Raw genomic sequence first — 57671 nt, 5'->3', positions numbered from 1 at the left:
TGAAGGTTTCGCCATAAAATATGGGGTTACTTACCGCAAAACTTTCGAAAACAGACGATCGTACTCTATCCGTCCTGAGTTGAGATATGGTTTTGCCAATAAGAAATTAACCGGAAGTTTAACCGGAAGCTATTACTACAACCCGCTAAAAAGCGCAAGCGTTGGTGCTTCATTCGGGAATGGTATTTTCGACCTGAATAACCTGGGATCAATGACTGCATTGGGTAATAGCATTAACTCGCTCTTTTACGAAAAGAATTTCCCGAAATTTTATGAAAAGAGTTTTGCTAATATCAATACCACAAGAGAACTGGCTACAGGGTTACAGGGCAGTGTAAGTGTTGATTACAGCAGAAACAAAAGCCTTACCAACAGTAGCAATTTTAAATTTATTGATGCCAAAGACCGGGAATTTACATCTAACAACCCTTTCAATCCGGCAGAAGAAGTACCACTTTTCCCGACCTATAATTCGTTTAGTGCTACAGCAAGCTTAACCTACACCATCGGACAGAAATATATTACCCGCCCGGATGGTAAATTTTATACTGAATCGAAATACCCTAAGATTACCGTTTTGTATAAAAAAGGATTTAATAATGTGTTAAGCAGCGATATAGATTATGACTTTATAAAAGCGGAGGTATTTCAGGAGCGAATTGGCTTAGGCTTGTTGGGCTATACGTCATTTTTGGCAGGAGTGGGCAAATTTGTTAATAATAAAAAAATGTACTACCCCGATTTCAAGCACTTTTCGGGTAACATATCTACCATTTTCCCACCCAACATAAGAAAATTCCAATATCTTGATTTTTATCAGTTTAGCACCAATCAGCAATATTTTGAAGCGCATCTGGAGCATAATTTTGCGGGCTTTTTCATGAATAAAATTCCTTTACTCCGCAAGGCTAAATTGGAAGAGTTTATTGGTGGCGGCTACTTATCGTCGCCAGAAAAAAGAAATTACAAAGAATTTTATTTTGGAATACAGCGTTTGGTTTTAAGGGCTAGTTACGGTTTTGCCTACGATGGTGGTCGCAAGCTGACGCAAGGATTCAGGATATCGTACGGATTTTAGGCTGGAAGCTGTTTGATGTAAGATGGCCGATAGAACACGCGATCCATTTTTCCATTTTTACATTTTATATAATTTCCCTATTTTTGCACCGCTTTAAACGCCGTTTGCAACGGTATCAACAGCGTTATGAAAAAATATCAGACACTACTTTACTATTGCTATAGTTACATAGCAGAGGCAGAGCAATTTGCCGCCGATCACCTTAAATTTTGTAAATCTTTAAACCTTGTTGGACGTATTATTGTTGCCGATGAAGGTTTAAACGGTACCATTTCGGGTACTCCCGAAGCTTGCGAAGCTTACATGAAAGCCATACATGCAGATGAAAGGTTTGCCAAAACAGAGTTTAAGATTGATGATGTGGAAGAGCTTTCGTTTTTGAAAATGCACTGCCGTTACAAATCAGAAATTGTACACTCAGGTTTAAGAGATACTTCGATCATCAATCCGAACGAAAGAACCGGTAAACACTTAGAACCAGTTGATTTCATGAAAATGAAAGATGATGAAGATGTGGTGATTCTGGATGTACGTTCTAATTATGAGCACAACCTGGGTAAATTCAAAAATGCAGTAACCCTCGATATCGAGAATTTTCGCGATTTCCCTGAGCAAATTAACCAGCTTGCCCAATATAAAGACAAGAAGATTTTAACCTATTGTACTGGTGGTATTAAATGCGAAAAAGCATCTGCTCTATTGCTACATCATGGTTTTAACGATGTGTACCAATTGCATGGCGGTATTATTAAATATGGCAAAGAAGCAGGCGGAAAAGATTTTGAAGGCAAATGTTATGTGTTTGATAACCGGATTGCTGTAGACGTAAACGAGGTTAACCCTACAGTAGTTTCAGTTTGTTACAATTGCGGTGTTACTACACCAAAAATGATTAACTGTGCTAATCCGGAGTGCAATGAACACGTAACACAATGTGATGCCTGCGGCGAACAGCTTCAAGGTTGCTGCTCGGAAGCATGCACTACCAATCCGCGTAAACGCCCGTATGATGGTACTGGTTACTACGTTAAGGTACCGCAGCCGGTTGCTGTGAAAGGGTAATTCGGTCGATAGTCAATAGCTAATGGTTAATGGCTGATAGTCAATAGTTGATTAACATAAAGGTAAATTGACTATTGGCTAAGTTTTAAACATAACCGCTACAAAATGAAATAGAGATGAGTATATTTATTTCAAATTCAAAGTTATGGCTTTCAAATTTGAGGAACTTAAGATCTGGCAGATTTCATTAAAACTCAGCAATGAAATAGATGTCGTTGCGAAAAAATTCCCCAGCATTGAGCTTTTCAGTTTAACCAATCAAATTAAAAAAGCAGCAGATTCAGTAAATCTTAATATTGCTGAAGGCTGTATTGGTCAATCGAAAGCAGAATTTTCGCGATTTCTAACTTATTCTGTACGTTCTGGATTAGAGGTTGTAAGCTGTTTATTCATGGCTTCATCAAGAAATTATATAACCGAGCCAGAGTTTAAAAGATTATATTCGGAATACGAGCAACTTTGCAAAATGATTTCCAAGCTAAAAAGTACATTATAGCAAATTGGCCGTTCATTGCTTTTGCACAATAAGCTATTAACCATTGACTATTAGCTGCTAGCTATCAACAATTGCCTCTTCTTAATTTTTTTCATTTACTTTGTGTATCAAGGGTTTCATCCCATAACCATTTTATGCTAAACTATCCCCGCCTGCTTTTACTGCTGCTATGCTTTACCATAAACACCTATGCTGCCGATATCAAAAGCATCGGGGTACCTTATATCGAAAATTACCCGAAATCAGTTTATTCTTCAGGTAATCAGAACTGGAGTATCGCAAAAGACAAAAATGGTGTAATGTACTTTGGCAATGCCGAAGGTCTGCTCACTTTTGATGGCCGTTACTGGCAGAAATACCGGATGCCAAACCGCCAGATTGTGAGGGCAGTTGCTACTGATAACAATGGAAAAATTTATACTGGTAGCTTTGGCGAATTTGGCTATTGGGCAATTAAAAACAATAAGTTAAGCTATAACTCACTTACGAATTTGTTACCGAAAGGTATAAAAATAGATGATGAAGTCTGGAAAATTTATGTAGATCGCGATCGGGTAATTTTCCAGTCTTTTTCAAAAATCTTTATCTACAAAAACAATAAAATTGAAGTTGTAAAATCGCCATCTTCCTTTTTGTTTCTCCATAAGGTTAATCAACGGTATTTTATAGAAGTACTGGAGCAGGGTTTATTTGAACTAATAGGCAATAAACTGGTACACCTTCCTCAAAGCGAGCAAATGGGCAAAGAAGGAATACTTTCTATTTTGCCTTACAAGAGCAACGGACTGATTATCGGCACCAGTAAAAACGGCCTTTTTATTTATGACGGCAAAAGCTTCAGCCCGCTAAATACTCCTGCAAACAGTTACCTGAAAACCTATCAGCTTAACAATGGGGTTAATTTGTTAGGTAAATATTATGCTTATGGTACTATTCTAAATGGTTTAATCATTATCGATGAAAACGGCAAAGTTGTACAGCGCATTAATAAATCGAGCGGATTGCAAAACAACACGATTTTAAGCCTGTATGCAGATAATGAACAAAATCTTTGGACGGGCCTGGACAATGGAATAGATCGTATTGAGCTCAATTCGCCACTTTACTTTTATTTTGATAAAACAGGTCAGTTTGGTACGGTGTATTCCAGCATCATTTTCAACAACAAAATCTACCTCGGTACCAACCAGGGTTTATTTTACAGCGAATGGTCGCCGTATAACCTATTGCCTTTTAATTTTCGGTTAATACCCAATTCGCAGGGCCAGGTTTGGGAGCTTACTATTATTGATAACGAGTTAATTTGCGGTCATAACAGCGGTACCTTTAAGGTTTTGGGCGATCAAATAGAATGGATATCCAGATCAGCAGGTGGCTGGACCATTAAGAAATTAAATTCTAATCCCAATTATCTTGTTCAGGGAACTTACACAGGTTTAACTTTATTTACCAAAACGCCAGGTGCAGGATTAAAATTCGCAACCAAAATAGCAGGTTTTAATGCACCATCAAGATATGTTGAGCAGGATAACAGAGGCGATATTTGGGTTGGGCATGCCTACAAGGGCTTATATAAATTGAGCCTAAGTCATGATTACACGAGGGTAACGAGCACCAAATATTTCGACGAAAAAAACGGTTTGCCCGGTAATTACAACATCAACATTTTTAATCTCGAGAATAAGATTGTTTTTTCATCAGATGCGGGTTTTTATACCTACGATGAGCTGAGCAATAAATTTACCAAATACGAGGTGCTCAATAAAAGCCTGGGGTCTTTCGAAACTTCCAACAAGATTATTCCTGCAGGCAGCAAAAAATACTGGTTTATTAATCATGGCAAAACCGCATTGGTTAACTTTAGCGAGCCTGGTAAGGTAGAGATCGATTCGAACCAGTTTAGTATTTTAGATGGCCGGATGGTACAATATTATGAGAATATTAGCCGCATAAGCGATGCCATTTACCTCATTAGTGTTGATGACGGCTTCGTAATTTACAATCCTACTGCATCACTGAATATCCAAAAAGAAAAGTTACCAGCAGTGCTGATCAGACGAGTTGAAGATATTACCGACAAATTCTCGCTGATAAGTGAAACCGGCAATGGTGAAGAAGCTACTGAAATACAGAACAGCAGAAATAATATCCGCATTTCGTATGCCCTGCCCTACTACCGACAAGCGAAAGTGAAATATCAGTTTTACCTGGAAGGTTATTCCAGAACCTGGTCTGACTGGACATATGCTACCCAAAAAGATTTCACCAATTTAAGTTCTGGGGCCTATACTTTTAAAGTGCGGGCAAAAATTGATGACAGTACGATAAGTGCTGAAACAGTTTACAATTTTACCGTCCTGCGCCCCTGGTATTTGAACAACTGGGCCATTTTATTTTATACCATTCTATTTGCGGTAGTTTTAATTTTAGGTAAAAAGATATACGAACGGAAATTGCAGCGCGATAGTCAGAAGATTACCGATCGTTTAAAAGCCGAACAACAGGAAAAACTAAGACAAGAAGCCGAAATCAGCGAAAAGCAAATTATAAAATTGCAAACCGAGAAACTACAGGCCGAACTGGCATCGAAAAACAGGGAACTGGCGAACTCGGCAATGACACTGGTTTACAAGAATGAGCTGCTTCAAAAACTGGCAGATGATATTACCAAGTTAAAAGACGAAAACGGGAAAAAACTTTCGGATGAGCAGACCCGCAAAATACAGAAAGTAATAAATGACGGGATGAACGATGAACGTGACTGGCACCTGTTCGAAAACAGCTTTAACGAAGCACATGAAAGTTTCTTTAAGAAGTTAAAGGCACAGCATCCCGATTTGGTACCAAATGATTTAAAGCTTTGCGCCTATTTAAGAATGAACATGAGCAGTAAGGAAATGTCATCGTTACTCAACATCAGTTTAAGAGGCGTAGAAATCCGTAGATACCGCCTGCGCAAAAAACTGGAAGTACCACACGATAAAAATTTAACCGAATTTTTAATGGAGCTTTAGGCTTTATTATTTCTTTATTAGCAGGATAAATTCATCATAAAACTGGTATGTCACCGTTACGGAAACGTTTGCGTAAAAAATGGTTTTTATTGCTTTTTTTAACTTTCATCCCCATCAGGCACTACATCATTACCTCTCATAGCACTTTTTAAAACCCCACAAAATACTTGGTGTACTTTATACACTTGCCTAAGTGTTAATGTTTTGTTAAAATTCAAAAAAACTGCGTTTTTGACCTAAAATCGCATTTGGTTTATCTATCTGAGAAACCACACAGTGCTGGTTGATGTATTAATGTAGAGGTAAAAGCACTTGCACATCCACAAAAACAACCTCACATTTAACTAACAATTAAACTAAATTTTAATAAGCATGAAAAGAATCTTTACGAGAATTTCTGTTCTGGCCGTATTTTGTTTACTCGCAATTAACGTAGCATTTGCGCAAAACATTACTGTAAAAGGTAAGGTAATTGATGGCGGTGATAAAACTCCGCTGCCAGGCGTATCTATCTTAATTAAGGGCACACAAAATGGTACACAAACAGATGTAAACGGCAACTACTCTATTAGTGTGCCGGCCAACGCCACACTGGTATTCAACTTTGTTGGCTATACAGCACAAGAGCAGGCTGTAAATAATCAAACTACTATTAATGTATCCTTAGCTTCATCAACACAACAATTAGAGCAGGTTGTGGTTGTAGGTTATGGTACACAAAGAAAAATTGATGTAACCGGATCTGTGGCCTCAGTTAAAGGCGAAGATATTTCAAAGCAAGCTTCAGTAAATGCCGTTAGCGCATTACAAGGTAAGGTTGCCGGCGTTAACATTACCAACTCTGGTACACCAGGTTCAACGCCGCAAATCACCATCCGTGGTACAGGTACAATTTATGGTAACCTCGGCGTGTTGTATGTTGTAGATGGTGTATGGTATGACGATATCAGCTTTCTAAACCCTGCAGATATTGCTGATATGAGTATCTTAAAAGATGCATCATCTCAATCTATTTATGGTATCCGTGCAGCTAACGGTGTTATCCTGGTAACTACCAATAAAGGCAAAACCGGTAATCCTGTAATTAACTATAACGGTTCTGTTGGGTACAAAAAAGTAACTAATCAAATTGAAATGGCTAATGCAACGGAATATGCAACAATTATTAACGAATTGTCTGCATCAAACGCTGCTCCGGCATTGTTTGCTAACCCATCTAGCTATGGCGAAGGTACCAACTGGTATAATCAGGCTTTTAGAAATGCATTGCAAACCAATCACCAGATTTCAATAAATGGTGGTACGGAAAAAACTACCTATAATTTCTCTTTGGGTTATACAGATGAAGACGGTATTGTTAAAACGCAAAACTGGAAACGTTATACCGCTAAATTTTCAAATGATTTTCAAGTATTGAAATCTTTAAAATTAGGCTATTCTATCTCAGGTACCGCTATTAACTCAAATGATATCAATAGTGGTATTTTCCGTCAGTTATATGCTGCAGGTCCGGTTGTACCGGTTTACTATGCTGATGGAACTTATGGCGATGCAAATGATTTCAGTTTGGGTGGTGGTAACAACTTCAACCCTCAGGTAACTTTAGATTTCTTCAATCAAAAATCTAAAAACTACCGTATTAATGGTAATGTTTTCGCTGAGTTGACTTTTGCCAAAAATTTTACTTTTAGAACAAGTGCAGGTGGCGATTTTGGCCAAAATGAAGTAAGAGGCTATACTCCTGCTTATCAGGCAACTCAGGGTCAAAGAAATGACATCAGTAAGTTAACAGTTAACAGAGATGAAAACAGAAACTGGATTCTTGAAAACACTTTGACTTACAAAAATACATTTGGTGATCACAATCTAACTTTATTGGCTGGTACAACGGCTCAAAGAAGAAAGAATTATTTCATCAACTCAAGTGCATTAAATGTTCCATATTCAAGTGATGGCGATTTATACCTGGCTTTAGGTACAGCATCAAATCGTGAAGTAATTGACGGCGGTAGCTTATCAACTTATTTGTCTTACTTCGGTAGAGCAAATTATTCATTCAAAAACAAATACTTGCTGAACGCTACATTGCGTGCCGATGCTGCTTCACAGTTTTTTGGTGGAGGCGATCTTTGGGGTTATTTCCCTGCAATTGGTGCTGGTTGGGTAATTTCGAATGAAGATTTCATGAAAGACCAAACTGTATTTAATAATTTAAAATTAAAGGGATCATGGGGTAAAGTAGGTAATGCAGGTGTTCCAGTAAACCCAACTACTTTAACTGTAACTCAAAGCGCTGGTTATGTTGCTATTTTTAACGGCGTAGCTTATACAGGTGCAAACGTAGCTTCATTGGTGCCTTCGTTCTTAAACTGGGAGCGCACTACAGGTACTGATATCGGTATTGAGGCAGCCTTCCTTAAAAATCGTTTAAACGTTGAAGCTAACTATTACAATAAGAAAACTGAGCAGGCCATTTTCGAAATTCCGATCCTAAGTTCAATTGGTACAGCTTCGAGTAAAATGATTGGTAACCAGGCCGACTTACAGAACCGTGGTTTTGAATTCTTAGCAACCTGGAGAGATCAGCCGAACAGTGACTTTAGCTACTCGATCAGTGGAAACATCGGAATTAACAACAACAAAGTGTTATCGGTTGTTACGGGTTTAAACCCAATTTACGGTGGCGGACAAGGCATTGCTAACGGAGCTTTGGCAACCAGAACCGTTCAAGGTGGTGCTATTGGCGAATTTTATGGCTATAGCGTAGCTGGTATTTTCCAAACCCCGGCAGAGATTGCTGCATCAGCACAAACTGGTGCCAAGCCAGGTGATTTTCGTTACGTAGATCAAAATGGTGATGGTGTTATTGATGGAAAAGACCGTGTTGTTTTAGGAAATCCAAACCCTAAATACAGTTATGGTGTGAACACTACTTTCGCTTACAAAGGATGGGATTTATCATTCGACATCCAAGGTGTTGCAGGTGTAGATGTTTACAATGCCAATATCGCTTACCGTTTCGGTAATGAGAACTTCAGCAAAGATTTTTACGATAACAGATGGCATGGAGCTGGTACTTCTAACACTTATCCATCAGCTAACGTTGGCTCAACCACTAATGCTGCGCCAAACTCTTTCTATGTTGAAGATGGTTCATATATCCGTTTAAGAACAGTTCAGTTAGGTTATGCACTTCCTGCAAGCCTAATGAGCAAATGGACAATGAAAAAAGTAAGGGTGTTTCTGGATGCTCAAAATGCAATCAACCTGTTTGGTTATAAAGGTTTTACACCAGAAATTGGTTATGATGCTGGTACTGGCCCGATCTCAAGAGGTATTGATGCCAGTGTATATCCGCTTTCTGCTATTTATAGATTAGGTCTTCAGGTGCAATTCTAATACATACGACGATGAAATTAAATCATAAAAAAACATATATTCAAAAGTTTGGACTTATTGCTTTATGCGCAAGTACATTAGTAATACCTGCATGTAAAAAGGATTTCCTGAATGTAGATCCTCAAGCCAAACAACCAGCGGTAACATTCTGGAAAACCCAGGATGATGCAACTAAAGCAGTTAACTCGATCTATGCCAATTTAAGAACCTGGGGAAATACTGCTTTCCCAGCTTTGGCAGTTGAGAGTATCCCGGGTGATGACGCTGAAAAAGGAAGCTCTGCAAATGATGCCAGTTATTTAAACAATTTCGATAACTATACAGCTTCATCAACAGAAGGCCAATTTGGTGGTTTTTGGGAAGCTCAGTATCAAAATATCAACCTGTGTAACCAGGTATTGGATAACATTCCGGCTATTAGTATGGATGCAAGCTTAAAAGCGCGCTATATTGCTGAAGCAAAATTTGTTCGTGCTTATTCTTATTTCAGATTAGTGCGTGCATTTGGTGATGTTCCATTACGCTTAAATGTACCAAAAGATGCCTCAGAATTTAACATTCCGAGAACACCAAAAGCTCAGGTTTATACCGCCATTGAGAAAGATTTAGATGATGCAGCAGCTGTATTGCCTCAAACTTATCCTGCTGCTGATTTGGGCAGGGCAACAAAAGGTGCAGCTTTAGGCTTACACGCAAAAGTGGCTATGTATTTGGGTAAATGGGATGCTGTGCTTTCATACACCAATACGGTTATGACTTTAGGTTACGATTTGTATCCTAACTTCCAGGAAGGATTCCGTACCACACGCGAAAATAATATCGAATCTGTATTCGAAATTCAATGCGAATTATTGCTAAACAATAAAGATGCTTCGAACTCTCAGTATAGCCAGGTTCAAGGGGTTCGTGGTTCGGTTGCAGGCTGGGGCTTTAACGTACCTACAGCTGCATTAGCTGCTGCTTTTGAAACAGGCGATGTGAGAAGAAACGGAACAATTATCTTCAGGGGAGAAACTACTCCGCAAGGCGATGCTATTGCCCCAACCGGTGATAACCCCATGTATAATGAGAAATCTTATGTTCCATTCAGTTTAATTGTTTCAGGCTATACAGAAGGATGTCAGCAAAATGTACGCGTGCTTCGCTTTGCCGATGTGTTATTAATGAATGCAGAAGCTGCAAATGAGTTAGGCAATACAACTTTGGCTAAAACTTCGCTAAACAGGGTTCGTGCCCGTGCGCGTGGTGGTGTTGCCGGTGTTTTACCTGATGTTACCACAAACGACAAAGAAGCATTACGCCAGGCCATCTGGAAAGAAAGACAGGTAGAGCTGGCAATGGAATCTGATCGTTACTTTGATGTAATTCGCCAGGGTCGTGGTACTGCAGTTTTTGGTGCTAAAGGCTGGAAAGCTGGTAAAAACGAAGTTTGGCCAATTCCTTCTACCGAGATCGATAAAAGTGCAGGTACTTTAACACAAAATCCAGGTTATTAATCGCTTTAAATTTTACAAAAATGAAAACAAAATATTTTTTATTGATGGCGGCAGTAACACTAGGGTTATCATCCTGCCAAAAAGAATTTGATCCGGCAAGCTATGCCCCACCTTTAAACATTGGTGGCTATACCAGCTCAAAGCAAATTGCTACAAGCAGCTTAGTAGCTTACTGGGCCTTTGAAGGTGGCTATACCGATAGTATTTCTAATACTGCTGGGGTTAATACCGGAACTTCTTTTGCAAAAGGGATTAAAGGACAGGGCTTGCAAGGTGCCTTAAACGGTTACGTAGTATCTAATACTCCTGCTGCGGTTCAAAACTTAAAAAGTTTTACACTTACACTTTGGGAAAAAATGCCTTTAAACGATAAAGGGATTGTTGGTTTGGTTGATGTAGCTAAATCTTCTGATTTCTGGGGCAACCTTACTTTTTTCTTTGAAAATGGTGGCGATGCTACTACCGGAAAATTAGTTGCAAGAACTTATACAGGTGTGGTTAACAATGGAGGTGATAATTTCTTAAAATTAACAGATCCGTGGAACAAGTGGAATCAAATAGCATATACATACGATGCTACTACCTCTACCTTTAAAGTTTACTTCAACGGATCTAAAATTGGCGAAAAAACTGTTGCTAACCTGGGTCAATTAACTTTCCTTGATGCAAGTAAAATGGTTTTTGGAACGGTTCAATTCCAAACCACACCAAGTTTAACCACATCAACTGGCAAGCAAGATTGGGCAAGTTATCTGGTTGGTCAATTGGATGAAGTTCGTATTTACAATAAAGCTTTAACAGCAGATGAAATCAGTGCGCTTTCTAAGCTAGAAGGTAGAGGAAAATAAAACCCCAACCTTAAAACAGGCACAAATAAAAGGGGTTGCCAGGTGGCAGCCCTTTTTAAAAATCTCCCGAAATGAAAAAAAACTACTTCTTTATTCTAATCCTTTCCGTTTTTTTCTTTGCCTGCAAAAAAGGAGGCAGTAACGATCCCGTAATCGACCCGGTAGCACCTCCATCAACTTATGCCTTTGCCGATTTAAAAGTAAATGGCACTTACAACGGCTTTACCTATTATGGTTTAAACAGTACGCCTGTTGTTAAAATTACTTTCTCTTCCCCTATCAACCTATCTTCTGTTAGCGGAAACATTACCTTAACCGATGCCACCGGAAACCCGGCAGCATTTACCTCAACTTTAGAAAATAACGATAATACTGTTGTAATCAGCCCTTCGGCTTTGCAACCTATTACAAAATATATTTTAAACATCAACACCGGACTATTATCAATATCCGGAAACAAGTTACAAACAGCTATAACCGTAACCCTGATTACTGCAGTAGATGATACCGACAAATTTGCCCGCATCACAGACGAGGAGCTGCTTACCCTGGTTCAAAAACAAACTTTTAAATATTTCTGGGATTTCGGTCACCCTGTTAGCGGATTAGCCCGCGAACGCAATACCTCTGGCAATACAGTTACTTCTGGCGGATCAGGATTTGGTATTATGGCTTTAATCACCGGCATTAACCGCAATTTTATCAGCAGAGCCGATGGTTTGGTCCGGATGCAAAAAATTGTAGCCTTCTTAAAAACAGCCGATCGCTTTCATGGAGCTTATCCGCATTGGCTTGATGGAAATACTGGAAAAGTAATTCCATTTAGCGTTAAAGATAATGGAGGTGATTTGGTAGAAACTTCTTTCTTAATGGCAGGTTTAATAACAGCCAGACAATATTTTAATGGAACTGACGCGGCTGAAACTGCTCTAAGAGCCGACATTAATACCATTTACAATGGTGTAGAATGGAGCTGGTACCGAAAAGACAATAGCAATACGCTGTATTGGCATTGGAGCCCTAACTATAACTGGGACATGAATTTACCCATTAAAGGCTGGAACGAATGTTTAATTACCTATGTAATGGCAGCATCCTCTCCTACTTATTCCATTCCAAAATCAGTTTACGATGCCGGATGGGCGCAAAACGGAGCCATGAAAAACGGTAGCAGTTACTATGGGGTTCAACTCCCTTTAGGAACAGCAAACGGTGGTCCTCTGTTTTTTGCGCATTACTCTTTTATGGGTATTAATCCAACCGGACTAACAGATGCCTATGCCAATTACGAAAGCCAAACCAAAGCACATGCCTTAATCAATTATAATTATTGCAAAGCTAACCCACTCGGTAATTACGGTTATGGCGAAAACTGCTGGGGGTTAACTGCCAGTGATATTCAAGGTGGATATACCGCCAGTTCACCAACCAATGATGTAGGCACCATAGCACCTACTGCAGCATTGGCCTCTATGGCTTACACCCCTACCGAATCGATGCAGGCCTTACGCTATTTTTATTACAAGCTCGGCAATAAAACCTGGGGCGATTATGGCTTTTACGATGCTTTTTCTTTAAAAGACCAGTGGTTTGCCACTTCTACCCTGGCGATAGATCAGGGACCAATTGTGGTCATGATCGAAAATTACAGAACAAAACTAATCTGGAACTTATTTATGAGTGCACCAGAAGTAAAAGCAGGAATGAAAAATCTTGGTTTTAGCAGTCCCAATCTTTAACAACACACACAAATGAAACTCAATTTTCAACACTTTTTATTTTTTTCACTCACTTTAATTACCCTTTCTGCCTGCGCTCAGGGTAAAAAGTCGGGCTACAACCCCGATCTTACCATACGTAAAAACTTAACCGACGAGCAATTGCTCGATTTGGTACAAAAGCAAACCTTTCAGTATTTCTGGGATGGTGCAGAGCCTACATCTGGTGCCGGCCGCGAGCGTTATCACGTAGATAACATATATCCTGAAAATGATAAAAGCACTGTTGCAACTGGCGCTACAGGTTTTGGTTTAATGGCAATTTTAAGTGGTATCGACAGGGGATATGTCACCAAAAAAGATGGAGCGGAACGTTTAAACAAAATTCTCGATTTCCTGGGCAAAGCCGATCGTTTTCACGGTGCATGGTCGCACTGGATTTATGGCGAAACCGGTAAAGTACGTCCGTTTGGTCGCAAAGATAATGGCGGCGACCTGGTAGAAACTTCTTTTGTGGCGCAAGCCTTAATCTGTATCAACACCTATTATAAAAACGGCACAACTGCAGAAAAAGCATTGGCTAAAAAAGCCGATGAACTTTGGAAAGGCATTGATTTTAACTGGTACCGCAATGGTGGCCAAAATGTATTGTACTGGCACTGGTCGCCCGAATATCAATGGGAAATGAACTTTCCTGTTAAAGGGTATAACGAATGCTTAATTATGTACGTGTTAGCGGCTTCCTCTCCTACCCATACTGTACCTGCTGAGGTTTACCATCAGGGTTGGGCCAGAAACGGCGAAATTAAAACCAATTTTGAAGTTTATGGCCATCCTTTTACGCTCGATTATCAGGGTCAGAAAAACTCGGTTGGCCCTTTATTCTGGGCACACTATTCTTATTTGGGCTTAAATCCGAAAGGATTAAAAGACCGTTATGCCAATTACTGGGAAAATAATGTAAACCATACCCTGGCCATCCACGATTATTGCGTAGCTAACCCAAAAGGCTTTAAAGGTTATGGCGTAAACAACTGGGGTTTAACCGCAAGCTATTCTGTTAAAGGTTATGCAGCGCACAATCCCCAGGAAGATTTTGGCGTAATTTCTCCTACTGCTGCCATTTCATCTATCCCTTACACGCCAAAAGAATCGATGAAGGTAATCAGACACCTTTACGAAAATTTAGGCACCAAAGTATGGGGCAAGTATGGCTTTTACGATGCCTTTTCTGAAACCGACAACTGGTATCCGCAAAAATATTTAGGCATAGATCAGGGGCCAATGGTAGTGATGATTGAAAATTACCGGTCTGGATTACTTTGGAAACTATTTATGAGCAATGAAGATGTACAGAAAGGCTTAACCAAATTAGGATTTGAAAGCCCGGCGTTGAAGAAATAAAATTGATAATCATAATATTAAATGAAGCATATTCTATTCATCATATTAATCAGCATAACTGTTGGATTGCAGGCACAGCAAAAAACCTATTGCAACCCAATCAACGTGGATTATGGCTATACCCCTTTTGAATCTTTTACCGAATGGGGTAAGCATCGCGCTACGGCCGATCCGGTTATTGTGAACTACAAAGGCGATTTCTACCTGTTTAGCACCAATCAATGGGGGTACTGGCACAGTCCGGATATGCTCAACTGGAAGTTTGAAGAAAGAAAGTTTCTGCGCCCGTGGAATAAAACCAAAGATGAACTCTGCGCACCCGGAGTTGGCATCGTTGGCGATACCATGGTGGTTTTTGGGAGTACTTATACCAAAAATTTCACCCTGTGGGGCAGTACCGATCCCAAAGGAAACAAATGGTTTCCTTTGGTCGATTCGTTAGAAATAGGTGGCTGGGACCCGGCCTTTTTTACTGATGATGATGGCAAATTTTACATGTACAACGGCAGCAGCAATAACTACCCGATGTATGGTGTAGAGCTCGACCGCAAAACATTTAAGCCTAAAGGCACCCGTACCCCGATGTACCTGCTGCAAAGCTGGCGCTATGGCTGGCAGCGTTTCGGCGAGTATATGGACGATACCTTTCTCGACCCTTTTGCCGAAGGTGCCTGGATGACGAAACACAATGGCAAGTATTATTTTCAGTATGGTGCACCGGGTACCGAATTTAGCGGCTACTCTGACGGGGTTGTTGTAGGCAGTAAGCCGCTATTCGATGGCATACAGGCTACCCCGCAATCCGATCCGCTGAGTTATAAAGGCGGTGGCTTTTCGAGAGGTGCAGGCCATGGAGCAACCTTTCAGGATAACAACAAAAATTACTGGCACATTTCTACCAGCATTATCTGTGTAAAAAATACCTGGGAACGCCGGATGGGCATCTGGCCAACCGGTTTTGACCAGGATGATGTGATGTGGACCAATACCGCATTTGGCGATTACCCACTTTACCTGCCTTCAGAAAGGAAAGCAAATGGTCCTGCTGGTCCGGGATGGATGTTGATTAACTATAAAAAACCAGTTACCGTTTCTTCTACATTAGGCGCTTTTGAGGCTAACAATGCAGTAGATGAAAGCATAAAAACCTACTGGAGCGCCAAAACCGCCAACAACGGCGAATGGATCCAAACAGATTTAGGGAGCCTCGCCACTGTTAACGCCATTCAAATCAACTATGCCGATCAGGATGCCGAATTTATTGGTAAACAAACCGGTATTTTCCATCAGTACAAAATCCTTTCATCAGTTGATGGCAAAAAATGGACGACTTTGGTTGATAAAAGCCAGAACAAAACCGATGTGCCCCATGATTATATCGAATTACCAAAACCGGTTAAAACCAGGTTTATTAAAATGGTAAACATCCACATGCCTACCGGAAAATTTGCCATTAGTGGTTTGCGCGTTTTTGGTAACGGAAACGGTGAAAAACCAGCACAGGTGAAAAACCTGATTGTACTGCGTACCGAAAAAGATAAACGCAGTGCCTATATCAAATGGCAACCGGTTGATAATGCTTTTGCCTATAACCTGTATTATGGCACCGCACCCGATAAACTTTATAACTGCATCATGATACACGACTTTAACGAATACTGGTTTAAAGCAATGGATAGCCAAAAGGCGTATTATTTCGCTATCGAAGCGATAAACGAGAGTGGCGTTTCGGCAAAAACAGCAGTTAAAAAAGTAGATTAAAAATAGAGCTCACGCTCGTTTGTAACGAGCGTGGAAATAACCAATCGTTTATAACGATTAAAATTTAACACGATAAAATCGTAAAGCTATTTAGGCGTGCGTAGGAAACAAACGCCAGCTAATAAATGAGGAAAAAGAATAAAATACACATAGCATGAAAAGAGCGAAAATCCTGGCTGTTTTTTTTACAGCCTTCGTACTGAACGCATCTGCGCAGACCAAAAAACCGGTTTCGGCTGAGGAAGCAAAGATGAACACCTTTATCAATAACCTGATGGCTAAAATGACGGTTGATGAAAAAATTGGCCAATTGAATTTACCAAGCTCCGGCGATATTACCACCGGGCAAGCCAACAGCAGCGATATCGGGAAAAAGATCAAAGATGGCCAGGTTGGTGGTTTATTCAACATTAAGGGCGTTGAAAAGATCAGGGCAGTACAAAAGGTTGCTGTAGAAAACAGCAGGATGAAAATCCCTTTGTTGTTCGGTATGGATGTAATACACGGTTACAATACCGTTTTCCCGATTCCTTTGGGTATGAGTGCCACCTGGAACATGGATGCCGTTCAAAAATCGGCCCGTGTGGCAGCCATTGAAGCCAGCGCAAGCGGTATCAACTGGACCTTCTCTCCTATGGTTGATATTTCGCGCGACCCACGCTGGGGAAGGATTTCGGAAGGTAATGGCGAAGATCCGTACCTGGGCTCGCAAATTGCCAAAGCCATGGTAAAAGGTTACCAGGGTAAATTGCAAGCCAATAACGAGATTCTGGCTTGTGTAAAACACTATGCCCTTTATGGCGCAGCAGAAGCTGGAAGAGATTACAACACTACTGATATGAGTAAGGTAAAAATGTACAATGAGTACCTTCCGCCGTATAAAGCAGCTGTTGACGCTGGTGCTGCCAGTATTATGGCTTCATTTAACGAGGTTGATGGCATTCCGGCTACCGGCAGTAAATGGTTAATGACCGAGGTTTTACGTAACCAATGGGGCTTTAAAGGCTTCGTGGTAACCGATTATACCGGAATTCCTGAAATGATTGCACACGGAATGGGCGATTTACAAACAGTTTCTGCGCTGGCTTTAAATGCAGGTGTAGATATGGATATGGTGGGTGAAGGCTTTTTAGGTACACTAAAAAAATCGCTTGCCGAAAAGAAAGTGAACATCGATCAGATTAACAGGGCTTGCCGCTTAATTCTTCAGGCCAAGTACAAATTGGGCTTATTTGCCGATCCGTACAAGTTTTGCGATGCCAACCGCGCAGAGAAAGAAGTATTCAGTCCTGAAAACCGCAGCATCGCCCGTCAGATCGCTGCCGAAAGTTTTGTATTGCTTAAAAACAAAAACAATATCTTACCACTTAAAAAATCAGGTACAATTGGTTTAGTTGGTCCACTGGCCGATAACACTGCCAATATGTACGGTACCTGGAGTGTCGCGGCTCTATTCGATAAATCGGTAACGGTTTTACAAGGTTTAAAAAATGCTTTAGGCAACAATGCTAAAATATTAACCGCCCGCGGTGCTAACTTCCTGGCCGATTCGGCTTTAGAGCACCGCTATGTAAATATCCATAACCCTACTTACAAGCACGATTCGCGCTCAGAGGCGGAAATGATTAAAGAAGCTTTGGCTGTTGCCGAAAAATCGGATGTAATTGTGGCCACTGTTGGTGAAGGTTCTGAATTTTCAGGCGAAAGCAGTAGTGTTACCGATATTCAAATCCCCGAAACGCAAAAAAATCTTTTAAAAGCTTTGGTTAAAACGGGTAAACCGGTTGTAATGGTGCTGTTTACAGGTCGTCCGCTGGCTTTAAAATGGGAAGATGAAAATATCCCGGCTATTTTAAATGTTTGGTTCCCGGGTAGCGAAGCCGGAAGCGCCATTGCCGATGTACTTTTTGGCGATGCAAATCCTTCTGGCAAACTGAGTGCTACTTTTCCTCAAAATGTTGGTCAGGTGCCACTTTATTACGCGCACAAAAATACCGGTCGCCCTTTAGCCGATGGTAAATGGTTCGAAAAATTCCGTTCTAACTATTTAGATGTAAGTAATGATCCCTTGTATCCTTTTGGTTATGGCTTAAGCTATACCACATTTAACTACAGCGATATTAAATTAAGTTCGAATACATTAACCAAAGGTAAATCGATTACCGCATCGGTTACATTAACCAATACCGGCAAATACGACGGACAGGAGGTTGTACAGCTCTATATCCGCGATTTAGTGGGTAGCATTACCCGCCCGGTAAAAGAACTAAAAGGATTCCAGAAAGTGGGTTTAAAGGCTGGAGAAAGCAAAAACATCACTTTTACCCTAACCGAAAACGATCTTAAATTCTACAATTCGGATTTAAAATTTGTAGCAGAACCTGGCGATTTCAAAGTATTTATCGGCACCAACTCACGCGATGTAAAAGAAGCATCTTTTACACTGAAATAAAGACAATTAGGTTTGGTTGTTAACCCTGTGCTATTGTAAAGTAGCCAGGGTTTCTTTTTGTTCAAAAAAATCAAGTAAATTTAAATTTAGATGAAAATAAAGACCATTCCAACAATAGCGACAGTTTTAATTTATGCACTATTTACTTTACTCACATTTGAAAACAATGCTACTTCAGATGGCTTTACCAAATTAGGATTTCCATTTAGTTTCTATGTTTATTCGGAGGGTAAACTAACCGACCCAGGATTAGCATCTAGCTTTGGTTTTTCAATCAAATACTTTCTTATTGATGTGTTGATACTAACAATAGTTATTGTTTTAGTAAATTTTATTACCGATAAATGGAAAAAGGAGAAAAAGACTAGCAAATAGTTACCATTCAAGTATCTGTCATCATATAATATTGTAAAGTAACTTAGGTTTCCTATTTTTGCCTTATGAAAAAGATTATCCTAACTATCTGCATTCTTTTTTCAGTACTCTTTTTAAACGCTCAGGATTTTAAAAAATACGATAAAGGCAGCTTTATTAAAGGCAAAGATTCCATTTACTACAGGGTACTGTTTCCGGAGAACTTTAACCCCGAACAAAAATATCCGTTAGTGATCTTCCTGCATGGCAGTGGCGAAAGAGGCAATGACAATGCCAGTCAGCTGGTACACGGTGGAAAGTTGTTTTTAAAAAACGATGTACGCAAAAATTTCCCTGCCATTGTAGTGTTTCCACAATGCCCGGCTAACGATTTCTGGGCCAATATTAACATCGATAAAGACGCAAAAGGTAAAAGGAAATTAAGTTTTGTTGAAGGTGGCAAGCCCACTAAAATTATGCACGCATTGCAGGGTATGATTAAAGATTTTCTGAAAAAACCTTACGTAAACCGTGAGCAAGTTTACGTTGGTGGCCTATCCATGGGTGGCATGGGCACGTATGAGCTGCTGAGAAGAGAACGCCATAAATTTGCTGCAGCCATTGCCATTTGTGGTGGTGACAATACCAATAACATCGAAAAATACAAAAAAACACCCCTCTGGATTTTCCATGGGGCAAAAGATGATGTCGTAGATCCGGCATTATCCATTGCTATAGCCGAACGGCTAAAAACAGTTGGCAAAGAAGTTAAATTTACGCTTTACCCCACAGCTAACCACAACAGCTGGGATAGCGCCTTTGCAGAGCCTGAGTTATTGCCCTGGTTGTTTTCGCATAAGAAATAACATAAAGATCCATCATCCTGATCCGATAGCTATCGGATTTATTTCAGGGTCTCTCAAGAGTTAGATGCTGAAACAAGTTCAGCAGGACGATTTTGGATAATAAAAAAAAGGCTTGAGGAAAATCCCCAAGCCTTTTCCTATAAATAAGGTATTTATTATTCAGCCATGTTGTGGTAAACCGCCTGCACATCATCATCTTCCTCTAACTTATCAATCAGTTTTAAAACATCGGCAGCTTGCTCTTCTGTTACTTCATGGTGCGATAAAGCAATGCGCTCCAGTTTAGAGCTTTTTAACTCAATGCCTTTTTCTTCCAGTGCTTTTTGTAAAGAACCAAAGTTTTCGAAAGCACCCTGAGCTACTGCTACGTCATTTCCTTCTTCATCAGCTTCAACGTAAAGTTCTTCTAAACCTGCATCAATTAATTCAAACTCTAATTCTTCCAAATCCAAATCATCTGCAGGTACAAAGCGGAAAATAGATTTACGGTTGAAAACAAAATCCAAAGAACCGGTTTTGCCCAAAGTTCCGTTGGTTTTATTAAAGTAGCTGCGCACGTTGGCAACGGTACGGTTGGTATTATCGGTTGCCGTTTCAATTAAAACCGCCACGCCGTGAGGGGCGTAACCTTCGTAAACAATTTCTTCGTAATTGGCTAACGATTTATCAGATGCACGCTTAATAGCTGCCTCTACCCTATCTTTAGGCATGTTTACAGCTTTAGCATTTTGCATAGCCGTACGTAAACGCGAGTTGGTTTCAGGATGAGGCCCCGATTCTTTAACCGCCATTACAATATCTTTACCAATACGCGTAAACTGAACCGCCATTTTGGCCCAACGCTTAAATTTTCTTTCTTTTCTAAATTCGAATGCTCTTCCCATTTTGTAGTATCAAGTAATTGGAATCAAGTATCAAGATGATCCTTGTTCCTAACCCTTTATTTTGTTTATTTAATATAACACCTCTGCTTTAGTCTTTTAGCTTTGGTCTTTTAGCTCTTTTTTAAATTCTTTAACATATCAGCTGTCAGTTTCGACAAATCGAACTCTGGTTTCCAGCCCCAGTCTTTAGCCGCGTAGGTATCATCAATAGAACGTGGCCAGCTGTTGGCAATTTGCTGACGCGGATCGTTGTTGGTGTAAGTTAAGGTGAAATCAGGAATATGTTTTCTGATTTCCGCAGCTAAAACTTCTGGTGTAAAACTTACGCCTGCAAAATTATAACTGCTACGCACCGAAATCTGATCGGCTGGTGCATCCATTAACTCGATGGTACCCCGAATCGCATCGTCCATATACATCATCGGTAATTCCGTTCCGGCATTTAAGAAACTCTGATAGCTGCCTTTTTTTAACGCATCGTGAAAAATGTGAATGGCATAATCAGTTGTTCCCCCTCCAGGTGCTGCCTTCCAGCTAATCAATCCCGGGTAACGGATACTGCGTACATCCAATCCATATTTCTGGTTATAATACTCGCACCAACGCTCGCCAGCCAGTTTACTAATACCATAAACCGTATTTGGATCCATTACACAGTATTGCGACGTATGGTCTTTTGGTGAGTTTGGTCCAAACACAGCAATTGAACTTGGCCAATACACTTTTGCTGTTTTATATTCGAGTGCTAAATCGAGTACATTCAGCAAGCCGTTCATGTTTAAATCCCAGGCCAATTTAGGGTTCTGTTCGCCTGTGGCCGATAATAATGCCGCCAGCAGGTAAACCTGTGTAGGCCTGTACTTATGAAAAATGCCTTTAATCATTTCCTTATCAAGCACATTTACAAATTCGAATGGCGCAGAGTTTTTGATATCATAATCAGGTCTGCGGATATCGCATGCAACTACGTTATCATCGCCATATATCTTACGTAAAGTGGTAACCAATTCGGTACCAATTTGTCCGTTAGAGCCTAAAACAACAATTTTTTCCTGCATATTTTTCTTGAGATTGAGCAAAGGTAAAAAAATGAGATAAAAGGTGATAAAATATTTATACTTAGTGTGTAAGTTGGTTAACTGTTTGAATCGTTGAAACTGGTTAACTGTAAATTGCAAACTGGTTTACTGCGAACTGCCAACATTCCAACATTAAAACTTTTCAACTTTAAAACACACCAATATCTCAGCTTTAAAACTTAAAATTTATACATTTACTTTAGCGTACCACCAAATAAACCAATGACTCCTTTTGAGCCTGAATATGCTGCAGATTTACTTAACCGCCTAAAATTGGGCGATAAGCAGGCTTATGAACGCATTTACTTGACCTATAGTAAAGAATTGCTTTTAGCGGCTTATAAAAAAACAGGAGAAAGGATAATTGCTGAGGAACTGGTACAGAACATTTTCATTTCGCTTTGGGAAAAACGTGCTGAAGCCAAAATCAGCAACCTGCAGGCTTATTTATTCGGCGCGCTAAAACTGAGCGTAATTAACCATATCAGGAATTTGGTGATGGAAAACAAATATGTGCAGTACCAAAGCCTCACCTATACAGAAGATCATCAGGATACCGCCAACCTGGTCGACTTTCATGACCTTTCGGCCATTATCGAACAAGGCATCAATTCGCTCCCCGAAAAAACCCGGGAAGTTTTCAGGCTCAGCCGTTACCAGCACCAATCTACCAAAGATATTTCTGCCGGATTAAACATTTCAGAAAAGGCTGTAGAATACCACATTACCCAGTCTATTAAAAGGATTAAAGAATATATTAAAAATTTCTACATCTTTTTATAACTGTATATCAGCCAATTACAAAATAATTTCATTTTTCTGCAAAGTTGCTTTAGGGTTTGGCCCTCACTGTGTTACTTGTAAGTATAAAGCCAAATATTTTTTCTTATGAACCAAAAATCATTCTACGATTTACTTACCCGTTATCACGAAGGAAATTGTACTGAAGCCGAAAAGCTTTGGGTAGATAAATGGTATCATAATTTAAACAGTAAGAGTTTTGAAGATCTTTCTGATGCCGCACTGGATGAGATGCAACAAAGTATTTGGCAAAATATCAATCCAGATGCCACACAACCGGTAAAAAACACTAAGGTTAAGAAACTTTGGCCAAAATTTGCCATTGCAGCATCGTTTATTGTTGCATTTCTAATTGGTGGCTTGTACTGGGCAAACAAGAACAACGCCGAAAATGCCTTTATGAGCGATAATGAAGGTCTGGAACTAATTAGCAAAACCAACGATACCAATCGTCCCATCATAGTTTCGCTGAGCGATGAGAGTAAAATTACTTTAGATCCAAAGGCAAACATCATTTACCCAAAGGATTTTGCTACCGATAAAAGAACCGTTTACCTAAAAGGAAACGCTTTTTTCTCGGTAAGCAAAAATCCGAAAAGACCTTTTTACGTGTACAACCGAACATTGGTTGTACGCGTTTTAGGTACCAGCTTCTTTGTTAAATCGTCGGTTAATCAGCAACCGGCACAAGTTTCGGTACGCACAGGCAAGGTACAGGTAAACGAAAACGAAAACTGCAGCCTGTTCCGCCTGTCAGATAAAAGGGTAGCCAGGCCTATTTTACTCAAACCTAATCAGAAGGGAATTTATACCGATCATAACTTAAGCAAAACCCTGGTAGAGCACCCTATTCCTTTAGCAGTGGCTTACAATATGCCCAACACGGTCAGTTATAATTTTAAAGAAAAAAACCTGAAAGAGATTTTCAGTACCTTATCAGAAGCTTATGGTATTGATATTTTAACCAGTCAGCAGGATATATTAAACTACACCTTTACCGGAGATTTAAGCAATAAAGGGCTATATGAGCAGCTCGATCTGATTTGCGGATCTATATCAGGTAAATATAAAATCAAGGGAACCAGCATTATGGTTTCAAATACCAACTAACCAAAATATATAAACATGATGAAACAGTACCAGATTATCAACAGCCCGTAACCGCGGCACCACTTCCCATAATATTTTTCTAAAAAACAAAGCCGACAATGTGGGGCATTGCCGGCGAGTTAAATACATAGAAATGTATTCATGGTATTCCTATGTCCAATAAATCCAATCATTTAATGAACAACAACCAAATTTATGAAAAAAAATCAACTTATTTCGCTGGCGATATATGCAATGAGAGTTTCGATTTACCAAATACTTGCAATAATAACCTTTACCTGTGCTGCATTTGCAAAAAATGTTGGCGCACAGGAATTTCTGAATAAAGCAATCTCGATCAAAGCCGATCAAACCGATATTAAGACCATTATTGAAAAAACCGAACAACTGGCCAATGTTAAGTTTGTTTACAGTCCGCAATTAATTAACTCTGACCGGAAAATATCGGTAAACGTGGTTAACCAAAAACTTAAATACTTTCTTGAGAATTCGCTAAAACGTTATGACGTGGGATATAGGATAGTTAAAGATCAGATTCTGCTCTATTCTATTCCCGCCAATAACAACCTGGCACTGTTAAAAGCCTTTGAAGGGATTGTTACCGGTAAAGTTACCGATAGCAAAGGCAACGCTATCCCCGGGGTATCGGTTACCGTAAAAGGCAAAACCATTGGTACTACTACCGATGAAAATGGTGCTTTTGCCTTAAAAGGTCTTACAGTTGACAGCCGCGTGCTGGTAGTAAGGTATGTAGGCTATATTTCTAAAGAGGTTAACCTATCGCCAGGCAATGCCGACGAAAACCTGAACATCAGCTTATCAGAAGATAACTTACAACTCGAAAGTGTAATGGTTACTGGTGGTAATCCTAAAAAGAAGCTTGAAAGTAGTGTGGCCCTTACCTCGGTAAGCAATAAAGACATTACCAACAGGGCACCTTTAAACAGCACCGATTTATTAAAAGCCATTCCAGGTTTAACTGTAGAAAGTACTGGTGGTGATGGTCCGGGTAACGTTTGGGTAAGGGGCTTTCCACAGCAAGGTGGTTATATTTTCCTGGGTATACAGGAAGATGGTTTGCCTTTACTGCCTACAGGCTTCAACACCAATCCATCAGTAGATCAATACTACAAAACCGACCTGACTATCCAAAACATCGAAGCCATCAGAGGTGGTAACGCTTCCATCATTCAGGCCAATACTCCTGGTGCAGTGGTTAACAACCTCAGCTATGTTGGTGCCGATAAACAATATGGCCAGTTTAAATTTACCACAGGCTTTTCGCAGGGCTTATACCGTTTTGATGGCAATACCGGAGGAAAAATAAGCGATCAAGTTAAATACAACATTGGTGGTTTTTACCGTACCGATAATGGCGTAGTAGATCAGGGCTTTAATCCGGCCAATCGCGGCGGACAAATTAAAGGTAACATGACTTTTAATTTCAAGAATAACAAAGGTTTTATCCGCCTTTACGGAAAGTACCTGAATGATAAAGTTCAGTTCCTGCTAACCAGCTACTACCCTTATGATGGAACCGGAAAGCCAACCACTTACCGAGATTACAATATGGCTTCGCAATCCATTACCCCTGTTCAAACCGATTGGAGCTATAACGACCCTGCAAACGGAAACCATGATTTTAGTTTAACAGATGGGATACATACAAAATTGGGTTCAGCTGGTTTCCAGTTTAACTACCTAACTGATAATGGCTGGCAGATCGTAAACAATTTCCGTTACCAGAATACCCACACCAACGCTACTTACACTGCACCTGCCGGAATTACAGCCAGAACCAGCGCAACACCTTACTATTATCCTGGCGGCGCTGTTGCACCATTTGTAGCCGGCGATTATGTAATTACTTCAAATGCCCAGGGGCAAATTAACAGTGACGTGCAGATTGTAGATTATCTGGATTTAAAAAAGAAAGTAAAAAACCACAGCCTTAATATCGGATTGGGCATCCACCAGTATAACCGCGACGATTTACGTTATGCTTTCCGTTCTTTTACCGAGTTTAAAGAACACCCAAGTATTATCTTACAGTCTCCAACAGCTGCAGAGCGCACTATTCAAACTAAAAACACCTTCATAGGCGATACCAGAACCTTATCTGCTTATGCCGGTGATGAGATTAAAATATCAGAAAAATGGCGCCTGGATATTGGGGCGAGAATCGACAATCAAAATGTAAAAGGCGACAGACCTTATTATGCATTAAACACCAATGGTACTGTAAATGCAAGTGCAAGTGCCACGCCTACTATTTTAGGCTATACTGCTTATAACGAAACATTAACCAACTGGGCAGCTTCTGTAGGTGCAAATTATAAAATCAGCAATACTTCAAGCATTTTTGCCCGGGCAACCAAAGCCTACAATGCGCCGAACATTGGCGATTACAATGCATCGGCCTATAATGCCGCAAACATTAAAAAACGCCCGGTTTATTTAGGCGAAGTAGGTTTTAAATATGCCAAAAATAACCTGGCAATTTTTGCCTCCGGAAGTTACTCGGCTATTAAAAATGTATCGTTAAGCATTAATGTGCCAACTACAGCGGCAGGTACACAAGCTTTAGTAGCTTTTGGTTCTACCCGCACCTGGAGTGCAGAATATGAAGTTTCTTACAAAATTGCGAAACCACTCAGCTTACGCCTAACCGGAACGCTTCAGGATTCGAAATATACCGATTACGAAGCCAATACCAGTGGCAATGCTGCCGTGGCCGCCGAATTTGGTAACCGCATTTACAGCTTTACCGGTAACCGCACAGAACGGGTTCCGGTGCTTAACACCGAACTTGGTGCAAACTACGATTACAAAAACTTTAACTTATATGTTGCAGCAAATTACGTGGGCAGCCGCTTTACCTCACCAAGCGGAAGCTACGAATTACCAGGTTATGTGGTAATGAAAGCTGGCGCAGGCTATAATTTCACTAAAAAAGTAGCTATAAGATTTTGGGCAGACAACTTGTTAAATGCAAAAGTGTTGACCGAAGGCGACGTTCGCGGAGATCAGTTCAGAGATTTCTCAACAGTAAGCCCTGGTCAATTAATGATTGGCAGAACTTTACTTCAACGTACTTTCTGGGGATCATTGGCTTATTCATTTTAACAGCAAGGCCGGAGTTTACGCTCCGGCCTTTTTTAATTCAAAATATCATGACAACAAGAAGATCATTTTTACAGCAAACAAGCTTAGCTGCAGTTGCAGCATTTTTAACTCCGTCAGTTATTACCTCTGCCCTGGCGCAACCAGCCAAAATTTCTAAAATAGGCATCGGTTTATTTACCCTGAGAGAACAATTAACAGCTGATGTTAAGGCCACTATAGCCTGCGTGGCCCAGATTGGCTATAACCAGGTAGAAACTTATTATGGCTATCCGGGCAAATATGAAGTTAAGGGCTTCTGGGGGTTGGAAGCCAAAGATTTTAAAGCCTTACTTACGGCCAATAACCTTACTTCGCCAAGTGGCCATTACAATTTAACCGAATTCCTTTCTACCGGCGATGATAAAGTATTAAAATCGCACATCGAAACTGCTGCAACCGTAGGTCAAAAGTATTTTGTGGTTCCGGCATTACCTACCGATATCAGGGCAAACGGAACATTAGATGATTACAAGCGCATGGCTGCCAAATTTAACCAGGCTGCAGAACTTTGCCAAAAATCGGGTTTAAAGTTAGCTTACCACAACCACAACTTCGAATTTAAAGATCAGGGTAACGGTGTTACGGGCTATTCCATTTTACTCAATGAAACCGATGCCAAACTGGTAGGCTTTGAGCTCGATATTTTCTGGGCCGTAAATGCAGGCTTAGATCCTGTAGCCATGTTCAGCAAAAATCCTGGTCGATATAAAATGTTTCATGTTAAGGATATGGATAAACAGGATAAGGCCGTGTTTACCGAAGTAGGTTCGGGCAAAATCGATTTTAAAAGCATTTTTGCCAGCGCTAAACTGGCCGGAGTCGATTACATTTTTACCGAACAGGACCTGATTAAAAAAGAACCTTTTCAAAGCATTACAGAAAGCTACAATTATATTAAAAACAACCTGCTGTAGGTAGTCATTCAAGCCATGAAAAGGCCTGTTTAGAAATTTACTGGTAAATAACATGTTCATTCGCACTAAATGTACTTTTTACACCAAGTAAATCTGATAAAAAAACAGGCCTCAACATGGTTTAAACCTACAAAAAACGCATTATTTAGAATTATTATTCGGAGTAACAATTGCGTTGCGTATCAATAATTTAACGGTATAACCTTAACGTTTCCATTATATTTTTTCTAATATTACTCATTCAACACATAACATAACCAATATATAAAACCATAAATACGATGCATAGAAGAGAAGCACTCAAAAACGTTGCATTTTTGCTGGGAGGAGCAATCTCGGCGAGTACAATGGGCGTTTTATTCGAAAGTTTTACGCTCCCGGAAAACGAAAAAAACTTCGTACAGTATTCTATTGAGGATGAGAAGATTTTTGCTGAATTTGCTGATATCATTGTGCCAACCACACAGTCATCTGCCGGTGCCAAAGCTGCCGGATTAGGTAAGTTTATACCGATGATGATGAAAGACTGTTATCCTGCTACCATGCAAACTTCATTTGCAAATGGATTTAAGGCCCTTCAGGCTAAATCGATGAAAGATTTCGGTAAACCTTACGTTGCCTTAACCGTTGCCGACCGCAAAAAGCTAATGGCCGATTTAAGAACCATCGCCATTGCACAAAAAGAAACTAAATCAGAAGACAACAAAGATTTAGCTTATTTCTTTGTTACCGCACGCGATTTAACTTTACTGGGTTATTACTCTTCCGAAATTGGTTGCACCAAAGCAAGAGCTTACGTTCTTGTTCCAGGCCGCTACGATGGCAATACTACCTTAAAGCCAGGCCAAAAATCTTGGGCTACCTAACATCAAAACAACGACAAAACATCATGAATTTAAATACAAATTTAAAAGCAGAAAATACTTACGATGCTATTGTTATAGGATCGGGGATTAGTGGCGGCTGGGCTGCAAAAGAACTTACCGAAAAAGGCTTACGTGTTTTAATGCTCGAAAGAGGGATGAACATTGAGCACATTACCGGTTACGAAAATGCGATGAAAAATCCATGGGATTTTAAACACGCAGGCAGACTAACAGAAGAACAAAAACGTACCCACCCGGTACAAAAAAGAGATTACCCTTACCAGGAAGCGAATGAAAAATGGTGGGTAAACGATTTGGAATGCCCGTATACCGAAGATAAACGTTTCGATTGGTATCGTGGTTTTCATGTAGGTGGTAAATCGTTAATGTGGGGCCGTCAGAGCTACCGTTTAAGCGATCATAACTTTGAAGATAATGCAAGAGATGGTCACGGAAGTGATTGGCCGCTTCGTTATGCCGAACTTTCGCCATGGTATGATTATGCCGAGCGTTTCGCTGGCATCAGTGGTTCTAACGAAAACTGGCCAACTTGTCCTGACGGACAATTCTTGCCGCCAATGGACTTAAACATTGTAGAAAAATCGGTAAAATCACGTATAGAAGAACATTATAAAAGAGAACGGATTATGATGATTGGCCGTGTGGCTAACCTTACCGTTCCGCATAAAGGCCGTGGTAATTGTCAGTACAGAAACTTATGTAGCCGCGGTTGTCCGTTTGGTGCATATTTCAGTACGCAATCTTCTACCCTGCCTGCTGCTATGGCTACCAAACGTTTAACATTAAGACCATATTCTATTGTAAATCATATTATTTACGATAAGGACACCAAAAAAGCTAAAGGTGTAATGGTTATCGATGCACAAACCAACAAAACAATGGAGTTTTATGCTAAAATTGTTTTCGTTAACGGGTCTACTTTAGGTTCAACATTCATTCTGTTAAACTCTACATCAGAAGCACATCCGAATGGTTTGGGTAATGGTAGCGGTCAGTTAGGTCACAACTTAATGGATCACCACTTCCGTTGCGGTGCATCAGGCGAAGCTGAAGGTTTCGACGATAAATACACCTACGGCCGTCGTGCAAATGGTATTTACATTCCAAGGTATCAAAACATCGGAAACGATAAACGCGGCTACCTGCGTGGTTTTGGTTATCAGGGTGGTGCCAGCAGATCAAACTGGCAAAATGATGTTGCAGAATTATCGTTTGGTGCCGATCTTAAAGAAAAAATGACCAAACCAGGAAAATGGAGCATGGGTCTGGGTGGTTTCGGAGAGATGTTACCTTACTACGAAAACAAAGTTTACATCGATCACAACAAAAAAGACAAGTGGGGACAACCTGTATTGGCGATTGATTGCGAATACAAAGAGAACGAGAAAAAAATGCGTGTGGATATGATGAACGATGCAGCTGAAATGTTAGAAAAAGCAGGCATGAAAAACATCAAAACCTACGATAACGGTTGTTATCCGGGTATGGCTATCCACGAAATGGGTACTGCCAGAATGGGTAACGATCCTAAAACATCGGTACTGAACAAATGGAACCAGATGCATGAGGTGAATAACGTTTTCGTAACCGATGGATCGTGCATGCCTTCTATCGCTTGTCAAAACCCTTCATTAACATTTATGGCGTTAACAGCACGCGCTGCAGATTACGCTGTAAAAGAATTAAAGAAAAAGAATATCTAGAAAAGGTATAAGGTGAAAGGTTTAAGGTATAAGGTTAATATCCCTATGCCCTAAGCCTTTTACCCTATGCCCCATACTCAACATGAAAAGAAAATTAAGAATGGGCATGATAGGCGGTGGAAAAGACGCCTTTATTGGTGCCGTACACCGTTTGGCCGCTAACATGGATGGCCTGATTGAATTAACTGCCGGAGCTTTAAGTGTAAACCCTGAAATCGGGTACGAATCCGGAAAACTGCTTTTTCTTCCTGACAACCGGATTTACAGCAATTACGAAGAAATGCTGACAAAAGAAAGTGAATTGCCAGCTGATGAAAGAATTGATTTTGTAACCATTGTTACCCCAAATTTTGCCCACTTTGCACCTGCAATGATGGCATTGGATAAAGGTTTCAATGTGGTAATAGAAAAACCAATAACTTTAACCTTAGAAGAAGCTAAACAGCTACAGGCTAAAGTAGAAGAAACCGGTTTAACCCTTTGTTTAACGCACACCTATTCTGGCTACCCAATGGTTAAGCAAGCCAAACAAATGGTACGCGAAGGCGAACTGGGTGCTATCCGTAAAATTGTAGTAGAATATCCTCAGGGTTGGTTAAGTACGCTTTCTGAGCGCGAAGGCAACGCACAGGCAGCCTGGCGTACAGACCCATCTAAAACCGGAAAAAGTGGTAGCATGGGCGATATCGGTACGCATGCCGCACACCTTGCCGAGTACATTTCCGGCCTAAAAATTTCAAAAATCTGCGCCGATTTAAACATTGTTGTACCCGGAAGAGCTATTGATGATGATGGTAACGTATTGTTAAAGTTCGATAATGGTGCTAATGGCGTATTGGTAGCCTCGCAAATTGCTGCTGGTGAAGAAAATGCGCTAAAAATCAGGGTTTATGGCGAAAAAGGTGGTTTAGAGTGGCACCAGATGGAACCAAATACCCTTATTGTAAGGTGGTTAAACGCACCTGCACAAATTTACAGAACGGGTAACGGCTATATGGGTAGTTTTGCGAAACACAATACCCGCACACCAGGCGGGCACCCTGAAGGTTATTTAGAAGCATTTGCCAACATTTATAAAAACTTTGCACTTACTGTAAATGCAAAATTAAATAATGAGCAACCTACAGCAGAAATGCTCGATTTCCCTGGCACCACAGATGGCATCAGAGGAATGGCATTTATCGAAAATGTAGTGGCTTCAAGCCAATCAGATCAAAAATGGTTCGACTATAAACTATAATCATCCGGCATGACAACAATAAAAGGACCCGCTGTATTTTTAGCACAGTTTATAAGCGACGAAGCGCCGTTTAATTCGCTCGATAATATTTGCAAATGGGCTGCAGATTTAGGATTTAAAGGTATCCAGATGCCAACGCTCGATGCCCGCTTTATTGACCTTAAACAAGCGGCAGAAAGCAAAACCTATGCTGATGAATTAAAAGGTAAAATCGCCGCCCATGGTTTAGAGATAACCGAACTATCTACCCACTTACAAGGTCAGCTGGTTGCGGTGCACCCTGCTTATGATGACTTATTTGATGCTTTTGCACCAAAAGAAGTACATAAAAACCCAAAAGCGAGAACAGAATGGGCAATACAACAAATGAAATATGCCGCCAAAGCATCGCAAAATTTGGGATTAAACGCTCACGCTACCTTTAGCGGTTCGTTATTATGGCAATATTTTCACCCATGGCCGCAACGCCCTGCTGGTTTGGTAGAAGAAGGCTTTGCCGAACTGGCCAAACGCTGGACTCCCATTTTGAATGAATTTGATCAATGTGGAGTAGATGTTTGCTACGAAATACACCCTGGCGAAGATTTATTTGACGGTGAAACATACGAAATGTTCCTGGCAGCAGTAAATAATCACCCAAGGGCATGCTTATTGTATGATCCATCACACTTTGTATTGCAACAGTTAGATTATATTCAGTACATCGATTTTTATCACGAAAGAATTAAAGCCTTTCATGTTAAGGATGCAGAATTTAATCCGACAGGTAAACAAGGTACTTTTGGTGGTTACCAAAGCTGGGCAAACCGTGCAGGCCGTTACCGCTCACCTGGCGATGGACAGGTTGATTTTAAAACCATCTTCAGCAAACTGGCACAATACGATTTTAAAGGTTGGGCCGTTATGGAGTGGGAATGCTGCATTAAAAATCAGCAGGATGGCGCGCGTGAAGGTGCCGAGTTTATTAAAAAGAACATTATCAATGTAACCGATAAAGCATTCGACGATTTTGCAGCATCGGGTAGTGATAGTGCTTTCAATAAAAAAATATTAGGACTATAACATTAATAAAAAGCAAGTAAACCTGCATAAGCAAAACAAATTAACATTACCGCTTATGTCAGCCCGAATACGAATAAAAACAAAACACACAATGAAAAAAACATTTTTAATTTTAGGCGCTGTAGTCATTTTTATGGCGTCTTTCACGAAAGCAGATTTAGCGAAAGAGAAAAGTGCAGTTGCAACAGCAACTATGGCAAACCATGCTTTTCAATCAAACCCGGGTGAAAAACTGATCAACAAAAACGACTGTTTAGGTTGCCACAACAAAACCAACAAAATTATTGGCCCTGCTTATGTAGATATTGCTAAAAAATATCCTGCTACAGAGAAAAACATCAACATGTTAGCCGATAAAATTATTAAAGGGGGTACCGGAGTTTGGGGCAACATGCCAATGACTGCACATGCTACACTTAAAAAAGACGATGCAAAATTAATGGTAAAATATATTTTGTCGTTAAAAAAATAATTTAACCTCATTAGCAAATCGATTTACCTCATATGAAAACAGAGCAAGAAAATAAAACCACGAGTAACCGTCGTGATTTTATTAAAACAACAGCTATCGCTGCTGCTGCATTTATGATTGTTCCGCGCCATGTTTTGGGCGGTCCGGGTTATTTAGCGCCAAGCGACCGTTTATTGGTTGCCGGTATTGGTGTTGGCGGTAAAGGCCAGAGCGATTTAGATATGTTTTACAAAAGCGGAAAAGCAGATATCGCTTTTCTGTGCGATGTAGACGATCGTCGTGCTGCCAATAGCGTAAAAGCTTTCCCTAAAGCCAAATACTATAAAGACTGGCGCGAAATGCTGGATAAGGAGCATAAAAACTTCGATGCAGTCTCTGTTTCCACTCCCGATCATAACCATGCCATCCAGGCACTTGCAGCAATGCAACTGGGTAAGCACGTGTATGTTCAAAAACCCTTAACGCATGATATTTATGAGGCCCGCATTTTAACTGCTGCCGCAAAAAAATATAAGGTAGTTACGCAAATGGGTAATCAGGGGGCATCAAACGATGGCCCGCGCCAAATGAAAGAGTGGTACGAAGCCGGTTTAATTGGCGATGTACATACTGTTTATGCCTGGACCAATCGTCCGGTTTGGCCTCAGGGTATTCCATGGCCAACAAAAAAGGCCGAAATTCCAAAAGAATTAGACTGGAATTTATGGTTAGGAACTGCCCCTGAAAAAGATTTTGTTGATAAACTGGTTCCTTTTAACTGGCGTGGCTGGTGGGATTACGGAACAGGTGCATTAGGCGATATGGGCTGCCACTTAATCGAAGCTCCTTTCAGTGTGTTAAATTTAAAATACGCTAAAGAAGTTGAGGCGAGTGTAGGCTCTGTTTATGTTGATGAATTTAAACGCGGTTATTTCCCGGAAAGCTGCCCGCCATCAAGCCATGTTACCTTAAGGTTCCCTAAAACTGATAAAACCAAAGGCGAAGTAACCTTACATTGGATGGACGGTGGCATCCAGCCAGAGCGTCCGGAAGAACTGGAAGCCAATGAAACTTTTGGTGATGGTGGTAACGGTACCCTATTTATCGGAACCAAAGGTAAAATGATGTCTGAAACCTACAGTGCCAATCCAAAATTATTGCCACTAAGCAGAAATAAGGACATTAACGTTAAACCTAAATATGCACGTGTACCTGATGGTGCCAATGGCCATTACAAACAGTGGGTAGAAGCAGCAATTGCAGGTTACGGTAAGCAGGAAGTAAGTTCGCCATTCGAAATTGCAGGTCCGTTAACCGAAGCTTTATTAATGGCTAACCTTGCAATCAGAAGTTTCGATATCCAGAAAACGGTAAATGGTAAGGTAACTTATCCGGGCAGATACACCAAAATGCTATGGGATAACGACAACATGAAGGTAACCAACTTTGATGATGCAAACCAGTTTGTAAAACGCGAATATCGCAAAGGCTGGAATAATTTAACACTTTAATAAAAAGGATTTACAAACCCTATAGGTTTTAAAAACCTACGAGGTTTAATTTAAAAAAAACATGAAAAAAATCTTTCTTTCTGCTTGCATCCTGTTAGCAGTTACGCAAATATCAAAAGCACAAAAAGGCTTTAAACCATTGTTTGATGGTAAAACTACAACTGGCTGGCACACTTACAACAAAACTACTGTTGGCAGTGCATGGCAGGTACAAGATGGTGCATTGCATTTAGATTTAGCTACCAAAGGAAAAGATGGTGGTGGTGATTTGGTTACCGATAAAGAATACGGCGATTTCCATTTAAAATACGAGTGGAAAGTTGCACCAAAAGCCAACAGTGGACTTATTTTTTATGTGCACGAAGAGCCTAAATACCATGCAACTTACTCTACTGGTTTAGAAATGCAGGTAATTGATAACGACGGTCACCCTGATGGTAAAATTACCAAACACCGCGCGGGCGATTTATATGATCTTGTAAAAAGTTCATCAGAGCCTGTAAAAGCAGTAGGCGAATGGAACAAAGCTGAAATTATCAGCAAAAAAGGTAAATTAACCTTAATCCTAAACGGTGTTGAAGTTGTAAAAACTACCCTTTGGGATGAGAGCTGGAAAAAAATTGTAGCTGGCAGTAAATTTGCAACCTGGGAAAACTGGGGAACTTTCAAAACCGGTAAAATTGCATTGCAAGATCATGGTGATGAGGTTTGGTACAAAAATATCTCTATAAAAGAACTATAATAGAGGTAGAAGGTGTAAGGTTGAAGGCTAGAGGTTTCCTTTCATGCGCCTTAACCACATAAAGGTATAGGGTTGAAAGGATTTTCTTTCTTTTGCTCTAACCCGCACCTAAAACCTTAAAAATAATAAGGCAGGGCGTAAAGTAAGGCCGAAGATTTATATCTTTAGCTTAACCTTACGCCTTAAACCGTAAACCTAAAAACCTTATATAAACCAAATGAATAACACTACTCGCTTTAAACTTTCTGCCATGATGTTCCTGGAATTTTTTATCTGGGGCGCCTGGTTTGTTACCCTTGGTACTTTCTTAGGAAATAACTTAAAAGCTACAGGCGCCGAAACCGGTGCTGTATTTTCTACTCAATCGTGGGGTGCAATTATTGCCCCTTTTATTGTTGGTTTAATCGCCGACAGGTATTTTAATGCAGAGCGCATTTTAGGTGTTTTACACATTATCGGCGCTGTATTGATGTACCAAATGTACAATGCAACCGATGTTAGCGTATTCTATCCTTACGTTTTAGGTTACATGATTTTGTTCATGCCTACCCTAGCCCTGGTAAACTCCGTTTCTTTTAATCAGATGAAAGATCCGGAGAAAGAATTTTCTTCTATCCGTATTTTCGGAACCATTGGCTGGATTGCTGCCGGTTTATTAATCAGCTACTTCTTCCACTGGGATTCAAAAGAAGGCACAGAAGCAGGCTTGCTAAAAAATACTTTCCTGATGGCTGGTATTGTTTCTTTAGCTTTAGGCTTGTTCAGCTTTACTTTACCTAAAACGCCACCTAAAGTTTCATCAGATGAAAAAATTACCATTTCGGATGTATTGGGTCTTGATGCCTTAAAATTATTAAAAGACAGGAACTTCCTGATTTTCTTTATCTCTTCAATCCTGATTTGTATTCCGTTGGCCTTTTATTACCAGAATGCAAACCCATTCCTTTCTAATATTGGCATGGATAACCCAACTGGTAAAATGACTATCGGTCAGGCTTCAGAAGTGTTGTTCTTATTGTTTATACCTGTATTTTTTAAACGTTTCGGCTTTAAAATGACCATCCTGGTAGGTATGCTGGCATGGGCTGTACGTTACGCCCTCTTTGCTTATGGTAACGCCGGCGAACTAAGCTTCATGCTGATTTTAGGTATTGCCTTACACGGGGTATGCTACGATTTCTTCTTTGTTTCTGGTCAGATTTATACTAACTCTAAAGCCGGCGAAAGATTTAAAAGCTCTGCTCAGGGCTTAATTACTTTGGCTACCTATGGTGTAGGTATGTTAATCGGTTTTGCTGTTGCTGGTAAAATATCTGATGCCTACAAAGCGGTAGATGGCACTATGGACTGGAAAATGATCTGGATCATTCCTGCTGGTATTGCCCTGGTTGTATTTTTGCTTTTTGCATTAGTATTCAACGATAAAACAAAATCGGAAGTAGAAGCTAAAACTGTTTAATATGGCCTCAAAAATCAACAGAAGAAACGCGTTAAAGAATATTGTTGCAGGTACTGCGGCAGTGGGTGTTTCTTCAGGACTATCAGCCTTAGCAATGGATAAACCAGAATCAAACGAGCCGCTCAGGCTAAAAGGAAATATTAACCATGCGGTATGTCGCTGGTGTTTTAGTAGTTTCGATGTAGAAGCACTTTGCGTTGAAGCCAAAAAAATTGGGATTAAAGGCATTGATCTGGTAGGTCCGAAAGACTGGCCTACCTTAAAAAAACATGGTTTAGAATCGACTATGTGCAATGGCGCCGAAATTAACCTGGTTGATGGTTTTAATGATGAAAAATTCCATGAAAAGCTGATCAAAAACTATACTGAAATGATTCCGCTTGTGGCGGCTGCAGGTTATAAAAACCTGATCTGCTTTAGCGGTAACCGCCGTGGCAAAGACGACGAAACCGGATGGAACAACTGCGTAAAAGGACTTAAACAATTAATTCCTTTAGCCGAAAAACACAATGTGGTACTGGTAATGGAACTTCTAAACAGTAAACTAAACCACAAAGATTACCAATGCGACAGAACCTCGTGGGGTGCTGAGCTTTGCAAACGTGTAGGCTCAGAAAACTTCAAATTGCTTTACGATATTTATCACATGCAAATTGATGAAGGTGATGTGATCAGAAACATCAGAGATTATCACCAATACATTGCGCACTATCACACTGCAGGTGTACCGGGTCGCAATGAAATAGACGATACCCAGGAGTTGTATTATCCTGCAATTATGAAAGCCATTGCCGAAACAGGTTTTAAAGGTTATGTTGCACAAGAATTTATACCTAAACATGCAGACAAAATAGCCTCGTTAAAAAAGGCAGTTGAGATCTGCGATATTTAATCTACGTTATGATATCAAGAAGAAATTTTATAATAAACAGCAGTATGGCTGCAGCAGCAGCACTACTGGTTCCATCATTTGTTTTCGCAGCTGCCGATAAAAGAGCAGTTGGTCTGCAACTTTACTCTCTAAGAGATGAATTGCCAAAAGATGTAAAAGGAACCATCGCAAAAATTGCCAAAGCTGGCTTCAAAGAAGTAGAAACCTACGGTTTTTCGATCAAAGATCAGTTCTGGGGTTTAACACCGGTACAGTTAAAAAAACTGCTTGATGATAATGGATTAAAAGCACCAAGTGGTCACTATGGCTTAGGAAGTTATTTAAGCGACGGTAACACCACCGAATTAAAAGCTGCAATTGCCGCAGCTAAAGTGCTTAAAAGTGAGTATGTAACCATTCCATGGTTGGATTCTGGTATCAGAAAAAATGCTGAAGATTACAAGAAAATTGCCGCACGTATAAACGAAGCCGGTAAAATGTGTAAAGCTGCAGGTATCCGCCTGGCCTACCACAACCACAATTTCGAATTCGACAAAATTGGCGATACTACTGGTTACGAAATTCTGTTAAAAAATACCGATAAGAAATTAGTTGATTTTGAACTCGATTTGTATTGGGTAGTACGTTCAGGCAACGATCCTTTAAAACTGTTTAAAGAAAACCCGGGCCGTTTTACCATGTGGCATGTTAAGGATATGGATAAAGCCAACCCAGCCTTAAATGCAGAGGTAGGTACTGGTTCTATTAATTTCAAACCAATTTTTGCCCAGGCAAAACTTTCGGGCATGAAACATTTCTTTGTAGAGCACGAAACCAACTACAAACCAAACCCAATGGCTTCGGTTGCAGCGAGCTGCGCTTATATTAAAAAGGAAATTATTTAATTTTTTAAGTGATGAATTCAAGAAGAACATTCTTAAAGCAAGCAGGACTAGCTGCCGGAGCAGCCTTACTCATCCCCTCTTTCGCATTCGATAAACCCAAGAAAAATATCGGTTTACAACTTTATACCCTACGCGATGAATTACCAAAAGATGTAAAAGGTATTATCGAAAAGGTAGCTCAGGCTGGGTACAAAGAAGTAGAAACCTATGGTTTTTCTAATGGCAAGTTCTGGGGTTTAACACCAAAAGAATTTAAAGCCTTGTTAGATGCAAATGGTTTAAAAGCACCAAGTGGTCACTACGGCATGGACGACTTTGTAAAAACCGGAAAAACCGATAAATTAAAAGCAGATATCGAATCATCGGCGGCTATTGGTGGTAAATATTTTACCATTGCCGGTGCGCACGTTGATATGAGTAAAGGTGCAGATGGTTTTAAACAAACTGCCGAAAACTTTAACAAGGTTGCCGAAATTGCAAAAGCATCAGGCTTAAAATTTGCCTACCACAACCACGATTTTGAATTTAAAAAATTAGGTGATACCACTGGTTACGATGTTTATTTAAGCGAAACCGATAAAAACCTGGTTAACTTTGAAATGGATTTATACTGGGTAGTACGCTCAGGTAACGATCCGCTGGCTTTGTTTAAAAAGTATCCGGGCCGTTTCCCGATGTGGCACGTTAAAGATATGGACAAAACCAAACGCGAATGGAATACCGAGGTGGGAAATGGCTCAATTGATTTCAAAACCATTTTTGCCCAAGCCAAACTTTCAGGCATGCAACATTTCTTTGTTGAGCACGAAACCAATTACAAACCCGATCCAATCGGCTCTATTAAAACCAGTTGCGATTATATTAAAGCCAACCTGGTATAAACTTACCACGACCTTGCAGGTTTTCCATACCTGCAAGGTTTACTCTCCCCTTCCAGCTCGAAACCGTACCTCAGCTGATTTCTATTATATTTTCTTTAAAAAACAATATTATTTATTGAAAAAATAATATTTCTGCCATTAAAAGCAAATTAAATTGGTAACAATAGGGATATAAGCTTAATTTTTAGCATATTTGGGCTTACATCAAATGTTTAATAAAATATAATTAAAATTTAAAATGAAAGTAGCAGTAGTGGGTGCCACCGGTTTGGTAGGTACTGTCATGTTAAAAGTATTGGAGGAAAGAAATTTCCCTTTAACAGAGTTAATTCCCGTAGCATCTGAGAAGAGTGTTGGTAAGGAAATTACTTTTAAGGGTAAGAAGTTCCCAATTGTTAGCATGGATACCGCTATTAGCATGAAACCGGATATCGCTTTATTTTCAGCTGGTGGAAGCACCTCGTTGGAGCATGCTCCACGCTTTAAAGAAGCCGGAACTACAGTAATCGATAACTCTTCGGCATGGAGAATGGACCCAACCATTAAATTGGTAGTACCAGAGGTTAATGCCCACGAGCTTTCTATCGATAATAAAATTATTGCCAACCCTAACTGCTCTACCATTCAAATGGTTGTGGTTTTAAAGCCTTTACACGATAAATACAAAATTAAACGTGTAGTGGTTTCAACTTACCAATCAGTTACCGGTACCGGCGTAAAAGCTGTAGAGCAGTTAATGAACGAGCGTAAAGGCATTGATGGCCCTAAAGCTTATGCATACGAAATCGACTTAAACGTGCTTCCGCATATCGATGTTTTCACCGAAAACGGATACACTAAAGAAGAAATTAAGATGATTAAGGAAACGAACAAAATCATGAGCGATGACAGCATTAAAGTTACCGCTACAACCGTTCGTATTCCGGTAATGGGTGGTCACTCAGAGTCGGTTAATATCGAGTTCGAAAATGACTTCGATTTAGCAGAAGTACGCAGTATTTTAGAAAAAGCACCAGGTGTAATCGTTGTTGATGATGTGGCTAATTTAAAATACCCGATGCCGAAAGATGCACACGAAAAAGACGAAGTTTTTGTAGGCCGTATCCGTAGAGACGATTCAGTGCCTAAAGCTTTAAACCTTTGGATTGTTGCCGATAACCTGCGTAAAGGTGCTGCTACCAATGCAGTTCAAATTGCCGAATACCTGATTCAAAAAGAATTGGTTTAATCAATATTACAGGCCCCGATCAAAAATCGGGGCTTTTTTATGCGCGCTCCATTCATGAAAAATATCCCTATTGCCTTAATTTACTCGCGACTGTTAATTGGTTTTGCCATTATTTTACTCAGTGTTTTTCAGGCGACATATTATTCTTTTTTAGCCATTACACTCCTTTCTATTGGTTTGCTAACCGATGTTTTTGATGGTATCATTGCCCGCAGGCTCAATATCTCATCCGAAAAATTAAGGCGTTTAGATTCAAGCATTGACCAGGTATTTTTCATTTCAGTGGCTGTGGCTACTTACATCCAATGTCCTGATTTTTTCAAAGATAACCTGGTTAAGCTCGTTGTTCTGGTTGCATTTGAAGCTTCAACCTATTTGGTAAGTTATCTTAAATTTAAAAGAGAGATTGCAACCCACTCCATTGGGGCCAAAATATGGACACTAATTTTATTTGCCACGCTGATAGAGGTAATGGCACATTGCCAGTCAGTTGTATTGTTTGAGCTTTGCCTTTGGGTTGGTTTAACCACCCGTTTAGAAATCCTGGCTATTGTTTTCACCCTCAAAAAATGGACAAATGATGTTCCCACCATTTACCATGCAGTAAAACTCAGAAAGGGAAAAGAAATTAAACGGAATAAGTTGTTTAACGGGTAGTTACCTGGTTAGAAAGATATACCTAAAAAATCGTAATCACTAAATTACAAATCAAAAAACTAAGGTAATCAGCAAATTATAACTAATTTAGTGATTTGCACCGCATCACAAATGAAATTTTTAAGATTACTTGTCGTACTGCTCTCCCTCTCCATTACTAATATCTTTGCACAGAGCAGGATCCAAAATATAGAGAAAGCTTTTAACAACCTCCTGAACGACGAACAGGCTAAACATGCCCTGGTATCGCTTTGCGTGTTGGATGCCAATACCGGCAAAACGCTTTTTGCCCATAACGAGCAGATTGGCCTTGCCACAGCTTCGACCTTAAAAACGATCACCGCAGCAACTGCTTTTAGTGTTTTAGGCAAAGATTTTCAGTATCAGACTACCTTGGCTTATTCGGGTAAAATCACTACCGATGGAACCTTAAAAGGTAACCTGATTATCATTGGGAACGGCGACCCTACATTGGGCTCATGGCGCTACCAGAACAAAGAAAACGCAGTTTTAACGCAGTGGGTAGCTGCCATAAAATCGGCTGGCATAAAGAAAATTGAAGGTGCCATCATTGGTGATGACCGTATTTTTGGTACCCAAACCACTCCGGAAGGCTGGGTTTGGCAAGATATAGGCAACTATTATGGTGCAGGCACTTCAGGGCTGGCCTGGCGCGAAAATCAGTTCGATATCCACCTTAGACCTGGCAGCAGTACAGCCGATGAAGTAAAAATCGTAAAAACTGTTCCGGCTACGCCCTATGTTCAAATTGTAAATGAATTAAAAACCGGCGCAGCGGGTACGGGCGACAGAAGTTATGCTTTCTTCCCTCCCTATAGTAATGTGGCGTACCTTCGCGGTAGCTGGGGAATGGGAATTGGTAAAACAGGCATTTCGGTTGCACTACCAGACCCCGCTTTCGATTGCGCTTACCGTCTGCAGGATACACTGAAAAGACTGGGTATAAATACTAATCAGCAGGCTACCACCACCCGCCTGATGGCTTTAAGTAACCAGCCTGTTCCGACGGTAACGCAAAAAATAAGTACCATCAGCTCTCCTACCCTGAGCGAAATAACTTATTGGTTTTTAAAGAAAAGTATTAACCTGTATGGCGAAAGTTTATTAAAAACCATTGCCTTAAAATCGGGAAAGGAAGCCAGTACGGCAAAAGGTGCTGAAGCCGAAATTGCTTTCTGGACCAACAAAGGCATCGAAAAATCGGCATTGAATATTATCGATGGCAGCGGGCTTTCGCCGGGCGACAGGATTACAACAGCAGCTATGGCCAGCATTTTATTTCAGGCACAAAAAGAGGTCTGGTTTCCCGATTATTACAAAGCCTTTCCGGAATATAACGGAATGAAAATCAAAAGTGGAACTATAAACGATGTTTCAGCATTTGCCGGTTACCATACCGATGCCGCCGGGAACAAATATATTGTGGTAATTAATATTAACAACTATAGCGGAAGCGGCATCAATAAGAAATTATTTAAGGTATTGGATGAATTGAAATAAAAATTAAGGATAAAAAACGCATCCTTAAAAGTGTTAATATTATTGCTTGAAGAATCGTCTTAAAGATCAGCAACTTGATTAAATTTTTAATATTTTGTATTTTTGATCTATGGAAATAACGATCGATATTGGTTATGAACAATTGCTTGCAGCGATAAGAAAACTTCCCGCCGCAAAAATCGAACAATTAAAATCGGTTTTAAATGACGAGTTTATTGAGCAAAAAGCTGCTAATGACTTATCAGATTTTCAGGATTTTTTACTCAAAGCTCCTATTATGAGCAAAGAGCAATATGAAAAACACAAAAGCGACAGAAAAAACTTCAATTCATGGAGAATGGAATAGTCTGTTTAGACACTTCAATTTTAATTGATTTTTATAGAAAGCAAATAAAGGAGAAAAGTGCTTTTTATAAATTAACTAAAGTCTACAAACTTTTTGCTGTGTCGATCATTACTGAATATGAAATTATGATTGGCGCTAAACCAGACGAAATAGTTTTTTGGAAAGCCTTTTTCGATAAAATAACTATACTTCCATTTGATAAAGATGCAAATGATAAGGCCATAGAAATCACCAGATACCTTAAGAATAAAAACACTTTAATTGAAATTCCAGATATTTTTATTGGCGCAACAGCTTTATCCAGAAACATAAAAATAGCTACATTAAATAAAAAACATTTCGAAAGAATTATGAATTTAGAATTGATTGCTTTGTAAGTTAACCATCTCAATCAATCTAAAACACTATCATTCAAAAAATTGATTTTGAATATTAACCATGCCACTACCACATTTACAGGTACCAGCATCAGTCCTAAGCCGAAAAGAATAAGCAAATAAGACAAGAAAAACTGGCCGAAAACCAAAATCAGAAAAGTTTTAACCTGTATTTTATCCAGTAAAAGAAAACTCCTGAATAACAGGACGACTGAAAATGCAAATGCAATCAGCACCAGAGCAGTTATCGTGTCAAAGCGCGTTAAAATCCAGCATATTTCGGGAAGCAGTAAAATGAGATGGTTTAAGCCAAAGCTAAAAAACACTTTTACTTTAGGGATAGGAAAATTAGCCAGGAAAGACAAATAGCGGTCGTTAAAAAGTTTTTCCTGATAAATAAGCACAACATGCGATACAACCACGCACGAAGTAATAAGCATCAGTAACCTGAAATTATCTTCCAGATCTGAAAAAAGGATAAAAACACTCGAAATTAAGGCCCAGGAAAGTAATTTAGTTAACAGGTAAGGCAGCTTAGCTTGGTTAAACACTTGAAATACATACAATAAAAAAACAGGTTTATTCCATTTCCTGCTGATCCTGATCAACCAGCTAAATTTACTGGCTGCTATTAAACGGTTATTTTCTTTCAAACAGATATAAGCGCAGCCCATAATCAGTAACGGCTGGAAACACACAATACCAATTGAAATCAGATAATAACCAAATACGAGCCCGATAATACCCGCATATAAGGTATAACACAATACAGGGATAAATAAGTAAGCCTGCACCTTACACCATACTGAAAACTGCTTCCTTTTAGGAGAAGCGGTAAAACTATAGTACAAAAATTCATGCTGTGGTAAGGCAAGCTGGCTTAATACGTATTGCAAACCTTTATAAGCGTATAATACACTTGCAAACAGATAAAAACCCATTATTAAGGGGTTGCTAACCAAACTAATGGTAAAGAAAAATTGCCAAAAATTGATCTGATCAGGCATTACTGTACCCAGTGTATTGATAAACAAACAATAACTAATCAACATGACAAAAACGAATACCAGCATACCGGCATGGCTCCGGTAAAATCCGTTAACAAATATTTTTCTTAAAGCCAGGTTTGAAAGCTGCAGCATTAAAAGTTCAGGCTTAGTTTTTTGTCTCCAATATTAATTTGCTTTAGTCCGGGCAGTTTTATAGTTTCCAATGACTGGTGCGAGGACAAAAGAAAGCTAATCTGCTCTTGTGCGTGTTTTTCATTAATCCAGCGATAGAGCACCTCCAACGAATCAGCGTCAAGCGCATTCAAAGGTTCATCCAACAAAATCAACCTGGGCTTTCCTAAAAAGGCGAGTACCAGCGAAAGCTTTTTTAGCATACCACTTGAATAGGAACTTAAATGATTGTTTACATATGCTTGCATCCCCATTTCGGTAAGCAATGCTTGCGATTGATCCACACCTGCACCTTTAGCTTTAGCAAAAAGACCGATCATTTCTGCTCCTGTTAAAAATTCAGGAAATAAAGGTTCTGCAGCAGCAAAATTGACCAGCTTCCGATAGGCAACCCCATGATTTTTTAAATAGGTGGTACCAATTGCAATATCGCCTTGAAAAGACAGTATGCCAGCTATTGCCTTTAACAGCGTGCTTTTTCCAGATCCATTGCTTCCTTTTATCCAGAAAACACCGGTGGGAAGTTTAATATTAGCTATCTTTAAAACCTGATGGCCGGAATAAGATTTTTCAAACTGACTGAAGTGTAGCATAAAACCATTTTATTTTCGACTTTGATTTTGATAAAAAGTTACAAATCGTGTCCATCCAAACTGAACCTTATACCATGCAACTCGTTTTACGCCCTTTTTCACTTACAGATGTTGATGACCTGGTAAAACATGCCAATAATTTCAACATATCTAAATACCTTACCAATAAATTCCCCTTTCCATACGGACAAAAAGATGGCGAAGGCTTTATTCAGTTTGCTTTAAGCCACCAGCCTTTACAGGTTAAAGCCATAGTGGTGGATAATGAAGTAGTGGGATCAATTGGGATACACCAACTCGCCGATATTTATAGCAAAAGTGCAGAAATAGGCTATTGGATTAGTGAATCCTATTGGGGGAAAGGAATTGTGCCGCAAGCCGTAAAAGAAATGTTAAAGTATGGTTTTGAGACTTTTGATATCGACCGGATTTTTGCGCGGACTACCCATACCAACCTGGCCTCGCAACAGGTGCTGAAAAAAGCAGGTTTCATTTTCGAAGCAGAGCTGAAATCGACCATTTTTAAACATGGTGAATATTTTGACGAGCGGATTTTTGGTTTCCGCAAGCATCAGCTGGCTTAAACCAAACAGCTAAAAGATCTTGCTAAAACCGAAGCTTTATCCGTAAATTAGTATAAACCAAAAACAACAAAACCATGAAATTATTTAACAAAGCTGTAGCACTGCTAATGGTGCTATTGGGCCTGGCCAATTTAACCAGTGCGCAAGGTTTAAAAATTCCGCAACCCAGCAGTGGGCAAACCATTACACAAGATTTTGGCTTAGGTAAAATTACCTTAACCTACTCCCGTCCGAATGTTAAAGGGCGCACAATTTTTGGCGGCATGGAACCTTTAGGGGTAGTTTGGCGTACAGGTGCCAATGCAGCCACGCGAATTAAATTTACGGAAGACGTTAAAATTGAAGGTAAAGATTTGCCGGCAGGTGAATATGGACTGTTTAGTATTCCCGGTAAAAAAGAATGGACGGTTATTTTTAACAAAATTGCCGATCAATGGGGCGCTTACAAATATAAGGAAAGCGACGATGTATTGCGCGTAACGGTAAAAACTACTGCTTTAAAAGATAAGGTAGAAACCCTTACCATGCAATTTGGCGATGTAACCGAAACTTCTGCCCAGCTCAATGTAATGTGGGAACATAGTGCTTTCGCAGTAAATATGACTACTTCTATTGATGAAAAAGTAATGGCCAATATTGCTGAGGCGATGAAAGGTGAAAAGAAACCTTATTTTGCTGCCGCTCAATACTACTTCCAAACTGGTAAAGATTTAAAAACAGCTTTAGCATGGATGACTGAGGCAGAAAAATCTGATCCAAAAGCCCCCTGGTTTAAACTGTGGAAAGGCCGTATTCAGTTAAAAATGGGTGATAAAGCGGGTGCAATGGCTACTGCGCAGCAAGGAATTGATGCTGCCAAAGCACAAAAAATTGATGAGTACGTTCGTCTGAACTCAGAACTTTTGACACAAGCTAAAAAATAAGGAAGTAGCGTTTCTGTGGGCGAGACACCAACCGAAAAAACTCCCCTCAATCCGTCATTTCGAGCGGAGCGCAGCGAAGTCGAGAAATCTGTCTCAAGATAGATCTCTCGACTTCACTGCGTTTCACCCTATAGCTATCGGATGAAGGCAACGGTATTAATGAAATATGTTTCCCCCTATAAATTACCGACCCCAGGTAAATAAACCTGATCCGATAGCTATCGGATGAAACGAAAAGCCCGCAATCCCGGTTTTTCATCGGGAGCGGACTTGTAGTGAGCGGGATCAGGCCCAACAGATGCATTGCTGCAATTGCTTTTCAAAAAAAGTATTATGACCTAAGTCGCTAAAGATCATCAGTTGCAATATGAACCGGCAACCAATATTAACTTAAAATTAATCATCGGTTAACTCGAACAACTATCATAACATTAAGCCTCAAAAGGCTTTATTTATTTAAAAATTATACTAACTTTGATGTTGCGCTTAGTAATTGTACTTTGTACACTAAGCAGGTTAAGAAATCAACAAAAAATTAAAATAAAATGAGCATAATTGTTAATGTCCATGCGAGACAAATCCTCGATTCGAGAGGAAATCCAACAGTAGAAGTAGAAGTTGCAACAGAAGCCGGTGCATTTGGCCGTGCTGCAGTACCAAGTGGTGCATCTACCGGACAATATGAAGCTGTTGAATTACGTGATGGAGATAAATCTACATATTTAGGTAAAGGCGTTTTAAAAGCAGTTGAAAATGTAAATACTAAAATTGCTGATGCATTAAGAGGTATTGATGTTTTTGAACAAAACGCAATTGACAAACTTATGTTAGACCTTGATGGTACCGAAAACAAAGGTAACTTAGGTGCTAATGCTATTTTAGGTGTTTCTTTAGCTGTAGCCAAAGCTGCTGCTGATGAAATTGGCCAGCCATTATACCGTTACATTGGCGGTGTAAATGCAAACACTTTGCCTATCCCGATGATGAACATCATCAATGGTGGTTCTCACTCTGATGCCCCTATCGCATTCCAGGAATTTATGATTATGCCAGTAGGCGCACCTTCTTTCTCTGAGGCATTACGTTGGGGAACTGAAGTTTTCCATAGCCTGAAAAAAATTCTTCACGACAGAGGTTTATCTACTGCTGTAGGTGATGAAGGTGGTTTTGCACCAACTTTTGATGGTACTGAAGATGCAATTGAAACTGTATTAAAAGCAATTGAAACTGCTGGTTACAAACCAGGTTCGCAAATCTGCCTAGCTTTAGATTGTGCTTCATCTGAGTTTTACAAAGATGGTAAATACGATTATACTAAATTTGAAGGTGCTACCGGTGTGATTCGTTCAAGCGAAGAGCAGGCACAATACTTAGCTGATCTTTCTGCTAAATATCCAATTATCTCTATCGAAGATGGTATGGATGAAAACGACTGGACTGGCTGGAAAAGCTTAACTGATAAAGTTGGCGATCGCGTTCAATTGGTTGGTGATGATTTATTTGTAACCAACGTAACCCGTTTACAACGTGGTATTGACGAAGAAACTGCAAACTCTATCCTGGTAAAAGTTAACCAAATAGGTTCGTTAACTGAAACCATCAATGCGGTAACTTTAGCACAAAACAGTGGTTATACTTCGGTAATGAGTCACCGTTCTGGCGAAACTGAAGATGTTACGATTGCTGATTTAGCTGTTGCTTTAAACTGCGGACAGATTAAAACCGGTTCGGCTTCACGTTCGGACAGGATTGCAAAATACAATCAATTATTACGTATTGAAGAAGAATTGGGCGAAAACGCACGTTTCATCGGTTCAAAATTCAAATACGCTAAAAAATAATAGCATAGTGTTAATAAGTTGAAAAACTTTTTTGTGAAACATCCGGAGATTTTAAATCTTCGGATGTTTTTATTTTAATACTATATTTGCTTGTTGAATTTGATCTTCCAAGATCTGACATCAAAAATCTCATATCAATATATGAAACGTTTAATAGACCTTTTCCGCAATAAATATTTCCTGGCAACAGTTGCTTTTGCCATGTGGATGCTATTTTTCGATAAAAACGATATGATGTCGCAATACGAATACCGTAGCCAGGCGAATAAGTTGCAGGAAGAAAAAGAATATTTCGAGAAAGAAACTGCCCAGGTGAAAAAAGATTTAAACGAGCTGAATACCAATTTAAATACAGCCGAAAAATTTGCCCGCGAAAAATACTTCATGAAAAAAGACAATGAAGATGTTTTTGTGATTATCCAGGAAGAGAAGAAGGATTAATTTTCAGTTGGCAGTTAGCAGTTAGCAATTTTCAGTTAGGAGTTAACAATTAGAATAACCTAACAATAAATCAATGGAACAATTTGTTCCATACAGTTAACCGATTAAACAATTCAAACAGTTAACCTATCTAAATGCTCCACATCCTCTACATTATAGCCATTACAGCCGAAGCTATGACCGCAGCACTTTCTGCAGGCAGGCGCGATATGGATTGGGTAGGCGTTTGTATTATTGCCTGGGTTACTGCATTAGGTGGTGGTACAGTTAGAAATGTATTGTTTGGCCATTATCCCATGAGCTGGGTAGAACATCCCGAATATTTAGTGATAACTGCTGCAGCAGCTTTATTGGCGGCATTTGTTGCTTCCATTATGACCAAACTCAAAAAACTGTTCCTTTATCTGGATGCTTTGGGTTTAGTGGTATTTACGATCATTGGTTGTCAGGTAGCTCAAACCATCCATTTACCTTATTTAATTGTATTATTCAGTGGTATGATAACTGGTTGCGCAGGTGGCGTACTTCGCGATGTGCTTTGTAATGAAGTGCCTTTCCTTTTCCGCAAAGAGATTTATGCCAGCGCCGCCATCGTTACCGGGGCTGTTTATATCGGTGTAGAGCATTTTCATGGAAGCGAAATGCTGGCCACTGTTTCAGCGGCTGTGGTTGGCTTAGCTTTAAGGCTCCTTTCTATCCGCTACGAGTGGCACATGCCAAAGTTTGTTTACCGGGATGAATGGCATTAGGTCTCTGTGGTGTCAGATGTTACCATCTGACACAGGAGTATATCAATCAAAGATATCTCTGTAATCAGTTATTTTAATAACACTGTCTTCATTTCCAAGATAAAAAGCAGCACTACTATACTTATAATCTTCAGGATAATTACACAAATTCCAATGAGATTGTAATGGATTTTGATGAATATATTCCAATTTAATCTCTAAAAGTTCTTTGCTACCTATCCAAACATCATCAAATCTGTCATCCCAAACTTTAAACACCTGCTTCTCATTTGCAATCCTGATCCAATTAAGCAAGGGGCTTCCGTTAACTTCAAGGTGTTTACGTATTTCAAATGCACAGAACTTTTTCAGATCGCGCATGGTATTCGACAATTTATTTTCTTTATTGAAATAGAGTAAAATATGAAAATGATTGGGCATGATTACATAACCAAGAATTGAAATCTTATATTTAAGCGCAACGAAGTTTAAACTGTTAGCAACTATTAGTTTACAAAGATCACTTTCAAGCAGCCTTATATGTTTATAGCAACTTGTGGTAACAAAAAAGCATTTTTTCCCGAGAAATAAGTTCCTGTTTCTTAATCCCATAATAACTAGTGTCGTGGTGTTGGGTGTTGCCACCCGACACTTTTCTAATACTTTCTAATTAATTAAACATCATCAATTAATCACAAAAAAAACAATCTATCCGTCAGATGGTAACATCTGACGGCACGCGTTCAAACTCCAAACTTACAGTTCCCCATTCCGTTTCCTTAAAAACCACTCTGTACCCAGTAAAATCAGTACCAATCCGAACAGCCATTTCATATTAATTAACTCATCGTACTTGCGGTCTTCGTAGCTGATGGTTTTGATGTTTTCATTTTTCAGGATTTCATCTGCAATTTTGAGCAGATTGGCAGGCATAAAAAGCTTACCGTTACTTTGTTTGGCAATGGTATTCAGCAACTGGTGATTGGCCGTTGTTTGCTGATATTCGGCGATTAAAGCGTTTACATAGAAACTGCCTGTGGCGCTGAATTTCTTTCCGCCCAATACTGTATTGGCCAAATACGAATAATTACCCGCAGGCATGGCACCTGCATCTAACTGATAACCCGTTTCCGTTTTGGAAAAAGTGTAGTTGAAAACCTTACCGGCTTCATTTTTAACCTGCAGATTTACTTCTGGCTCGTTAACTGCCTGGTAGCTGTCGTTATAAAGCGTTCCGTTAAACTGAATGCTTTCATTTTCATCATAAGCTGCTTTGGCCGTAAATACTTTAAACCTGCGCTTATCATCCTTAACAGAAAGATACTGAACAGTTTTTGAAATCAGGTCGTTTAACACCGATTGTGGAGCTTCATTTTCGGCTTCCGAAAGTTTCCAGCGCCATAAGCCTTCTCCCATTAAATAACCCGCCTTAGAACCATTTTCGCTGGTAAAAAACAAAAGCGGTTGCTGCGTACTCACTTTACCTATGCGCTGGTTAAAAACGGGTGTAGCACCGGCATTAACGGTTAATCGGCCAAAGGGAGCCAGTAATGGATCGAAAGTGGCAAACTGCTTTTTATCCTCCTCACTTAAGTTAAAACTGGTAAAACCATTGGCAAAATCGGGGTAAACTTCCTGTACGGAACCATTTGCCGAAGCCAAATTAACCTGGCCCTGCAGCTGGTTAAAAGCAGTGATGTTACTTTGACCACCCAAAATGTACCAAATGGGTTTCTTTACCGATTTAAGTTTTTGCAAAAAGCCTGCTGAAAGGTTCTGCACATCGGGTAATTGATAGAGTACAATTAAATCGAATTTAGCGGGATCTGTAGCGTTTAAATCGTCGGCCAGTGCCAGTTTGGCCTCGTAGTGCTTATTGAGCGAAATAGCCTCCTTTAAAACACCTAAATCCGGATGTGGGCCAGCAGCAGCCAGCAATACTTTTTGTCTGCCATCAATAACCTCCACGTAAAAGCTCTGGCTGTTGTTTCTCGTGGTCATTTCGTTTGGCAACGTACCGAGTTGCACCGTGTATTTTTGCACGCCAATTTTGCCGGCATGTAGTTTAACGGGAATGGTTTTGACAAAAGAATTTCCATTAATCGCAATATTTTGTTCTGCTACTTTACTCCCATTTTGGGCAATCGTTAAGCTGGTATTTTCGCCATTCCCCTGAAAGGCCTGCACCTGAATTTCAACCATAAAATCATCATCCAGATAAACAATATTATTGTAATTCACATTTGAGATCAAGACATCGCGTTTCGGAATGCTATCGCCCAACGCAATGGTATAAACCGGCGCATTGATTTGATTAATGCTATACAGCGGATTGCCGCCGTGGTTAAAAATACCGTCTGTAGCCAAAATAACAGCCCCAATGTTACGGTTGGTATATTCGTCCTGCACTTTACGGAAAAATGCCGCTGCATCAGTTAATTTACCCTGATTTTTAAAATCTAATCCATCAGCAGCCTGATCTGAAAAGTGATAGGTGTTTACTTCGTACTTATCAGATAATTTATCCTGCAAGGCCTTCAGGTTTTGTGCATACTGTTTCTCATCAAAACCCGGGGCTTTAACCTGCCCTACCGACAAGGAATTATCCTGACCGATGATGATAACGGGCTTATCGAGCGTATAATTTAAGGTTCTAATTAATGGAGCAAATAAAAGCCAGGCAATGGCGGTAACCACCAATATCCGTAATACGGCGAGTATATATTGAAGCTTTTTATCCAGGTTTTTATTATTTCGATAAAGTATCCAGGCATACAACAGGCCCAGTGCTAAACAACCGAGAAAGGATAAAACAGAAGTACCGGAAAAAAAGCTATTCATATTGCATAAAGATGGTAAATTTGATGGTATTTTCAAGGCTAATTAACTGCAAAGTATACAAAGAATTACGCAAAGCACAGCAAAGCTATTCTTCATCTGGTAATTAACTAAACTTAGCGTTCATTTTGCCATTCCAATAAACAAATCTCAGCGGCCTTTACGGTTAAAAAAATAAATTCGTTAGTTTTAACCAAATCAATTTATATGAAATTAATCTGTTTAACGTTTCTGCTATCTCTAAGCCTTATGGTCAATGCCCAAAATAATTTTAAAGCAACACAAATCAAATTTGAAAGAGTAGAAAAAGCATACCATGAAAAGTGGGAAACATTAAGGAAATTTATCCAGGCTGATGGGTTCGGAGATCAGTTTTCGATGTTAATTAATGCCTATAAAAGTGAAGGCAAACTGGAGATCTGGTTAAAAGGAAGAGCTGACAACAATTATAAGTTATTCCGCACTTACGACTTTTGTGCACACTCGGGTACCTTGGGGCCAAAAGTAATTGAAGGCGACGGACAAACACCTGAAGGTTTTTATTACATCAATGTTTTTAACCCGATGAGTAATTTCCACCTGTCTTTAGGTGTAAATTACCCAAACACTGTTGATTATGCCCGTACAGGTAAGGATAGGAGGCCAGGGAGCGACATTTATATCCATGGCAACTGCGTAACAGTTGGTTGCATCCCCCTAACAGATGAAAAAATTAAGGAAGTTTATATTTTGGGTGTTGAAGTTAGAAATGCCGGTCAGGAAAGGATTCCGGTAAACATTTACCCGTTCAAAATGACGAATGAAAATTTAAAGAAATATTCAGTGCAGTTCCCGGCCCAGGCTAGCTTCTGGAAATCGTTGCAGGCTGGATATTTAGCTTTTGAGCAGCATAAAACCCAGCCGAATGTTAGTGAAGTGAAAGGGAAATACGTTGTTAAATAGTTTTAAAGTTGAAAGGTTGGAAAGTTGCAAAGAAGGTAAAAGCTAAAAGGCGTAAGGTTTAGGGTCAATTCCCCTCCTTACGCCTTTATTATTTTATGGCTTTAGCAAAAAACCTTCCACCTTAAGCCTTCTACTTTCTACCTCTCTAGAGCATCCCGCCACAAACCGACAAAGTTTGTCCGGTTACATAAGCACTCATATCTGAAGCCAGGAACACACAAACGTTGGCAATATCTTCGGTTTCGCCAGCACGTTTTAACGGAATATCTTTTTCCCAGCCTTCAACCACTTTAGGATCTAAAACCTCGGTCATTTCGGTACGGATAAAACCCGGAGCTACTACGTTTGCACGGATATTTCTTGAACCCAGTTCTTTGGCTACTGATTTGGTAAAACCAATAATACCTGCTTTAGAAGCAGCATAGTTAGCCTGACCAGCGTTACCCTGAACGCCAACTACCGAACTCATGTTAATGAAAACACCTTTACGGGCTTTCATCATCACTTTAGAAGCTGCTTTAGTTACGTTAAAGATCGATTTTAAGTTGATATTGATTACATCATCCCAGTTTTCTTCGCTCATGCGCATTAACAAGCCATCTTTGGTAATACCAGCGTTGTTCACTACGATATCGATGGTTCCAAATTCAGCTACAATATCATTGATCAACTGCTCAGCCTCATCAAATTTAGATGCATCAGAGCGGTAACCTTTAACTTTAGTACCGAAGCTTTGCAATTCCTGCTCTAAAGCCTGACCTTTTTCTACTGATGATAAATAGGTGAATGCTACATTAGCACCTTGCTCTGCAAATTTTTCCGCTATTTTACGGCCAATTCCTTTTGATGCGCCGGTAATTAATGCTGTTTTTCCTTCTAGTAATTTCATTTATTATTATAGTTTGTCAGTCTGAGCCTGTCGAAGACTCAGCTGTTATTTAATTTTGTAGTTTGATAACTTCACAATTTCATCCCAATCTTCTTTAAATAATGCTTCCTTTTTCTTTCTACTCCATCCCTTCACCTGCTTTTCAAAGTCTATAGCATCTTCAATCTGATCAAATCTCAGGTAATATTTTAAAATTACCGGTCTCCTTGTAAAAGTATAAGCAAGCACATTTTCTCCATCGTTATGCTGGGTAAGTCTAATTTCCAGATCATTTGTTACGCCAACATAATAACTTTTATCTGCACACTCCAAAATGTAGACAAAATAATTATGTATCCTGGCCATAAATGATCTTTAGAAACATAAAGTTACTAAAAATATTCCTTGCCAAATTTGCCTTGTCTAGCTTGCCTAAATTGCCATGTCCTTCGACAGGCTCAGGATAACAACCAAACAGGATTGACTAATGACTTTTGACTAAGGCCTAAATAGCTGGTTCCTGCTGGCTTAAACAATGGAAACTACCCAAACCCCAGATAATATCAACCGAGTTGATCCCTACTACTTTACGGTCCAGGAAACAACCCTGAATAATATCCAAAGCCTTTTGGTCGTTCACATCATCAAAAACCGGAACGATAACGGCTGAATTGGCAATGTAAAAATTAGCGTAAGAAGCCGGCAAACGGGTATCATCGTAAATTACCGGCGAAGGCATAGGTAACTCCACAATGTTTAACGCACGGCCATCCTTCAGTTTCATTGCTTTTAAGGCCTCCAGATTCTCTTGTAACAATACATAGTTTTCATCCAGTGGATTACTTTCTACTACGGTTAAAACGGTATCCTCGTTTACAAAACGGGTAATATCATCAATATGACCATCGGTATCATCGCCAACAATTCCATCGCCTAACCACAACACCTGCTCCTGACCATAATATTCAAGCAAATACTGTTCTATCTGCTCTTTAGTTAAATGCGGATTGCGGTTTTCGTTTAACAAACAGGCAGTAGTGGTTAAAACCGTACCAGCGCCATTAAACTCTACCGAACCACCTTCCATTACAATATCAGGTGCAAACAAAGGCAGATTAAAGTTTTTAGCAATTTTAGTGGGTACAACGTCATCCAGATCAAACGGCGGATATTTTCCTCCCCAGGCATTATAGCCCCAGTCTACCACTGCTTTTTCATTTCCCTTTAACACAAATGCAGGACCATGATCGCGGCACCAGGCATCGTTGGTTTCGTTGAAATAAAATTCAATCTGCGTTAAATCGGCTCCAACTTTTTGAAGTTCGGCAATGGCAAAAGCTTTCATTTCTTCGTCTTTTACATTGATCCGTACTTTTTCGCCCTCAGCCACCACTTTAATAAACTGGCAATAAGGGGCGTAAATGGTTTCGATCTTACCCGGCCATGAGGCTTCTTTATGTGGCCAGCTTAACCAGGTAGCTTCATGTTTAGCCCACTCGGCAGGGAAAGCATAGCCTTGCTGTTTGGGTGAGTAATCGAATTGATTAATATTTAAATTTTCTCTAGGAGGGAAATTTGACATCTAATTTAATTTATAAAATGAATGGTCCGTGAGGACACGAACCATGGATTTTTAATTTATGGATTCTCGCTTTAGGCTTTGGTCTTTAAGCTTTCAGCTTAATCGCCATCCAGATACCTTTTCGTAATCGGTTGATACGAATCGATCCTTCTATCCCTTAAAAACGGCCAGTGTTTACGGAAAAAGTCTGACTGGGTTAAATCCAGTTCCACTACTTCAGTTTCTTCCTGATCGTGTGAAGCCAGATAAAGCAAACGCCCCTGGGCATTGGTAGCAAAGCTTCCACCCCAGAATTTCATAGCACCATCTTGTTCAAAGCCAACGCGGTTTACACTCACTACCGGAACACCATTGGCAACGGCATGCGAGCGCTGAATGGTTTGCCATGCATTATACTGATCTTTATTGGTTTCCTCATCCTGATCGGTAGCCCAACCAATTGCAGTTGGATAAAACATGATATCGGCTCCCATCAAAGCAGTGATGCGTGATGCTTCCGGATACCATTGATCCCAGCAGATTAAAATACCGATCTTCGCAAACTTGGTTTGGAAAACCTTGTAACCTAAATCGCCCGGCGTAAAGTAAAATTTCTCGTAGTACGCGGGATCGTCCGGGATGTGCATTTTGCGGTATTTACCTAAATAAGATCCATCGGCATCTAAAACGGCAGTAGTATTGTGGTATAAACCTTCAGCACGTTTTTCGAACAGTGAAGCAATAATTACTACGCCCAATTCTTTGGCAACTACCTGCAAGGCATCAGTTGATGGACCTGGAATAGCTTCTGCCAGATCGAAATTATCATAATCTTCAACATCGCAGAAGTAAAGGGATGTAAAAAGCTCCTGCAAGCACACAATTTGCGCACCTTTTGCAGCGGCTTCTCTTACTTTCGTAATCGCTTTATCTAAATTTTCCTGCTTATCTTTAGTACAGCTCATCTGCACCAGACCAACATTTACCTTCTTCATTTTTTAAAATTATTGGATGAGAGAACGATTGAACGAGTGCTTTTTAGTATCATTCAACCATTCAAAATGCTATCATTCTAAATCGGCTGCAAAGTTACTAAAAAGGTTTAAGGTATAAAGACAAAAAGGGTCGTCATCTCGACCGAAACGCCGTGGAGCGGAGAGATCTATCTCGAGACAGATTTCTCGGCTTCGTTGCACTCCGCTCGAAATGACGATAATGTGGTATCAGAATAAACAAATAGCCATAAAAAAGGCCTCAACTGGACATGCCCCAAAAAGTTAGACACTTTTTGGGGCATTTTTTATGAGTAGAAAACAAAAATATGACTATCAGTTTAAACTTGATTTAGTCAACAAGGTAATCAAAGAAGAACACTCTGTACATGAACTTTCCAATATGTATGGATTGGCTAAATCACAGTTACAATTTT

At 39.8% G+C, this 57671-nt stretch carries 49 protein-coding genes (1 of these 49 running past the window's edge); 39 read left to right on the top strand and 10 right to left on the bottom strand.

The features are described from left to right. From OC25_RS14690 to OC25_RS14630, 13 genes are all read left to right on the top strand, one after another. Positions 1 to 1078: the end of a DUF5686 and carboxypeptidase regulatory-like domain-containing protein gene (locus tag OC25_RS14690; protein ID WP_039477417.1), read on the top strand. Its footprint begins 1370 nt before the window's first position; 1078 of the gene's 2448 nt are visible here — the last part of the coding sequence; its start codon lies beyond the left edge, outside the window; its stop codon occupies positions 1076 to 1078. A gap of 126 nt (positions 1079 to 1204) precedes the next feature. Continuing rightward, positions 1205 to 2140 carry an oxygen-dependent tRNA uridine(34) hydroxylase TrhO gene (trhO, locus tag OC25_RS14685; protein ID WP_039477415.1) on the top strand — a complete coding sequence of 312 codons (936 nt, stop codon included), beginning with the start codon at positions 1205 to 1207 and terminating at the stop codon, positions 2138 to 2140. Positions 2141 to 2285: 145 nt separating this feature from the next. After that, positions 2286 to 2636, top strand: coding sequence for a four helix bundle protein (locus tag OC25_RS14680; RefSeq protein WP_039477413.1), 351 nt, complete (start codon positions 2286 to 2288; stop codon positions 2634 to 2636). Positions 2637 to 2770: 134 nt separating this feature from the next. After that, on the top strand, positions 2771 to 5650 hold the full coding sequence (locus tag OC25_RS14675) for a ligand-binding sensor domain-containing protein (protein ID WP_039477411.1): 2880 nt from the start codon (positions 2771 to 2773) through the stop codon (positions 5648 to 5650). A gap of 372 nt (positions 5651 to 6022) precedes the next feature. Beyond that, positions 6023 to 9049: a SusC/RagA family TonB-linked outer membrane protein gene (locus OC25_RS14670; protein ID WP_039477410.1), complete on the top strand. Its 3027-nt coding sequence runs from the start codon at positions 6023 to 6025 to the stop codon at positions 9047 to 9049. An 11-nt stretch (positions 9050 to 9060) separates the two neighbouring features. Further along, positions 9061 to 10545 carry a RagB/SusD family nutrient uptake outer membrane protein gene (locus OC25_RS14665; RefSeq protein WP_039477408.1) on the top strand — a complete coding sequence of 495 codons (1485 nt, stop codon included), beginning with the start codon at positions 9061 to 9063 and terminating at the stop codon, positions 10543 to 10545. Positions 10546 to 10565: 20 nt separating this feature from the next. Beyond that, positions 10566 to 11393: a LamG domain-containing protein gene (locus OC25_RS14660; RefSeq protein ID WP_039477406.1), complete on the top strand. Its 828-nt coding sequence runs from the start codon at positions 10566 to 10568 to the stop codon at positions 11391 to 11393. 71 nt (positions 11394 to 11464) lie between these two features. Then, positions 11465 to 13132 carry a glucoamylase family protein gene (locus OC25_RS14655; RefSeq protein WP_039477404.1) on the top strand — a complete coding sequence of 556 codons (1668 nt, stop codon included), beginning with the start codon at positions 11465 to 11467 and terminating at the stop codon, positions 13130 to 13132. 12 nt (positions 13133 to 13144) lie between these two features. Continuing rightward, positions 13145 to 14515, top strand: coding sequence for a glucoamylase family protein (locus OC25_RS14650; protein WP_039477401.1), 1371 nt, complete (start codon positions 13145 to 13147; stop codon positions 14513 to 14515). A 21-nt stretch (positions 14516 to 14536) separates the two neighbouring features. Continuing rightward, positions 14537 to 16276 carry a family 43 glycosylhydrolase gene (locus OC25_RS14645; protein WP_039477393.1) on the top strand — a complete coding sequence of 580 codons (1740 nt, stop codon included), beginning with the start codon at positions 14537 to 14539 and terminating at the stop codon, positions 16274 to 16276. A 154-nt stretch (positions 16277 to 16430) separates the two neighbouring features. Next, positions 16431 to 18728, top strand: a complete 2298-nt coding sequence (gene bglX / locus OC25_RS14640) for a beta-glucosidase BglX (RefSeq protein WP_039477389.1) — start codon at positions 16431 to 16433, stop codon at positions 18726 to 18728. Positions 18729 to 18818: 90 nt separating this feature from the next. Next, a complete protein-coding gene (locus OC25_RS14635; RefSeq protein WP_039477387.1) occupies positions 18819 to 19103 on the top strand; it encodes a hypothetical protein in 285 nt (94 codons plus the stop codon). A 65-nt stretch (positions 19104 to 19168) separates the two neighbouring features. After that, positions 19169 to 19948: a carboxylesterase family protein gene (locus OC25_RS14630; protein ID WP_039477383.1), complete on the top strand. Its 780-nt coding sequence runs from the start codon at positions 19169 to 19171 to the stop codon at positions 19946 to 19948. A 155-nt stretch (positions 19949 to 20103) separates the two neighbouring features. On the opposite strand, the gene OC25_RS14625 is transcribed toward OC25_RS14630, so the two are convergent. Together OC25_RS14625 and OC25_RS14620 are read right to left on the bottom strand one after the other, a co-directional pair. Then, the gene (locus OC25_RS14625) at positions 20104 to 20832 is read right to left on the bottom strand and encodes a YebC/PmpR family DNA-binding transcriptional regulator (RefSeq protein WP_039477381.1); all 729 of its coding nucleotides are present in this window, start codon (positions 20830 to 20832) and stop codon (positions 20104 to 20106) included. 110 nt (positions 20833 to 20942) lie between these two features. Then, on the bottom strand, positions 20943 to 21890 hold the full coding sequence (locus tag OC25_RS14620; protein WP_039477379.1) for an NAD-dependent epimerase/dehydratase family protein: 948 nt from the start codon (positions 21888 to 21890) through the stop codon (positions 20943 to 20945). Positions 21891 to 22133: 243 nt separating this feature from the next. Here OC25_RS14620 and OC25_RS14615 point away from each other — a divergent pair, with 243 nt between their 5' ends. From OC25_RS14615 to OC25_RS14520, 20 genes are all read left to right on the top strand, one after another. After that, the gene (locus OC25_RS14615) at positions 22134 to 22694 is read left to right on the top strand and encodes a sigma-70 family RNA polymerase sigma factor (protein WP_039477377.1); all 561 of its coding nucleotides are present in this window, start codon (positions 22134 to 22136) and stop codon (positions 22692 to 22694) included. Positions 22695 to 22799: 105 nt separating this feature from the next. Then, the gene (locus OC25_RS26960) at positions 22800 to 23822 is read left to right on the top strand and encodes a FecR family protein (protein ID WP_052266226.1); all 1023 of its coding nucleotides are present in this window, start codon (positions 22800 to 22802) and stop codon (positions 23820 to 23822) included. A 195-nt stretch (positions 23823 to 24017) separates the two neighbouring features. Continuing rightward, entirely contained in the window at positions 24018 to 26948 is a 2931-nt protein-coding gene (locus OC25_RS14605; RefSeq protein WP_039477374.1) for a TonB-dependent receptor, read from the top strand. A gap of 47 nt (positions 26949 to 26995) precedes the next feature. Next, positions 26996 to 27901: a sugar phosphate isomerase/epimerase family protein gene (locus OC25_RS14600; RefSeq protein ID WP_039477373.1), complete on the top strand. Its 906-nt coding sequence runs from the start codon at positions 26996 to 26998 to the stop codon at positions 27899 to 27901. A 281-nt stretch (positions 27902 to 28182) separates the two neighbouring features. After that, positions 28183 to 28767 (top strand): gluconate 2-dehydrogenase subunit 3 family protein, encoded by a 585-nt coding sequence (locus OC25_RS14595; protein WP_039477368.1) that lies wholly within the window; start codon positions 28183 to 28185, stop codon positions 28765 to 28767. A gap of 23 nt (positions 28768 to 28790) precedes the next feature. Next, positions 28791 to 30491 (top strand): GMC oxidoreductase, encoded by a 1701-nt coding sequence (locus OC25_RS14590; RefSeq protein WP_209435598.1) that lies wholly within the window; start codon positions 28791 to 28793, stop codon positions 30489 to 30491. Between the two features lie 82 nt (positions 30492 to 30573). Then, a complete protein-coding gene (locus tag OC25_RS14585; protein ID WP_039477365.1) occupies positions 30574 to 31731 on the top strand; it encodes a Gfo/Idh/MocA family protein in 1158 nt (385 codons plus the stop codon). Between the two features lie 9 nt (positions 31732 to 31740). Further along, positions 31741 to 32793, top strand: a complete 1053-nt coding sequence (locus tag OC25_RS14580; RefSeq protein ID WP_039477362.1) for a sugar phosphate isomerase/epimerase family protein — start codon at positions 31741 to 31743, stop codon at positions 32791 to 32793. A 91-nt stretch (positions 32794 to 32884) separates the two neighbouring features. Next, positions 32885 to 33265: a c-type cytochrome gene (locus tag OC25_RS14575; RefSeq protein WP_039477359.1), complete on the top strand. Its 381-nt coding sequence runs from the start codon at positions 32885 to 32887 to the stop codon at positions 33263 to 33265. A gap of 32 nt (positions 33266 to 33297) precedes the next feature. Further along, the gene (locus OC25_RS14570; protein WP_039477358.1) at positions 33298 to 34755 is read left to right on the top strand and encodes a Gfo/Idh/MocA family protein; all 1458 of its coding nucleotides are present in this window, start codon (positions 33298 to 33300) and stop codon (positions 34753 to 34755) included. Positions 34756 to 34816: 61 nt separating this feature from the next. Next, on the top strand, positions 34817 to 35497 hold the full coding sequence (locus OC25_RS14565) for a 3-keto-disaccharide hydrolase (RefSeq protein WP_039477355.1): 681 nt from the start codon (positions 34817 to 34819) through the stop codon (positions 35495 to 35497). Between the two features lie 217 nt (positions 35498 to 35714). After that, the gene (locus OC25_RS14560; RefSeq protein WP_039477352.1) at positions 35715 to 36956 is read left to right on the top strand and encodes a nucleoside permease; all 1242 of its coding nucleotides are present in this window, start codon (positions 35715 to 35717) and stop codon (positions 36954 to 36956) included. Position 36957: 1 nt separating this feature from the next. Beyond that, complete coding sequence (locus tag OC25_RS14555; RefSeq protein ID WP_039477350.1) at positions 36958 to 37848, top strand: hydroxypyruvate isomerase family protein; 891 nt, start codon at positions 36958 to 36960, stop codon at positions 37846 to 37848. An 8-nt stretch (positions 37849 to 37856) separates the two neighbouring features. Continuing rightward, positions 37857 to 38732: a sugar phosphate isomerase/epimerase family protein gene (locus tag OC25_RS14550; protein ID WP_039477348.1), complete on the top strand. Its 876-nt coding sequence runs from the start codon at positions 37857 to 37859 to the stop codon at positions 38730 to 38732. Between the two features lie 11 nt (positions 38733 to 38743). Continuing rightward, positions 38744 to 39613, top strand: coding sequence for a sugar phosphate isomerase/epimerase family protein (locus OC25_RS14545; RefSeq protein WP_039477345.1), 870 nt, complete (start codon positions 38744 to 38746; stop codon positions 39611 to 39613). A gap of 238 nt (positions 39614 to 39851) precedes the next feature. After that, positions 39852 to 40841: an aspartate-semialdehyde dehydrogenase gene (locus OC25_RS14540; protein ID WP_039477342.1), complete on the top strand. Its 990-nt coding sequence runs from the start codon at positions 39852 to 39854 to the stop codon at positions 40839 to 40841. Between the two features lie 54 nt (positions 40842 to 40895). Next, positions 40896 to 41498: a CDP-alcohol phosphatidyltransferase family protein gene (locus OC25_RS14535; RefSeq protein WP_039477339.1), complete on the top strand. Its 603-nt coding sequence runs from the start codon at positions 40896 to 40898 to the stop codon at positions 41496 to 41498. Positions 41499 to 41609: 111 nt separating this feature from the next. Further along, positions 41610 to 43019 (top strand): D-alanyl-D-alanine carboxypeptidase/D-alanyl-D-alanine endopeptidase, encoded by a 1410-nt coding sequence (gene dacB, locus OC25_RS14530; RefSeq protein WP_052266225.1) that lies wholly within the window; start codon positions 41610 to 41612, stop codon positions 43017 to 43019. A 109-nt stretch (positions 43020 to 43128) separates the two neighbouring features. Beyond that, positions 43129 to 43365: a hypothetical protein gene (locus tag OC25_RS14525; protein ID WP_039477336.1), complete on the top strand. Its 237-nt coding sequence runs from the start codon at positions 43129 to 43131 to the stop codon at positions 43363 to 43365. Then, the gene (locus OC25_RS14520) at positions 43350 to 43742 is read left to right on the top strand and encodes a type II toxin-antitoxin system VapC family toxin (protein WP_039477333.1); all 393 of its coding nucleotides are present in this window, start codon (positions 43350 to 43352) and stop codon (positions 43740 to 43742) included. Before OC25_RS14525 ends, OC25_RS14520 begins: the two co-directional genes overlap by 16 nt. Before the next feature lie 14 nt (positions 43743 to 43756). Here the strand turns inward: OC25_RS14520 and OC25_RS14515 are convergent, their stop codons facing one another. Together OC25_RS14515 and OC25_RS14510 are read right to left on the bottom strand one after the other, a co-directional pair. Beyond that, positions 43757 to 44884, bottom strand: coding sequence for a hypothetical protein (locus tag OC25_RS14515; protein WP_039477330.1), 1128 nt, complete (start codon positions 44882 to 44884; stop codon positions 43757 to 43759). Next, a complete protein-coding gene (locus OC25_RS14510) occupies positions 44884 to 45516 on the bottom strand; it encodes an ABC transporter ATP-binding protein (protein WP_039477327.1) in 633 nt (210 codons plus the stop codon). The genes OC25_RS14515 and OC25_RS14510 overlap by 1 nt, the downstream gene beginning before the upstream one ends. A 47-nt stretch (positions 45517 to 45563) precedes the next feature. Here OC25_RS14510 and OC25_RS14505 point away from each other — a divergent pair, with 47 nt between their 5' ends. The 5 genes from OC25_RS14505 to OC25_RS14485 all read left to right on the top strand — a co-directional run bounded on the left by OC25_RS14505 (position 45564) and on the right by OC25_RS14485 (position 50054). Further along, positions 45564 to 46100 (top strand): GNAT family N-acetyltransferase, encoded by a 537-nt coding sequence (locus OC25_RS14505; protein WP_209435597.1) that lies wholly within the window; start codon positions 45564 to 45566, stop codon positions 46098 to 46100. 74 nt (positions 46101 to 46174) lie between these two features. Continuing rightward, positions 46175 to 47023, top strand: coding sequence for a DUF2911 domain-containing protein (locus OC25_RS14500; protein WP_039477325.1), 849 nt, complete (start codon positions 46175 to 46177; stop codon positions 47021 to 47023). Positions 47024 to 47568: 545 nt separating this feature from the next. Further along, entirely contained in the window at positions 47569 to 48864 is a 1296-nt protein-coding gene (gene eno / locus OC25_RS14495) for a phosphopyruvate hydratase (RefSeq protein ID WP_039477324.1), read from the top strand. A gap of 141 nt (positions 48865 to 49005) precedes the next feature. Continuing rightward, a complete protein-coding gene (locus OC25_RS14490) occupies positions 49006 to 49305 on the top strand; it encodes an FtsB family cell division protein (protein WP_025145767.1) in 300 nt (99 codons plus the stop codon). A gap of 134 nt (positions 49306 to 49439) precedes the next feature. Continuing rightward, a complete protein-coding gene (locus OC25_RS14485; RefSeq protein WP_039477321.1) occupies positions 49440 to 50054 on the top strand; it encodes a trimeric intracellular cation channel family protein in 615 nt (204 codons plus the stop codon). 42 nt (positions 50055 to 50096) lie between these two features. Here the strand turns inward: OC25_RS14485 and OC25_RS14480 are convergent, their stop codons facing one another. Then, positions 50097 to 50645: an REP-associated tyrosine transposase gene (locus OC25_RS14480; RefSeq protein WP_156131482.1), complete on the bottom strand. Its 549-nt coding sequence runs from the start codon at positions 50643 to 50645 to the stop codon at positions 50097 to 50099. 144 nt (positions 50646 to 50789) lie between these two features. Next, complete coding sequence (locus OC25_RS14475) at positions 50790 to 52874, bottom strand: ABC transporter permease (protein ID WP_039477314.1); 2085 nt, start codon at positions 52872 to 52874, stop codon at positions 50790 to 50792. Between the two features lie 204 nt (positions 52875 to 53078). On the opposite strand from OC25_RS14475, the gene OC25_RS14470 reads away from it, so the two are divergent. After that, positions 53079 to 53813: a L,D-transpeptidase family protein gene (locus OC25_RS14470; protein WP_039477312.1), complete on the top strand. Its 735-nt coding sequence runs from the start codon at positions 53079 to 53081 to the stop codon at positions 53811 to 53813. Positions 53814 to 53958: 145 nt separating this feature from the next. Here the strand turns inward: OC25_RS14470 and fabG are convergent, their stop codons facing one another. The 4 genes from fabG to OC25_RS14450 form a co-directional block, all read right to left on the bottom strand. After that, a complete protein-coding gene (gene fabG / locus OC25_RS14465; protein WP_039477310.1) occupies positions 53959 to 54702 on the bottom strand; it encodes a 3-oxoacyl-[acyl-carrier-protein] reductase in 744 nt (247 codons plus the stop codon). A 45-nt stretch (positions 54703 to 54747) separates the two neighbouring features. Beyond that, the gene (locus OC25_RS14460) at positions 54748 to 55047 is read right to left on the bottom strand and encodes a GIY-YIG nuclease family protein (RefSeq protein ID WP_039477308.1); all 300 of its coding nucleotides are present in this window, start codon (positions 55045 to 55047) and stop codon (positions 54748 to 54750) included. 139 nt (positions 55048 to 55186) lie between these two features. Further along, a complete protein-coding gene (locus tag OC25_RS14455; protein WP_039477305.1) occupies positions 55187 to 56263 on the bottom strand; it encodes an agmatine deiminase family protein in 1077 nt (358 codons plus the stop codon). Positions 56264 to 56361: 98 nt separating this feature from the next. Continuing rightward, complete coding sequence (locus tag OC25_RS14450) at positions 56362 to 57237, bottom strand: carbon-nitrogen hydrolase (RefSeq protein ID WP_039477303.1); 876 nt, start codon at positions 57235 to 57237, stop codon at positions 56362 to 56364. Positions 57238 to 57671 lie beyond the last annotated feature (434 nt).

The organism is Pedobacter kyungheensis, assembly GCF_000812965.1.
In the GTDB taxonomy this organism is placed as follows: domain Bacteria; phylum Bacteroidota; class Bacteroidia; order Sphingobacteriales; family Sphingobacteriaceae; genus Pedobacter; species Pedobacter kyungheensis.
The sequence above is the reverse complement of the archived record's forward strand: the minus strand, read 5'-3'. Positions and strand labels throughout refer to the sequence as shown.

Excerpts from the sequence above, each read along its gene's own strand:
- OC25_RS14590 (WP_209435598.1), top strand. The coding sequence starts at position 28,791 with ATGAATTTAAATACAAATTTAAAAGCAGAAAATACTTACGATGCTATT.
- OC25_RS14620 (WP_039477379.1), bottom strand. The coding sequence starts at position 21,890 with ATGCAGGAAAAAATTGTTGTTTTAGGCTCTAACGGACAAATTGGTACC.
- OC25_RS14660 (WP_039477406.1), top strand. The coding sequence starts at position 10,566 with ATGAAAACAAAATATTTTTTATTGATGGCGGCAGTAACACTAGGGTTA.
- OC25_RS26960 (WP_052266226.1), top strand. The coding sequence starts at position 22,800 with ATGAACCAAAAATCATTCTACGATTTACTTACCCGTTATCACGAAGGA.
- OC25_RS14575 (WP_039477359.1), top strand. The coding sequence starts at position 32,885 with ATGAAAAAAACATTTTTAATTTTAGGCGCTGTAGTCATTTTTATGGCG.
- OC25_RS14625 (WP_039477381.1), bottom strand. The coding sequence starts at position 20,832 with ATGGGAAGAGCATTCGAATTTAGAAAAGAAAGAAAATTTAAGCGTTGG.
- OC25_RS14510 (WP_039477327.1), bottom strand. The coding sequence starts at position 45,516 with ATGCTACACTTCAGTCAGTTTGAAAAATCTTATTCCGGCCATCAGGTT.
- OC25_RS14665 (WP_039477408.1), top strand. The coding sequence starts at position 9,061 with ATGAAATTAAATCATAAAAAAACATATATTCAAAAGTTTGGACTTATT.
- OC25_RS14655 (WP_039477404.1), top strand. The coding sequence starts at position 11,465 with ATGAAAAAAAACTACTTCTTTATTCTAATCCTTTCCGTTTTTTTCTTT.
- OC25_RS14580 (WP_039477362.1), top strand. The coding sequence starts at position 31,741 with ATGACAACAATAAAAGGACCCGCTGTATTTTTAGCACAGTTTATAAGC.
- bglX (WP_039477389.1), top strand. The coding sequence starts at position 16,431 with ATGAAAAGAGCGAAAATCCTGGCTGTTTTTTTTACAGCCTTCGTACTG.
- OC25_RS14480 (WP_156131482.1), bottom strand. The coding sequence starts at position 50,645 with ATGGGATTAAGAAACAGGAACTTATTTCTCGGGAAAAAATGCTTTTTT.
- OC25_RS14550 (WP_039477348.1), top strand. The coding sequence starts at position 37,857 with ATGATATCAAGAAGAAATTTTATAATAAACAGCAGTATGGCTGCAGCA.
- OC25_RS14490 (WP_025145767.1), top strand. The coding sequence starts at position 49,006 with ATGAAACGTTTAATAGACCTTTTCCGCAATAAATATTTCCTGGCAACA.
- OC25_RS14555 (WP_039477350.1), top strand. The coding sequence starts at position 36,958 with ATGGCCTCAAAAATCAACAGAAGAAACGCGTTAAAGAATATTGTTGCA.
- OC25_RS14635 (WP_039477387.1), top strand. The coding sequence starts at position 18,819 with ATGAAAATAAAGACCATTCCAACAATAGCGACAGTTTTAATTTATGCA.
- OC25_RS14680 (WP_039477413.1), top strand. The coding sequence starts at position 2,286 with ATGGCTTTCAAATTTGAGGAACTTAAGATCTGGCAGATTTCATTAAAA.
- OC25_RS14600 (WP_039477373.1), top strand. The coding sequence starts at position 26,996 with ATGACAACAAGAAGATCATTTTTACAGCAAACAAGCTTAGCTGCAGTT.
- OC25_RS14560 (WP_039477352.1), top strand. The coding sequence starts at position 35,715 with ATGAATAACACTACTCGCTTTAAACTTTCTGCCATGATGTTCCTGGAA.
- dacB (WP_052266225.1), top strand. The coding sequence starts at position 41,610 with ATGAAATTTTTAAGATTACTTGTCGTACTGCTCTCCCTCTCCATTACT.
- OC25_RS14525 (WP_039477336.1), top strand. The coding sequence starts at position 43,129 with ATGGAAATAACGATCGATATTGGTTATGAACAATTGCTTGCAGCGATA.
- OC25_RS14545 (WP_039477345.1), top strand. The coding sequence starts at position 38,744 with ATGAATTCAAGAAGAACATTCTTAAAGCAAGCAGGACTAGCTGCCGGA.
- OC25_RS14585 (WP_039477365.1), top strand. The coding sequence starts at position 30,574 with ATGAAAAGAAAATTAAGAATGGGCATGATAGGCGGTGGAAAAGACGCC.
- OC25_RS14540 (WP_039477342.1), top strand. The coding sequence starts at position 39,852 with ATGAAAGTAGCAGTAGTGGGTGCCACCGGTTTGGTAGGTACTGTCATG.
- OC25_RS14500 (WP_039477325.1), top strand. The coding sequence starts at position 46,175 with ATGAAATTATTTAACAAAGCTGTAGCACTGCTAATGGTGCTATTGGGC.
- OC25_RS14515 (WP_039477330.1), bottom strand. The coding sequence starts at position 44,884 with ATGCTGCAGCTTTCAAACCTGGCTTTAAGAAAAATATTTGTTAACGGA.
- OC25_RS14605 (WP_039477374.1), top strand. The coding sequence starts at position 24,018 with ATGAAAAAAAATCAACTTATTTCGCTGGCGATATATGCAATGAGAGTT.
- OC25_RS14450 (WP_039477303.1), bottom strand. The coding sequence starts at position 57,237 with ATGAAGAAGGTAAATGTTGGTCTGGTGCAGATGAGCTGTACTAAAGAT.
- OC25_RS14475 (WP_039477314.1), bottom strand. The coding sequence starts at position 52,874 with ATGAATAGCTTTTTTTCCGGTACTTCTGTTTTATCCTTTCTCGGTTGT.
- OC25_RS14615 (WP_039477377.1), top strand. The coding sequence starts at position 22,134 with ATGACTCCTTTTGAGCCTGAATATGCTGCAGATTTACTTAACCGCCTA.
- OC25_RS14520 (WP_039477333.1), top strand. The coding sequence starts at position 43,350 with ATGGAGAATGGAATAGTCTGTTTAGACACTTCAATTTTAATTGATTTT.
- OC25_RS14650 (WP_039477401.1), top strand. The coding sequence starts at position 13,145 with ATGAAACTCAATTTTCAACACTTTTTATTTTTTTCACTCACTTTAATT.
- OC25_RS14570 (WP_039477358.1), top strand. The coding sequence starts at position 33,298 with ATGAAAACAGAGCAAGAAAATAAAACCACGAGTAACCGTCGTGATTTT.
- trhO (WP_039477415.1), top strand. The coding sequence starts at position 1,205 with ATGAAAAAATATCAGACACTACTTTACTATTGCTATAGTTACATAGCA.
- OC25_RS14455 (WP_039477305.1), bottom strand. The coding sequence starts at position 56,263 with ATGTCAAATTTCCCTCCTAGAGAAAATTTAAATATTAATCAATTCGAT.
- OC25_RS14565 (WP_039477355.1), top strand. The coding sequence starts at position 34,817 with ATGAAAAAAATCTTTCTTTCTGCTTGCATCCTGTTAGCAGTTACGCAA.
- OC25_RS14595 (WP_039477368.1), top strand. The coding sequence starts at position 28,183 with ATGCATAGAAGAGAAGCACTCAAAAACGTTGCATTTTTGCTGGGAGGA.
- OC25_RS14460 (WP_039477308.1), bottom strand. The coding sequence starts at position 55,047 with ATGGCCAGGATACATAATTATTTTGTCTACATTTTGGAGTGTGCAGAT.
- fabG (WP_039477310.1), bottom strand. The coding sequence starts at position 54,702 with ATGAAATTACTAGAAGGAAAAACAGCATTAATTACCGGCGCATCAAAA.
- OC25_RS14535 (WP_039477339.1), top strand. The coding sequence starts at position 40,896 with ATGAAAAATATCCCTATTGCCTTAATTTACTCGCGACTGTTAATTGGT.
- OC25_RS14645 (WP_039477393.1), top strand. The coding sequence starts at position 14,537 with ATGAAGCATATTCTATTCATCATATTAATCAGCATAACTGTTGGATTG.
- OC25_RS14670 (WP_039477410.1), top strand. The coding sequence starts at position 6,023 with ATGAAAAGAATCTTTACGAGAATTTCTGTTCTGGCCGTATTTTGTTTA.
- eno (WP_039477324.1), top strand. The coding sequence starts at position 47,569 with ATGAGCATAATTGTTAATGTCCATGCGAGACAAATCCTCGATTCGAGA.
- OC25_RS14675 (WP_039477411.1), top strand. The coding sequence starts at position 2,771 with ATGCTAAACTATCCCCGCCTGCTTTTACTGCTGCTATGCTTTACCATA.
- OC25_RS14485 (WP_039477321.1), top strand. The coding sequence starts at position 49,440 with ATGCTCCACATCCTCTACATTATAGCCATTACAGCCGAAGCTATGACC.
- OC25_RS14630 (WP_039477383.1), top strand. The coding sequence starts at position 19,169 with ATGAAAAAGATTATCCTAACTATCTGCATTCTTTTTTCAGTACTCTTT.
- OC25_RS14470 (WP_039477312.1), top strand. The coding sequence starts at position 53,079 with ATGAAATTAATCTGTTTAACGTTTCTGCTATCTCTAAGCCTTATGGTC.